Origin of the sequence: Amphritea atlantica, assembly GCF_018860855.1 — a bacterium.
GTDB lineage: Bacteria > Pseudomonadota > Gammaproteobacteria > Pseudomonadales > Balneatricaceae > Amphritea > Amphritea atlantica_A.
This window is the reverse complement of sequence record NZ_JAHKQE010000043.1, coordinates 1-52,075: the sequence shown is the minus strand read 5'-3', so window position 1 is coordinate 52,075 and position 52,075 is coordinate 1. Positions and strand designations below refer to the sequence as shown.

Here is a 52,075-nt window from a genome sequence, read left to right as displayed (position 1 = left end):
AGCACCCCGATCCCGCAGCGGAAGAGCAGCACACATCATGACTATTAAAATCTCCCTCCTCGCACCTTCAATGCCGCTGAAGCAAGCCCATCAACAACGGTCATTAAAAAATTAAACATAAGGCTAAAAACCTTTCAGGTCTGATTTTTTTGTAAGTATTTCTTAATACCTTCGCTTGGATCGATCTTCAGCACGTCACAATACTGAACATATTCATAGACATCTAGCTTTCGTTCAAGCGTCTCTACCTTCTGTATAAAGCTGTGTGGCTCGCCTAATAACTGCGCCATAGCGCGCATACTCAACCCTTGGTGCTGACGAGCAGATTTTAGCCAAGTGACTAATTCGAAATAACGCTTACTTGAAATTGTTTTGTTCATTGTACCGATTATGGGTACAATTCTTCTTGTACCAAATTCAGGTACAGCCCAAATCTCAAATATTTCGGAGATAAAATGAAGACAACCACAGAAGCGCTTAAAGATATCAAACAAATCATCGATATACTTGAAGACAAAGGAGAAGCATTTGATTCTGGCTGCTCAGAAGACAAGTCCGTCACTATGATTGAAAGGGCCCGACGTAAGAGTCCACAAAAGCCTATACGTATCGTTAGTGACTGGATCTGGTGGCAGATTGAATACCCGTTAGCGGACTTAAGTCGTTTAGCTGAACATCACCTGCAACCGGTAAAAATCAGAGCAGACCAAGTACTTCTAGATGAAACCAATACATATGAAGGTGAGCAGACCCTTATCTCAGCCCATTTAGTCGACATTCATTATGACTGCTTATTTGAGAGTGAAGACATTACTTACATTTTATGTGGCCCCGGGACACGCAAGAACGTCACCCCAGAACAACTAGCATTCTTTATCGGCCTCTCCTAGGCAACGAATGGCCTCAGCTAAGCCGTAAAACTTCATCTAATTAATTTTCATAAAAAAAATGCAAGGCATTGAAAATTAAGCACTATACTATTTTGTAGCGACAAGGATTGTCGTCAAAAACACAATGATATGGAGTGTCATCATGAATGAAAACACAAAGGAAGAATACAGAAGACTAGCAAAGCATTTCTATACTAAACACGGAATAGTGAAGCCTACAGCCAAAACCGTTTGCGATGCGCTTAAGGACTGTGCAGCAGACTACCGACCAGACTATTGGCGTCGACTACGCACCGCGCTTGCATTAGCAGCAGAAGAAAGTGGTTTTTACAAAGCAGCCGATAAAATCAAAGCAACTAAAAATCCGATGACTGCCGATCCTAAACAGCGGAAATACGTGAAAAAGAAACAGGCACGTCAAAAATCAATCAAAGATGCCGATGAACAGCAGCTGCTTAGTTACTTAGCTGATAAGGAAGAGATAACCGTTTTTGCGGCGGTTACACTTGTTCGATACTTGGGGTGTCGGCCCGCCGAACTTCGCCAACTAAAGTTCATCAGTTCTCGCTACATCAATATCCCGTCTGCGAAAAAAACAAAAGATGGAATAAGAGGGTTAGATCGCCTCTTCGAGATAGAGAACAGTGCTTTATTCACAAGCTTAAAGGAGCACCATCAACGCTTGATAAATGCCCCTTATGCAGACCCTGTCAGATATGTACAGAAGCGGCTTGATAATCTAACACACAAACTCTGGCCGAAACGTAAAGTGCGGCCAAGCCTTTATACTTGGCGACATCAGTTGGGTGCTGACTTAAAAGCAAGCGATATGCCTCCAGAAGAAATTGCAGCAATAATGGGTCATCAATCGGTTAGTAGCGTTGAAGTGTATGGGAATCCTCGTAGCGCGCAGCATTCCAGAAAGTACTTAAAACCCGATAAAGGTATTGTTAGACAAGTTCAAAAACGTAACCAACATCGTCTGACGAAACATAAAGATGAACCCATCACGCTCAACAATATAAGCCGATGGATCAAGCAAAACCATCATGCAGTAAGGGGCCGGCCAAGGCCTGACATAGAGCCCCATTGATAACAATTCGCTGGTTAGTAGCACAGAAGACCTCAATTTAAGTCGTCAGACCGGCTCTCTTGGTGTCTCTTCGATAAATAAAATGATTCGTTCGTGCAGAAAATCTTGTGTATAGATTACGAAGAGATTCTACTTCTGAGCGCCGTTATTTTTCGGGGGGATTACCCAGGAGTCCTTGGATCGCTATGGAAGATAATTCACAAGTTCTTCAGAGGACATAACGTGACAGTAAATCATATTAAGAGTTTCTAATTCTCGATTGTGAATATCCATAGTACCGGCGGCACATGCGTCATCTACAACAATAACATCAAAACTTTCATCAGCTAAACTTCGCACTGTAGAGCTGACACATTGGTCGGTAAATATACCAACGCAAACTACAGTCTTAATCCCCATATTATTAAGAATTAATCTCAAATTTGTTCCTGTAACAGCACTATCAGTAGTTTTAATAACTACAATATCCTCAGGTAATGGAGCTAACTCTTTAACAATTTGGGATTCAAAACTCGATTTAGGAAGTAAAAGGTTGTTCCACCCGGGCTTTTTTTGACTAAGAGACCGGTCTCTTCCATCTAGTGTATGACAGGCGATACGAGCATAAATGACATCTAGCCTTTTTTTTCTAAATATATCAGTCAAACAATGTATATTTGGAATTACTATATTCTCCATACGATCCTGAAATGGTTGCCAACGGCTATCTACGACGCCTTCCGTATCCGGAGTATTTCTCCCAATGTAGGTATTCTGAACATCGATAATTAACAAAGCAACTTCACCGGTAATGATGATTGGATTCTCGGGCTCTGGAGCTTCTTTGTAATAGAAGCTACGGTTAGATGTTTTCCAAGATGACATAGGATGTCCTTTCAGGTTAAGGCTCTTCCCAAGTAGACCTGAGAGAGCCTGATTACTTAATTTATAAAACTTCTACAATAAAGAGCACTCTAACGTTCATATAATCGGAACAATAATAAGTACACCCTCAAAACTAACCGAGAACATTTCATTATTCCTAAGGCATTTAACGTTTGGCCACTGCTACTTAATCTCTAGATTCTTCTCCTGCTAATATGCCTGACAGCCAACCAGATCCTGCAGCAAAGAAAGTACCAATCACCATAGATATAGGAACAATTATCAAAACATTTTCAAAATTAGCCGAAAGCATTTTGTTATAGCTAAATGCATTAGGAGTTTGACTAAGAAATGCGAAAGTTGTTGCATATCCAAAAGTTACAGCCGGGATCGAGGAGAATATAGCAACCTTCGAGGCTGAAATATAAACTACAATACTAGCGAAAACACATAAACCGACCCACATCGATGCAGGTATAGCGGTACTTGGATTGGCAAGTACTAACAATGCGGTTAACCATGCGACAATCACGCCAAACACGTTAGACGTGATGTTCAATTTAATAACTGAGCTATTACCACCAATAGCAAAATATGATGCCCAGGCAATAAATGCCGCCCATATAAGCAAAGTGCCTACTTGCACAAATATAGCAGTTGCTATGCCTCCGAAAATACCGACCCCAATGGCCGTTGCTAAAGGTTGTTTCAATGTCGTCACCCTACTAGTTAGAATTCATTGTTTCTCAAGTATTATAAATATTCTCCTTCAAGTCAATATTTATCCTATAAGAGAAAAAGATAGCCTAAGAGATAATTCTAGTTTAGAATTAAGATTATCAAAACAAGAAAGAATATTTATTAACCATATAAAATGATAAAAGGTAGTTAACAATGGAACCATTCATTGAAAAGTACGGTCTTTGGACCACAGAACAATCTAAGCGCGCAGACGAGATTCTTAAACAGATAGAAAGCTCTAATATCAAAAATATTAGAGTTGGTTGGGGAGATCAGCACGGAATCGTTCGAGGAAAAACAGTTACGGCTTCGCACTTCGTTGATACGATGAAAAATGGTAAAGATTTTCAACTTGTTACCGCAATCTTTGACACAACAAACCATCCAATAGTGCCACCATTTGGTGCAGAGAATCACTTAAACATTCCAGAAATGATCGGCCTACCTGACGGTATATTAGTACCCGACCCAATGACATTCAAAGTTTTACCTTGGGTTGAAGATACTGCTTGGATACTCGCAGATGCTTACCTTACGAACGGAGCCCCCTGCCCTCTCTCTACCCGTCAAATATTACGTGATCAATTAACGAAGCTCGCCAATGACGGCCTTGCTATGACAGTTGGACTTGAGCTTGAGTTCTATATATTTAAACTACTTGACCCCAAATTAAGTCCCGTCGACAGCGGCTACCCACCAGCACCTCCTGAAGTAGAGATGATTTCTCATGGATACCAGTATCTGACAGAGAATCGCGGAGATGAAGTCGTTGATATAATGACTTACCTTCAAGAGAATCTTGAAAAATTAGACTTACCTGTCGCTACTTTAGAAGACGAATGGGGTCCTGGACAATGTGAAATCACATTTGATCCATTACCTGCAATGGAAGCCGCTGATGCAGCACTTCTGGTGCGTACTGCAATTAAACAGCTTTGTCGTCGCAAGGGTTTCCATGCATCATTCATGGCCAAACCAAAGGTTCCCAACATTTTCCCTAGTGGTTGGCATATGCACCAATCCATTACTTCCACGACCGACGGTTCGAACGTCTTTGTTGCTAACGAAGGCGAAGGACCACTTTCCAAGCTCGGAATGCAATACCTAGGAGGGTTACTTAAACACGCTAATGCAACCTCTATGCTAACCACTCCTACTATAAATGGATACAAGCGGCAGGCCCCAGACGGATTTGCACCATTCAAAGCTGCATGGGCATTAGAAAATCGTGGAGCTATGCTGCGCGTTATAGGTGGACCAGGCGATCCCGCATCACGCATTGAAAATAGAATCGGTGAGCCAACAGCAAACCCTTACCTTTATATTGCCTCACAAGTCATTGCTGGCCGATCAGGAATTTTGACCGATGCGGACCCTGGCCAAGCAGTCAAGGCCGCATATCTCGCAGACCGGCCGCTTCTTCCGAAAACACTTATGGAAGCTTCGGCAGCATTCCTTGCTGACGAATCTATGCGAGAAGAATTTGGCGAAACAGTTCATAACTATCTTTACAAGCTCAAAGAATTTGAAATTGACCGCTTTATGTCCGAAGTTACTGACTGGGAAGAGCGCGAATATTTTGAGATATACTGATCGTATATTGGCCTTTGATATCAATTATTAAAGGCCGTTTTTCTAGAGAAGGAGATACTATGAAAATTGGAGCAGCACAGCTACGACCTATCTGGCTTGATTCAGCGGCAACTACTGACAAAATTATATCTACAATCGCGAAAGCGGCCAGCATGGGCATAGAGTTATTAGCCTTTCCTGAAAGCTTCCTGAGTGGCTACCCATTTTGGCTTTGCCGAACAAACGCTGCCGCCTTCAATGATCCCAGACATGGTCGCGCTTATGCCCAGTTTCTCGAAGCTGCCATTGAACCAAATGGCACTGAAATCACTCGTATTTCCGAAGCGTGCAAAGATTATGGAGTCTCAATATTTCTTGGGGTAAACGAACGAGGCACTACATCTGCCCGAGGCTCGATTTACTGCTCTATGATCGTAATTGACTCGGAAAAAGGGGTCTGCGGCATACACAGGAAGTTAGTGCCAACTCACGACGAACGTCTATGCTGGGCTCCCGGCGACGCGCATGGTTTGCAGATTCACAAAATCCGCGGCTTTCGTGTCGGTGGCCTGAATTGCTGGGAAAATTGGATGCCTCTAGCACGTTTCGCACTCTATGCAGAAGGTGAAGAGATCCATATAGCATCTTGGCCAGGCAACAAATCAGTGGTCGGAGTCGCACCAGAATTCATTGCCACAGAAGCGAGAGTATGGGTAATAAGTGTATTGGGATTACTTTCCTTAAATGATATTCCTGACAGCTTCGAGTTTAAAGCCGACCTAGTCGCAAATAACGACCATGATTACTTTTTAGGAGGCTCTAAGATAGTCGACCCTACAGGAAAAACAATTGTAGAAGCTGAAATAGGTCAAGAAGCAATCATCCATACAAATGCTGATATTGAAAGCGTTAATGCAGAACGCCAAATGAAGGATGTTTCTGGTCATTATAATAGAAGCGACTTGCTTCAACTTGAGATCAACTCTATACGGCCAACCGCCGTCCAACGAATTAATGTATCAGGAAAAAAACGATGAAAGCGCTTGTTCTGCAAAATTCAACCAGCTCTGGCTTAGGGATCCTCGAAGACATATTATTGGACGAATATTGCATCTATACAGATATACGCGATGCACGCAAAGAAAACCTTGCGAAACTAGATGTTTCTAAATACGAATTAGTCATTATTTTAGGTTCTGGTCACTCTGTCTATGAAGACCAACTGCCATGGATTACAGAAGAGAAAGTATTTACTAAAAAACTCTTAGAAATACAGAAACCACTGCTGGGAATCTGCTTTGGGGGCCAAATGATTGCTGCAGCAATGGGCGCTTCAGTTACTCCTACAGGTAAAATGACTTGCGGGTGGTTAACCAATAACGAGTATAAAAATGAAGCATGGATGGGACCATGGCTCCGATGGCATGGAGACACATTTTCCCTTCCCGCTGGGGCCAATCTACTAGCAAAAGACGGTGAGGTAATACAAGGATTTCAAGTTGGTTCAGCAGTAGCTATCCAGTTTCACCCAGAAGTTAACCACAACATTATTTCAAAGTGGCATACACAATATGCGGAGAAGTATTACTCTGACACGCAAAGGGAGCTTGACAAGGAAGAGTTGCTAAGTGGATTGACGGCTGGTAAGTTGCGCACTGTTCGTCTCATCCAAGATGTCCTAGATAGGTGTTTGAATGGAAAATATTAGAGATAAAGGTACGATAATCGCTGAACAGGAGAGAGTAAAGTTTGGTCAGGAGCTCAGGACCAGACGAAAAGCAAATAATTGGACATTAGAAGACCTTCATAAACTCTGTGGAGTGTCTATTGCCGCCATCTCTAAAATTGAAAAGGGGCAATCAAGCCCTAGTTTTGAAACGATTCTCAAGATCACACGCTCGCTACAAGTGAACTTTATTGAAATGCTAGATGGCTCACCATTAATACCTGCCGCTTCATCACGCCTCATTGCTACTCATTTGGACGATATAGAGCTCTTCAAAACCAAATTTTATGATTACCATGTTCACTCTTCTACCCTGAAGCATAAAGCCATGGTGCCGTTACAAATGACAATACATACAAAAGAAGCCCCACCCCGCAATGAATGGAGCAGGCATGATGGCGAAGAGTTCATTTTTGTTCTGAAAGGAGAACTAGAGTTTCACACAGAACACTATAAACCTATAAAGCTGCGGATGGGAGAAAGTTGCTATCTAGACAGCACATCACCTCATGCTTTTGTTTCTATTGGTGATGTGCCCGCAGAAATAATATCAGTCTGTCTCTCCATCGAGCCTTTAATCGCAAACAAGTCAGTATAATTGATAGGTACTGACAAGTTAACTTCATCACCCAAACCAGAATTAAGCGAGAAGCCTTAAGCAGTGGCTTCTCCATTCATTAAACGCCTTCCCCATCAGCGTTTTGCTCACATGCTCGATTGCCAGAACCGCCGTGGCATCAATCGCAATATCTCGATACTTATTTTTACTCGTTTGCGTCTTACCTTTGCGTAATCGAATCACAAATAGATTGCCACTCTCTTTATCTAAATACTTTGATATGCGCGAATTCAACTCCGAAGTGCGACACAACTATGCAGCCTGATGTAACTCTCGAAAGACGGCTTCTGGCTGCCTATATGGCAAAGACCTTACGCATGCTGGTCTTTTGCATAACAACCCGAGACTTTGAACGCACCGTCGTTTGCTCAAAATACTCCATGAGCATCAGATAATCGACATTCTTGATATTAGTATCACCAAAAAATTCAATGATGTGGTTTTGCAATAAGTATGTCGTATTTTTTAATACCGATGATTACGCATTATACCAATATGTGTAAAATTACGAGTCGAATGGGTAGGTCGGGATTTCAGATACAATTACATCGTGTCCCCATAATCGACTTATTCTTTTAGATACGTTCTTTGAAGTGCTACTACTCCAGAATTTAATTGTTCCTAAGTTGTCTTGTGGGTGTAATAAATTCAGCTCAGCAAGCCGTCTTTTTAACTCAACGGCTACCGGGATAGCGGTATCTATGATGGAGGCCTTACCCTTTACAGTCTTTTCTATTGCAGGACTGAGAAATGAATAGTGCGTACAACCTAGAACAATATGGTCGGCCCCTTTTGAAAGTAAAGGTCGAACATAACCTTCTACAACACTGATAGTCTCTGCGCTGTTTAAGTCGACATTTTCTACTAATTCAACAAGTTGTGGGCATGCTTGAGTTTCAATCTTAACTTGTTCAGAAAACACACCTTTAAGTAAATGAAAGGAACTGCTATTCAATGTTTGTGCTGTAGCAAGAACTCCAATGATACCAGTCTTGCTTTGTAATGCTGCAGGCTTTACAGCAGGTTCAATACCTATCAGCGGGATTGCAAATTTTTTGCGCAGCTTATTTATCGAATTTACAGTAGCAGTATTACAGGCCACTACAATAGCTTTGCACCCCTCTTCATTCAGGAGCTTAACTATGCTTTCTGAACGGTTCTCAATAACTTGTTTTGATTTTGTGCCGTAAGGGGAAAACTCCTGATCAGCAACATACAACAAATTCTCTGAAGGAAGTTCTCTGCGAATAGAATGGGCGATTGATATGCCTCCAACACCTGAGTCAAATATTCCAATTGGCCTTTTCACTTGTACTCCTGCTTTCAAAGACTAACTTAATGGACTCCTTCGGTTCGATTAATAGTTTCACCCTACAGTGGGACACAAGATACCAGGGTTGGGGGAGTCCATCCCATTTCCCCTAACATTTCTACTACTAATAGTAAAATCTCTGTGCAGCAGTTATACAAACCTTGCTAGGGATTGAACTAATCAGAAATAAAAAAACGCTCCCTTGCGTTGTAAACGGATTGGGAGCGCAAAGCTTAGGTTGTCAGAAGAAAACCGAAGTACCTCTGGTAAGAAAAGGTAACTTTTTACAATAATTTACCCCGAGCAGTTATAGGCCATATTTCTTCAACCACATCACCACGAATAGCAATTATGTAATCATGAAGGTTACAGGTTGGGTCACAATGGCCAGGGATCAACCGAATTCGATCTTTAAGGTCAAGATTACCGTCCGGATCTTTAATCATGCCATGCTCATCATTACATCCAGTATACTCTGCTCTATCAAAGCCAACTACCCTGGGCAATCCAGAGTCCACGGCTACGCATTTATGGCCAGCATCACAAACGACCATTCCTTTCCTTGCTGCAGACATTATTGTGGTTAGAACAAAAAGGGCATTCTTGAAAATCGCTGCCTGTTGGTTTTCATTTGATTTGAGTGTCATATATGCAGCATCCATAAAGCAATATGTGCCTGCTTGGAGTTCTGTGAATACCCCCGATGCTGCCTCCATTTGAAAAGTACCTGTTCCGGAACCACTCACCATATTACAAGTTAGGCCTAACTTCTCCAGCTCTTTCTTTGTTTCAAGAACGCAATTCAAGACATTAGAATAGGCACTCTTCCGTTCTGAATATTCTACAAAGTGCTGGGCTGGGCCATGATAGGCTTGAATACCATCGAACCTCAATCCAACTGAATTCTCTATTTTCATAGATAGTTGAGCAGCCTTCTCGCCTGGCTCAATACCACACCTGTCAGCACCTACATTGATCTCGACCAAACACCCAAGAACAGTATTCGCTTCTTGAGCAGCTTTGGAAAGGTCATCAACATTTCTAAGGTCATCAACACATACGCGTAATGACGCCTTGTTACTTAATTGTATGAGCCTCTCTATTTTAGATGGAGAAACAATCTGGTTCGAAATAAGAATATTATCTAAGCCGGCATTGACGAGAGCTTCTGCCTCAGAAACTTTTTGACAACAAAAGCCTGATGCACCGCCAAGCGATATTTGCTTTTTCGCAACATCTATAGATTTATGAGCTTTTGCGTGGGCACGTAATGCAACACCATTCTGTACTACAGCCTCTCGCATTTTTGCAAGATTCCACTCAAAGGCATCAAGGTCGACAATAAGAGCAGGTGTTTCAATATCATTAACAAACATTCCAACTTTAGCTGCAACATGGTAGCCGACTTTTAAATTTTCAATTTTTACCATCCTACTATCCTCGGAAACCAAAGTACTATGTCCTCAAAAGCAAAAACAAGAGCAACAACGATCAATTGAATCATGACAAATGGGATAACTCCAACGTATACATCTTTTACACCTATTTCCTTGGGCGCGACTCCTTTAAGAAAGAATAGTGACCACCCGAATGGAGGAGTTAAGAAAGAAGTTTGAAGAATTACCGCTATCATCATGGACAGCCATACCATATCCACGCTTTCTAAACGGAAGAAAGGCAGCATAATAGGCAAGGCAATATAGCTGATTTCAATCCACTCCATAAAAAAGCCGAGAATAAAAATAACCAGCAACAGAAAGATGATTGCTGTATTCACATCACCAGGGGCATTCGCAAAAAGAGCTTTGACTACGTGCTCTCCCCCTAACCCTCTGAAAGCAATAGAAAACACTTGGGAAGCGACCAGAATAAAGAAAATCATGCTGGAAATAGTTAAGGTCGCCTTCAGAGAACCTTTAAGCAGTTCTATGTTGAACTTTTTATATAGCGCCGCAATAACAAGAGAACCTGCTGCACCGATCGATGCTGCTTCAGTAGGTGCTGCAACTCCCCCAATAATTGATCCCAACACACAAAATATGAGGGCGATGGGAGGTAATACAACAAAGAACATTTTTTTGAGAAGTTCTGATTTATTGACCTGATTTCGCTCTTCTATAGGAATTGCTGGAACACTATGCGGGCTTACAAACCCCAAAAACAACAGGTAAGCAACAAACAATGCTGCGAGCATCAAACCTGGTATAGCTGCGGCGGCAAAAAGAGTACCTACAGATAGTCCAACAATATCAGCCATCAAAATAAGAACTAGGCTTGGCGGTATGATCTGACCCAATGTCCCTGAAGCACATATCAGGCCACAGGAAAGGCTCTTTGAATAACCACGCGATAGAAGAACAGGCAGAGTTAGCAAAGTCATCGTTACAATCGTCGCACCGACAATACCGGTTGCTGCTCCAAGTAAGACACCGCAAAGAACAATCGCAATACCAAGTCCGCCTCTCAGACCACCCATTGCATGCCCAATTACATCAAGTAAATTTTCTGCAATTTTTGATTTTTCAAGAGTAACACCCATGAAAATAAAAAGAGGAATAGCAATGAATTCATACTTTGTTATAACCCCATATATACGATGAGGTATCAGGCTGAACAGCTTAACTTCCAGCCCAGTAAATCCAAAAACAAAACCAGAGGCTGCAATCGCGATAGCTACAGGCATTCCTATAATAAGCAATCCGAAAAAAGTGGCCAGCATTAAGTAAATTTGAAGTTCCATTAATCGTCACTCCCATTGTATTTAATTGCTTTCGGAAGATTTTTAAGAATCTCCGCGAGAGATTGAAGCCCTAAACTGGTGAAACCAACAAGAATCAACCCTTTAAGAAGGTAACGCATTGTGAGCCCGCCAGGATCGGCAGAGATTTCGTTACTTTCCCAAGATTGATAAATATAAGGTAAAGAGTAATAACAAATTAGCACTGCAATAGTAAGCAGTGTCCCCGCTGATAAAAGATCAATTATTGCTTTGAATTGTGGAGATGCGGAATTATAAATAAGATCAACCCGGACATGCTCCCCTTTATTATATGTGTAGGCTAAACCAAGCGTTGCAACGGCAGCAAGAAAGTGCCATTCCAATTCTTGGGACCAGACGGAGCCTATATCAAACAGAAAACGCAGCAATACATTAGATGCGACTGTGACAATAACTCCAAAGATGCAAACCTGTGCGACTCCTCCTAAGAAAATCGCAACAGATTCACATTGCCTGATCAGCCATGTATCGGCTGAGTTCATTGTTACCCCCTAATCCTTCTGTGCCACTGGCTTTCGCTAACGTCCGACCATTTATCATGCTTGGCTTTAAAGTCCATATAATGATCATGTACTCGCGCAAATAATGGGTCCCCGGCGCCAAGCTCTTCCAGCACACTAGGCATTGCTTCTCTTAAGCCATTGAGAATATCATCAGAAAGTGTCCGCAACTGTACACCGTGATTCTCAACCAGATCCTGTAGTGCTTCACCATTTACGGCCTCTGACCAGGCCTGGGAGCGGACGTTTGTAGAAGCGCATGCATTTCGAACTATATGCTGCAAATCTTCAGGTAATGAATCCCATGCTTTTTTATTTACCGAAAATTCAACAACATTATTTGGTTCTGACCAACCGGTTGTGTAGTAGTATTTAGCCGCATTGTGAAGACCAAGGATTTTATCCTGTGCAGGGCCAACCCATTCGGCAGCCTGAATGACACCACGCTCAAGTGCTGGGAAAATTTCTGCAGGAGGAAGTAGTTTTACATCTACCCCTACCGCTGCATAAACACGACTTGCGAGGCCTGGGATCCGCATTTTGAGGCCCTTCATATCTTCAAGTGTATTTACTTCTTCTTTAAACCAACCGGTCATTTGAATACCAGTATTGGCACATGGGAATGGAACCATACCGATATCAGCATATAGCTCTTGCCAAAGCTCCAAACCACCACCTTCATACATCCAAGCATTTTGGCCTTGAAAGTTCAGCCCGAACGGTACGCCGCCAAAGAATTGGGCCCATGGACGTTTTCCTGCACCAAAATAAGAAACCCAACCATTACATTCCACAATCCCAGCTTGCGCAGCATCGAACCCTTCAAAAGGAGGAACAAGCTCCCCCCCGTGATATACTTGAATATCAAGGCGACCACCAGACATTTCACGAATTCTATCGGTTAGATCAGTAAAGCTACCAGGGCCAACTGAATACATTGGTAAGCTCGGCGGGTATGCTGTCGTCATTTTCCATTTAAATTTCTTTTCAGAACTTGCAATTGCAGGTGCTGAAATTGAAGTGGCTCCGACGGCTCCGACGGCTCCTAGTACTTTAGCACCATTTTTAATAAATTTTCTTCTATCCATTTTGACAAACCTTTTAAGTTAAGTTACTAGGGTTAGCGGTTGTTTTTTTTATCTTGTCCTTTACTTTTTTGAGATTTGTATTAATTAAGAGGGTAATTATTTAAATTATTTTCTTAGAATTTCTCTTAGCTCCGTTGTTAAAGTTAATTTTTGACTTTTCAATTCAATTATTACAGGTCGAACCTAACAGTCGCCAGACGCAGTTGGCAGCAAAGTCACCTTATACAGATTGACATTTTCTATATATTGCACTACACAGATGCATATCTTTCTAAATGGCACAAAAATCGTGCATTTTGGCTTCTTACGGCTACATTACGTCGATGATAAGTGCGCTGAGCTATGCGTAGGCTGTCCTAGCCACTAGCCTGGAGCTCGCCCGTAAGTCGCTGGAAAAATATTTGCTGAAACTTCTCGCCGTGGGCTGAACCGGTTCCAAAGATCAGTGCCTGGTTGTAAGGCTTAAGACAATCAATCTATGATTAAAGCGCGGCCATCGCCAGAGAACAACATGGCGATAAATCCGTGAGGGGAGTTGTCGATATAGCTGTGCAGTGCTGGCCAAGCTGCTTGCGAAGTATTCGCACCAACTGGCGCTGATATCACTCGTACTCACTAAACGAAGTTAGGCTATACAGATCCGTACCTTTCCAGGTTGCATAGAATTATGTAATTCTGTTTTATCTGTTTACTGCTACATCATGTCGGTGAGAAGCGAGCCTAGACGTGCGTAAGCTGTCCTGATTTCATCCGTATAAACCTGTCCGCAATTAACACGCAAGTAGTTAGAAAATAAGCCGTTTGCAGAAAACATCTCGCCTGGGGCTAAACCGATTCCAAAGCTCAGTGCCCGGTTGTGAAGCTCAAGACCATCAATCTCTGATGAAAGCTCCAGCCACAGCAGAAACCCGCCAGAGGGTGGCACTGCGGTCAATCCGCTAGGGAAACTGTCGGCTATAGCTGTGCAGTGCTGGTCCAGCTGCTTGCGAATGGTTCGCACCAACTGACGCAGATGTCGTTCGTACCCACCAGACGCCATGTATTCTGCAAGTACGAGCTGATTTATCTGTGGCTGTCCAATGCTCGACACCCTTTTCAGATAGCTGATCTGATCACTGACTTTTCCCCCCTCAACCCAGCCAAGGCGTAGCCCCGGAGCAGTGGTCTTGGTTGCCGAGGCGCACAGGATTACATACCCGTCGGTATCAAAAGACTTGATGCTCAGCGTTTCGCCATTAAAGTGGAGGTCGGCAAATGTCGCATCTTCGATGATCATAAAGTCATGACGGCACGCAAGTTCGGCGAGTTCCCGTTTTTTTTTCACAGGTATCGTAGCTCCGGTTGGGTTGGAGACGGTCGAACACAAAAGGCAGGCCGTGACATCGAACTTCCTCAGAGCCTTTGTGAACTCATCGACGGACAAACCATTAACAGGATCACATGGGATCTCTAGAGCCTGAAGGCCCAAGACCTCAAGCAGGCTGAGGAAGCCATAATAAGTAGGGGTCTCCACTGCAACAATATCACCGGGCTTAGTCACGGCACGAAGCGCTAGACTGATGGCTTCAACGCAGCCGTTCGTGACAACAATAGCCTCGGGGTCGATGGTGCACCCCCAGCGCAGTGACCGGCGAGCCAATTCCCGCCGTAGCTCCATAGAACCGGGAGCGAAGTCATAAGAGCCAAGAAGTTCGGGCTTGTGCCGTAACAGCCGTGACATGATCGATTTTAGACGAGTTATGGGAAAAAGCGATGGGCTTGGCACCGCTGCGCCAAAAGGCAGTAAGCCTGGATTTTGGGCTGCCGTCATTACCAGCTGCGTCGCTTCCTTCTGCATGATCTTAGTAGGAGACCCTATAGGCCTAACAGGCTTAGGGGGCTGGAAGAAATCTTCTCTGCGTTTGACGTAGTATCCAGATCGGTTGAGCGGTGTGACAACCCCGCGGTCTTCAAGTACTCGATAAGCTTCCACAACGGTAGGCACCGACACGGCGTGGCTTTTGCTAAGCATCCTTAGCGACGGTAAACGGTCTCCTTCAGCCAAAACTCCAGAAGCAATCATGTCCGTAAGTTCATCGGCGATCTTTGCGTAAAGTGGCTTTGCCGACTGAGCCTGAGAATCTTTTGACATGACTGAACCTAGAGGTTTGTTGAAATCTGTGTAGGTTAATATAGCCGAAATCTGCAACTGTTCAATAGACAGTGTGGAAATTAGTATAGGGGTCATTCAAGTTAATAGGAGTACTAATAATGAAAGATCTCAAGGCCTTCAAGGCTGCAGTTTGTCACGTCAGCCCAATCTATTTCGATTTGCAGGCGACGATGGACAAGGCATGTTCACTCATCGCGGAGGCAGCACGGAATGGTGCATCTCTCGTTGCCTTTCCTGAAGCCTTTCTTTGCGCCTTTCCTGTCTGGTCCGGTCTACGTTCACCAGTCGAAAATCATGACTTTTTCACATCTATGGTGAAATCTACAGTCACCGTACCTGGCCCCGAAATTGCTCGTCTGTGCGCGATGGCACGAGATTACTCAATTGTTATTTCTATGGGACTGAACGAATCAGCGATCCAAAGTGTTGGCTGTATCTGGGATACAAATATCATTATCGATGCGAATGGCCGCCTTTTAAATCGCCACCGTAAACTTGTACCAACTTACTGGGAAAAACTTACTTGGGCCAATGGTGATGGCAGTGGTTTGCGTGTTGTTGATAGCGAAGTTGGTCGTATTGGCGCTCTGGTTTGCGGCGAGAACACAAATCCACTTGCGCGTTACTCATTGATCGCTCAGGGCGAACAGGTTCACATTGCATCTTATTCTCCACGTTGGCCGACACACCCGGCATCATCGGATGGAGGCTATGACTTAGAAGCTGCTATCCGCATTCGCTCAGGCGCCCACGCATTCGAGGCTAAAGCCTTCTGCCTAGTGGCCTCAGGCTTTTTAAGTGATGCTGCCGCTGATCTTATCTGTCGCGATGAACCAGCTGCCCGCGAATTGCTGGAAAGTACTCCACGTAGTGTATCTATGATTATCGGACCATCAGGTAAAGTAATCAGCGATACCCTTCAGGACGAAGAAGGCATCATTTATGCCGACATCGATTTGAATGATTGTATTGAGCCTAAACAATTCCATGACGTCTCTGGTGGCTATAATCGTTTTGACGTTTTCGACCTACGCGTAAACAATAAACCACTTAATCCAGTATCCTTTGGTGATAGCTCATCCCAGGCCTGGATCGAAGCACTTCAACCAACTGAAGAGACAATCAACGAATAAAGATCTCATGGCAAATTTACCTTCGCCGGCAAATCAATACCTGCCTGTGGAGGTATCTATTTCCAATTGGTGTAATTCTATTAAAAGTCACAGACCCATAAGGAGCAAGTTATGGTGAATGTTGGTAAAAATTTAAATGTCGATATCGTTGATGTCTTCACTGACAAGGTTGGTGAAGGTAATCCCGTGGCTATCATTCATGACGCAGATAACATTGAAGATGCACGCATGCAAAAAATTGCATCATGGATTGGGTTACCTGAAACTGTCTTCCTTGTAACGCCTAAGGGGGCGAATGCAGACTATGCCGTTCGTATTTTTGCCCCTTCCTGTGAACTGAACTTTGCGGGACACCCTTCAATTGGGGCACTCGCATCATTGAGAAATCGCTATGAAGACTGGCGAGACAGGAAAGACTTCATACAGGAATGCAATGCAGGCGAAGTTCAGATGCTTGTGGAGCATCACGAGAATAAAGCGATTATTCTGTTTGAAACGCCTGTTGTGGCAGAGGTTACCCCACTCGCCTCAGAGACTGAGGTCAAATTTCGCCAAGCTATATCTGTTCATAAAAAAGCTTCCTCCTGTGATCTAGTACATGCTGGCGCAAACTGGATAATAATGCTCTTTGAGGATGAATGTGATGTTTCCAGCGCCATACCAAATCAAGAAAAGATTTTAGAACTAAGTCACGAACATGACGTTTCAGGTGTAACGATCATAGCACCGATATCATACGAGCCTTCGCAATACCAAGTTCGATCCTTTGCACCAATTATCGGTGTTCCAGAAGATGCGGCTTGCGGCGGTGGAAATGCTTGCGCTGCTGCATCCGTAGCTGTTGCGAATGGTAATATACCTGTCCACTACGTAGCACGCCAAGGGCAGAAACTAAAACGTAATGCATTCCTATTCGCCTCAAGTTCCGACAAGCCTGGACGGTTTAAAATCGGCGGAGAAGCAAAAATTGCAGTGTCAGGTAGCTTCCATTTCTAATGGGCTGCTTAGACTTTTCATTTAGGCAGATACACTTTAGCCGAATCAACAATTTGAGATTGGTTTCTCTAAAGGAGTAACTATGGATTTAGGTTTATCAGGTCAAAGGGCCCTTATAACTGGTGGTTCAAAAGGAATTGGTTTAGCTACTGCAAAAACACTAGCTGAAGAAGGTTGCAATATTGTTTTGGTAGCACGAGATTCTAAATTACTAAACTCCGTTGCAAATGAAATAAAGAATCAATATGGTGTTAATGTCGAGTTCTGTTCGTCTGATATATCAGAGACGAAAACAGCAATAGCCTTAGCGAATAATTATAAAGATATAGATATTTTAGTTAATAATGCTGGAGCGATACCAGGTGGCGGATTAAAGCAAGTTTCGATAGAAGACTGGCGTAAATCTTGGGATCTAAAAGTATTTGGCTCAATTGAAATGACCCGTTACTTTTATGAAAATATGGAAAACCGTGGTAAAGGTGTAATTGTCAATGTAATTGGATGGGCTGGAACGCGGGTTGACTCGAATTACCTTGCAGGCAGCATGGGTAATTCATCTCTGATTGCTATGACCAGAGCGATGGGGTCAACAAGCCCAGCAGATAACATTAGGGTTGTTGGTGTGAACCCAGGTCCAGTTAGTACGGAACGCCTTGAAGTCCTTCAACGTAAGAAAGCTGCCCTGATTTTAAATGATGCAGATCGTTGGGAAGAACTTTTACATAAGCTACCCTTTGGACGTGCTGCTACAAGCGATGAACTTGGGGCTGCAATTACATTTTTGGCCTCTGATAAATCTGCTTACACATCAGGAACAATCTTGGATATTGATGGTGGCCTATCTTGGAAAATGTAAAAAAGGGACTAACAACGTATTTATCTTTGCCGATGCCTATTATCGTGGCGCGGAGAAGCGTTGAACGTTGAACGTTGAACGTTGAACGTTGAAAAATATTGACTAATCTATAGCGGAGCGGCCAGTATAAGTCAGGATTACAAAACAGCACCCAAGCATGAGGTAATCCTCCCCTTTTTGACAACGGATGTAGTCTTCTTTAAGAAAAAGTTTTTGAATAATACTGTTCAATGCTGGCCTCTATCACTAGGAGAAACTACGATTAAGAAGTCGTTCGTGCAGAACAACCTTGTGTATAGATGACGAAGATATTCTACTTTTGAGCGCCGATATCTTTCGGGGATTACCATATTAGGGGCAGATCTTTTTATTTTGTACTTCTGCCCGCCACTCGTCGTACTTTTGAGTAGCTTAACCCACCTATACTTGTCATTCGATTTCGTAAGACAACTGAGAAAAACGCTCTGCTACACGATTTATAAAGCTCTTAATATTTCCAATACCCCAGTTCCGCGCTACATAGTAACCAACCCCCTCGTACTCCAGTTCCGGGGCTCTAGAGACTCTATATTTACTATATTTCCGCTCGTTATCGGTAACTTCATCTGCTCTTTTCAGAAGCTGGAAATTACAAGACATATCTTCTCGTAAAAACTCGAAAGTATCTCTATCCAGAAGGCCTGAATGCTCAACCGCAAGAACAGTATTTAGTCCAATATCAGACTTCTTAAATTGGGACTTGAAGATCTCACCATTAATACTCAAGGTAAGAACAGAACGATCCTTAGTACCAGCTCTGGAACTCCTTTCTTCCCGGCGTTTCTGACGCACCTCAACCTGATATCCCTCTGCTTCAGGTAAGGGCACAATCTGCTCTGCATTCAGGAGAAGCTGCTCCCCAGAACGATAAAGCCCTAGTCGAACACAGGTAATATCCAGATCACGTTCATTCAACCAAAGAACAGAAGTTGTAACCTCTTTAGAAAAATCCCCTGATGCCAATACAATTCTTACATTTTGCCCGAAGTCATCTTCCTGAGGCTGATCCCAGACAAGAAACTCCAAAATTGAAGACTCTGCATCAAGCTCTACTCCTTGGTAATCTTCCCCTTTTGAGCAGGCGTTAAAAGTAGAAGTTAAGCGACTATCAACGATGGTTTACCACCATTGGTTAATCATCTCTCCCCCTCACGAAGCCGTCTGTTTAACATCAACACCGTGTACACATGTACGATGTAGATATACATCGACAGGCGTGTTAAATAACATCATATAAATGTTAAAAGTCGGTATTGTGTTCAACAACTTCGCTTTTTGGTTATAGCTTATAGCTTATAGCTCGGATTAGCTTCCAAAAAACCTAGCTTATCCAGTCCCTCTCGCAAGCCTGTAGGGGTACTGTAATCAACGATATTACCGGCGATGTGCTGCGGTGCTTTGTTCAATAGCTTCGCTTTTTGATAGTGGGCTTCAATCACTTGAATCGAGTTACCGCAATGCTCAGCGATGTCATTGTGGGTGATATTGGCCGCCAATTGGTTATTGATATAGGTATGTCGAGCACTGTAAGTCACATACTTGTCATGATGTAACTTGTCACTGACGTAATCCAAATACTGCTGCCGACTGAAAATCCGTTCGTAGGCCGGATAAGTATCATAAACATAGCTTTTAAACACAAAACGATCTGGGTAATTTTTAATCAAGTAATCCAAACGCTCTGCCGTTTTCAAACCCATGAGCGTTTTACTCACATGCTCTATTGCCAAAACCGCCGTGGCATCAATCGCAATATCTCGATACTTATTTTTACTCGTTTGCGTCTTACCTTTGTGTAATCGAATCACATAGTAGTGATTGCCACTCTCTTTATCTAAATGCTTTGATATGTCCTTAAACGCAATGCCTTTAGGCTCTTCACCCGGTCTCACACCGGTGGATAACAAGAAGCTAAAGTAGTGCTGGAATGCTTCACGATAGTGCCTTGTTTGTCTCGTCCGACTGGCTTCAATAAAGCTAGGATAGTTATCCCGAAGCACTTGGAGGTCGTGCTCACTGAATGGCTGAACATTATAATCAGGATCTTTAATGACGATGTCTGTTGGCATGTCTGGGACGAGTAGTGCACTCACCAAACGCTTTTTCACCGCATAGGCAAAGACCTTACGAATACAGGTCTTTTGCATAACAATCCGGGACTTTGAACGTACGGTCGTTTGCTCGAAATACTCCATAAGCATGGGGTAATCGACATTCTTGATATTAGTATCACCAAAAAACTCAATGATGTGGTTTTGCAGTAAGGAGATATAGTCTTTGTATGTTGTATTTTTTAATGCAGGGTTATCGATGACAGCCTGCATCTCTGCAATTGCTTTGTTGGCGACGACTCTGAATGAAAGGTCCGAATTCAAATCGAGCGAGTAACCAGACTCCACCTTTCCCATCAACTTTAAACGCTGTTCAGTAGCAAACACTTTAGCGTCTTCAACATGCTCTTTTTTCGTTGAAAAGCGTTTTTCTTTAACCTCGCCATCCGCATCGATTTTGATCCTAGCAGACCAGTACTTTGTTTTACTTTTCTGGCGATACACAGAGATATACTCATTGACATAAATCCAATCCGTATCTTTTGAGGGTGTGAAATCAACATCCGTATTAGAGGATAAAACTTTGCTCAAATCCAGCTGAGACAGCAGCATCTGATACTGTTTTTCATCCATCCTAGTGACGAGCTGAATAAAAGCCAATTTATCCATATGGACACCATTCCTTTGCCAATCATATGTAGACAAACCTGTAGAGTTCACAATAATATCACCTAAGCCACTGAAACTTAAGATGTAATTGTAAGCCTATTAGATTCAAAATCCCCCGCCCTTAAAAGCGTGCCGGTTCGAGTCCGGCCACTGGTACCACAAACGTAAATCATTTAAGCCTTGCTTCTTAGCAGGGCTTTTTTGTATCTGAAATTTGAGTAAAAAAGCATTGGGATTCGCTTTCTATAAGATCTCTGCCCCTCCTTAAATACATACTCACCCATGCCCGATGCCTGGCTACTGGACGCAATCTCAAGATTCATATTGTATTGAGCACAACTAAAACTAAGTTGATAGACATTAACCAAGCTTAACGTGCTGGTTTCTGCTGTCTCAGAAGGCAAGGCCAGCTACTGAGCAGCAGAATCTAACAAGCATCCCTATAGATTAGAAATAGCCCCTCAATGAGGGTCGAATGTTTCGACACCCGTTTTCAAGGAGCAGACGCTTTCCTGCTGATTCACTCCGAACATTCCAATCAGGAAGAGGCAAAACGGTCAAAAGTGAACACCCTCTTCGACTACCGCTAACGACTCCAATCTTATAGTTACTCACATATCCTGTGGATAACTGTGTGAGGACACTCTGGACTTCTCTGTTATAGCCTTGCTGCATAGTCGCTATAAGGAACTGGGTGAAATCCAACCAACCTCACTAGCATCCACTCAATGACCTCTACTTTTAGCACTTGCTAAAAAGGGGAGGATTACCATAGGGCTCGTTGCTCTTGCAGCCAAGCATCAAGCATGTGAAAGCGGTGCAGAAACGAAGTCATAAATAGGCGCGTTGTTTGTAAAACAAGTGGCAGAAATTTACCTTAACACTCGGGCACGAGAAGGTGTTATGCCGTATTTAAGTGCGTAAAGGCGAGAAAAACTGGCACTACTGGAGAAGCCAAGACTAACAGCAATGTCCAATGTCGTCATGTTGGTTTGCTCAAGCAGTGTTTTGGCTCTTTTGAGCCGCAGGGCTCGATAAAACGCTTTGGGGTTACAGCCTACCGCTTTTTGAAAACGACGCTCAAGCTGACGAATGGAACAGCCGGTTTGATCAGCTAACTCTTTTATGAGCAATGGGGCTTCTAGGTTGTCTTCCATCAATTGAATCACTCGCCCTAAGCCTGCTTTTTGTAGCAGAGCATTGTCATTTTCACTTCGTGGTTGGTCGATGTCGGACGTTCGAATAGCATTCATTAAAAGTACGCGACTGACCGCGTGAGCCAATGCGCTAGAGTGAGGCTCGATGATGTAATTTAGCACCACATCTGCGGTTGCCATCATGCCGGCAGAACTGATGAATCGCTTGCTGCGAGAATGAAGCGGAAGACTAACACTGTGGATTAAGCTTGTGTCACGCAACAATTGGTAATTTTCCCAGTGGGTGGTCACGTTTAGGTCCAGCGGATTGTGACTTTTCCACTCTGACGCGGCGTCTGACAACAGTAAAATCTGACACCCTTTACGCTCAATACTTTTTATCCAAAACCGCAATTGATCAAAACGATGCTGAAAACCAACACCACCGAGGACAATAAAATAATCTGCGTTTTGGTTCGCTAATTCAGATATAGCTTGGGTTCGAACCAAAAGTCCGCCAAGGCCTTCTACGATATCTTGGCCGCAAGAGGTGCAATAATGCACTTTGAACACGTTATTTTGGTTGAGTCGATTCGCAATGCGCAATACGTCTTGTATTAAAGACAGTTCTGTTGGCACAAAGCCCGGTTCAACCAATACCATTATGACAATATCATTCATGGATATTCATACTCTCGATACAAAACCCGTTGGCGCGCTCTTAAATTTGCGTGGCAACCTAAGGCAAAACTAACGCTTTGCATGCAGACTGGCTCGAAAAATGGGCCATCAATGACGCTACTACACATCAATGGAGACGTTTCCTTTAGGCTGTGAACAACAAGCTAGAATATAGCCTGCTTCTATCTCATTTTGAGAAATACCACCATTGTGGTGCATTTCAATATTACCTGAGTGTTTTTTCACTTTACAAGTACCGCACATACCAAACTGACACGCGGATGGAATCACAATACCCGCGGCTCTTGCCACCGTTAATAGGCTTTCCCCTGGCCTTGCTTGACGATTAATATTCGACAAAGCAAAGTGTATTTCTATCGTTTCATTTTGATCCGTATTGATATCAGGAACGCACGTTTTACTTTCGATAGGCGCTGAAAAACTTTCCTCATGGTAATTCAATGGGTCAAAGTTTTGCGTTAAAAGCATTGTTTTTACTGATGCCATAAAAGATTGAGGGCCACAACAATAGACGTCACGATTGAGATAGTCCGGCGCAATAAGAGTTAACATCGCCAGATTAAAACGCCCTTGGTAGCCTGTCCACGCTTGAAAAGCGTCTGCTTCTTTGACAATAAACTTAAGATTAAAATTAGGGTGTCGAGCTGCCATTTCTTCTAATCTTTTGCGAAAAATAATGTCTGAAGGCCGTCTCGTACAATAAACGAACACAATATCAATGTCGTGATTTCTATCCAGCATGTCTGTCACCATCGATATCATAGGTGTCACACCAGAACCGGCAGAAATGAACAAATACTGTACGCTATGATGATCGCTGGGCAGCTGATCGACATAAGTAAAATGACCCGCAGGCCCTATAGCTTTAATTGTCATGCCGGAGGTAAAGTGATCCATCAACCAACGAGAACCGACACTATCAGCCTGAGCTTTTATGGTTAAAGTAATCAGATGTGGCCGTGTTGGTGAAGACGATATGGTATAAGTGCGAAATACAGAACCACCAGGCAATGGTATTTCAAGCGTCAAAAACTGCCCTGCTTTATAGCGAAATAAAGCGCCTGATGGCGAGCAGAAAGAGAAGCTCATGGTATTAGACGTTTCAGAGATAACAGACACACATTCTAAAAGCTCATCGTCCGTCCAGTCGTTGTGATCCAGACTGATAGAAGAATCTTTCATCCTGTATTCCTTTTGATTTTTTAAAGAAATACAAACACTGTATGGTTTTTTACAATGTTTGTATCGATAAAAGCGTCGTTAAACAGACGCGATGATGCTCATAGTGGTTTCTTTTTCAGGCATCCGAGAGGCCAGCTTATCGCAGTACCATTGCACAAACCCATCCACACTCAATTCATGCAATGGTGAATAAGGCCCTGGTACAAACGCTGGGGAGTTCACCCCTTTTTGATTGTCCTCTACCACACGTCTGTCTTCTGCGTTTGTTGCTTCCCAGACCTCAATCAAATGTTTTAGGTCGTAATCTACGCCTTCTTTTGCGTCTTTATTCACCAGCCAACAGGTGACCAACTCAGTTTCTGTCGGGCTAATCGGTGTGACTCGAAAGGTCATACAATGATCTGGAAGAAAGTATGCCCAAGTACTCGGATAATGAAACTTATTGCACACACCCGCCTGATCCCATTCAATCCTTCCAAGCCGTTTATTTGGCACGGCAAACTCGCCATCCATGGTGAAGCTTTTTGCACCAGGTAATAATGGCATACGAGATAAACGATAATGCCCATCTTCTGGCACCTGAAACTCTGCGGCCAAACCAATGGTTTTGCAGGAGGAAAAGTGCTCAGAGATATAATCTGGCGTTGAGCCTTCACCAAGAAAAGAAACACGAGGGTCTTCAGGGAAGCTGCGCAGCAAACTTGGGTGATTCGACAAGCAGTGATAACATTCACGGTTGTTTTCCCACACCAATTTCCAATTCCCGTTCTCAATAATTTTGGATTGATAGGCCACCTTGGCGTCTTCCAAATCGTGCGGTTCAATATAAGGACGAAGAACCCGCGCAAAAGACTCAATGTCTGGGGCGTTCTCAGCCAGACAGATATACACCAGACCAGATAAGTTGCGGCAATGAACTGTCTTTAACCCATGCTCTTCCGGGTTAAAATCCTCTCCCATGTCTCGCGCCCAAAGCAATGATCCGTCCAAGTCGTATGTCCAGTTATGATAAGGACACACCAATTTTGCAGCCGCGCCCTTTTCCTCACGACAAATAACCGAACCGCGATGTCGACACGTGTTGTGAAAGGCTCGTATTTCATTGTCACTGCCTCGCACGATCACAATTTGATAATCCGCTATTTTGTAGACAATGTAATTTCCCACCTTGGGCAATTCACAGGCAGGCGTCGCAAATAACCATTCTTTGAAGTACACCTCGTTCAAATCATCTTCAAAAATATCGGGATCTGTGTAGAAGTCTCGGTCAAGCGAGTACCCAGATTGCCGATTTACCAACTGCTCACGTGTTTTTTGATGCATACCTTGTTCCTGCCTATATTGTCATGTTTATTTAAAACGCCTTAAACCAAGTCTTTATACCGACTCAGTTTAGCCTGCTCATTCGCTGATTTTTCATCGAAAATCGTCAAGATAGGGTTCAAAATAGACATTTCAAAAGAAATATGGAGGGACTTTTCTAATACGATTACATGAGAAAGTGTCTTTCACGCTGTACACTGAGGGGGACTGATAAGTTAATTTCATCACCCAAGCGAGAAGCCTTAAGTAGTGGCTTTCTCCATTCATTAAACGCCCCTTCCCTGAATTTCCGATAGTTCGACGCTGGGTAACGCTTAATCATCTCTCCCCCTCAAGAAGCAGTTTTTTTACATCTACACCGTGTACACATGCACGATGTAGATATACATCGACAGGCGCGTTAAATCACATCACATGAATGTTAAAAGTCGGCGCCTTGTTCAACCACTTCACTTTTTGTTTATAGCTTATGGTTCGGAATTAGCTTGCAAAAAACCTAGCTTCCCCAGCCTCTTTCGTAAGCCTGAAGGGGTACTGTAATCAACAATATTATCGGTGATGTGCTGCGCTGCTTTGCTCAACAGCTTCGCTTTTTGATAGTGGGCTTGAATCGAGTTACCGCAATGCTCAGTGATGTCATTGTGTGTCCAAAATTTAGATATATGCGTGCACTACTCACAATCAACAAAAGCAAACTTTATAACGAATAGACATCCAATCTGCACCTATCAAAATTACTTTTTCTGATACTTCTACAGGTTCAGATATTTATTTATAGTCTAATCACGCGTTTATCATGCATACAATGACTTATGTTAGAGAATTAATATCAGGTCACCATCATTTCCATAAAAGGGTGAACAATGAAACAAATGTCACAATGGATCGAAGACTTCGAAGGTAACAATGTTCCTGAAACCGTCGTCAGTTCAGGCTGCGGAGGGTGGGTTAGTATCGAAGGTAAAGAACCTGCTTATGAAGCGGTTTCTGGTCACAGTTGTTTGAACCTAGGGCATGGTCATTCAGAGCTCGTGGACGCTGCCGCAGCATCACTCAAAAATCTATCTTACTGTTCCCCCGAACACCTGAGTGCCTCTAGCATTGCCCTATCTGAACGACTTAGCACATTGTTAGGTGGCAACTACATGATCAAATACTCGCTTAGCGGGTCATCATCTAATGAGATGGCACTTAGCATCGCACGTAGACGTTGGAAGGCTCTTGGTCATTTAAACAAAACTGTATGTATATCATTAGATAGGAGCTATCACGGCAACCTTGGACAAGCACAATACATTACTGGTTTTGAAGCATTTCGAGTAGAAGGTCGACCAGACAACGCAGACTTTGTGCATATTTCTAGTGCTCGAAATGCCAATACTGGCGAACTATTTTCGCTCGCTGAAATACAAAAGCAAATCGAAACTACCGTTGACGCTATTGGTTCTGAACGAATTGCCTGTTTATTTGTTGAACCTGTTAATTTTGCCGGCGGTGTCATTGTTCCACCTAAAGGCTACCTTAAACTTTTACGGCAACTATGCGATCAATATGAGATCACATTAATCGTCGATGAAGTGATTACAGGCTTTGGCCGCTCAGGGACTTGGTTCGCTTTTCAGCAAGAAGATATTCGCCCCGATATAGTGACCCTTGGCAAAGGCATCACCGCTGGCTATTTTCCTTTAGCGGCCGTCGCCGTTGATAAAGTCATCTATGATGATCTGCAACACCACAAGGTGCCACTGAAGATGGTCATTACGATGGCAGGTCACCCTGTCGGCTGCAGTATTGCTTTAAAAGCGATAGAAATCGTCGAACGAGATGATCTATGCTCTCAAGTCACATTGAATGAAGAGCTCATTCGCTCGACATTTGACCTTATTTCCGACGCGCCAATTATCGGTAAAATAAGAGGCTTCGGACATATGTGGGGATTAGAGTTTTGTGACTTTAATGGGCATTCATCGGCCAGTATCGCTAAAAAAGTAGCTCAAGAGTGCGAGCATAATGGTTGTATTGTGGCAGCCGCAGATGGAATTATCCGTATCAACCCGCCGCTTAACATGAGCAAAAATGAATGTGATAATATGCTCCAAGTAATGATTAATGCCGTTAAAAACGTTGCATCTAAATTAGCTGCAGGCTAAAGGCTGGAGTATTTCAGTTTCAACGCCGAACAGTACTAAAAATAGCACTCTAAACAGGATGAGCTCGATGTCCGGCGTTGAAATCTTAGATCGTTACATTCAGATCGATCGTGAGTCCCCTACCCCTCTTTTTTTACAGACTAAAAAAGGGATCGAAAAATTCATCGGGGATGGATGCTTTCAAAGCTTAAAGTTGCCATCAACACGTCATCTAGCAGAACAACTTAATATAAGTCTTAACACCGTTTTAAAAGCATATGAGGAGCTTGAATCTCAGGGGGTTATTTATTCTAAACCACGCTCAGGCTGGTATATCAACCCAGAAACCGCAGCTCAACATTCATCGAAAAAAGCGCCATCACTAAACCCTATTCCTCAAGACTGGATGCGCAGAGCCAAAAAAACAGAAACGCCTGGCAACCCTGATCAAGTCAAACGTTCAACAGGCGATTCTCAGTTTTCTTTTCCTTTTATTACCGCCTCAATTCCTCAAGACCTCTTCCCTTTTTCTGCTTGGATTAAAGCGTCTAGAGAAGCATTTCAAGAAGACAGTCGTCAGTTCAGCTTATATGATAATTTTGGCGCTGATGACCCCGCTTTAGTGAGTGCCATCCTCTATAACATTCTTGCTCCTCGGGGTATTACAGCGGCACCCGAAAATATAATACTGACAGCAGGCACTCAACACGCCCTCTATTTAATTTCCGAATTACTAATACAGCAAGGTACTCCTGTGGCAATAGAAGACCCTGGTTACCCAGACGCACGCCATACCTTTCTTCGAGCTGGGGCAACATTAACGGAAGTACCTCTAGATAAAGGAGGGATCACTTTAAAGGAAATACCCGCCAACACAGAGATTATTTATACAACCCCAAGCCACCAGTTACCTAGTAATATCAGTATGTCTAATCCACGTAAATCTGGATTACTACAGCTAGCTAAGCGCTTAGGCTGCTGTATTATTGAAGATGATTATGATGCAGAAATGAGATTCATAGGTCGCTCATCTCCTCCGATAGCATCACACGGGTTGGACAACATCATATACATCAGTGGTTTTTCAAAACACCTTGGCGCAGTATGTCGGATCGCTTATATCGTTGCACATAAGGAAATCATTGCATCTTTGCAGGATATACGACGCTATCAGTTACGAAATCTATCTGGACATGAACAGCGGACTCTTGCTCACTTTATTATGAATAGAGGCTATGAACAACAAATACGAAATCTTCGACGGGTTGCAAAAAAAAGGTGGAAAGTCTGTCAACTGTTAATTGAGGAGCTACTACCTGATTGGAAAATAACGTCGTCGTCAGGAGGGTTAAATCTATGGATTGAAGTCCCATCTGAAATTAACACAAGAGAACTAGCGCACATCTTACGTCAGCATAGTATTGTCATTGAGCCGGGTGCAGTTTTCTTTGCTGACCATAAACAAGGTCATAATTTCATCAAGTTAGGTTTTTTATTACTCGATGAAAAAAAGATTCGTGATGGATTGACGCTTATTTCTAACATAATAAAAAATATAACTAATAAATCATAAACCGATCTACAACCATCTTTTCAAAACAAGCATTCTTTCAAAAAATCTCATTAAAATAAAATCCTACCAAGCAATCAATTTATAATCTCTTCCAACTCTTTCAGCAAGTCATTTGCGATCTCCTCGAAAAACAATGGTGCTCATCTGTATCAACCGGTCAGTAACGTTGGGAATCCTCCCCTTTGTAGCAGGTGCTAAAAGTAGGCGTTAATTGACCATCAACGGTGGTTACTACCATTGTAGCGGTCAAGTAAAATTGGACTTGTTCGTACCTTCCCTTTACTCTAGCTCCCCCCTTTATTAACGGGTAGGATGAGGGCTCCTTCTCAAGATCCATATTGAGCACAACTAGAGTTAAACGGGTCATATGAACGCCTAGTCTAGCCGCCTTATTCCACAAATCTCACCAACCACACAGATACAATTTCATAAGGATTATCCATAATGGAAGTACGAAATAAGCACAACCGCCGCCTACGTAAAAAACTGTATTTGGGTGAATTTGCCGTTAATCTCTTTGAGATACATGTAAAGCTATCCTCTAGCAAAGAGAGTGATCTGGACGCATTCATTGCTAGCTTTGTTGACCAACTTGAAAAGCAGGGACTGACCTACTTTGGTTACTCAGATCCAGACGGAATTCAGGGACATGTACTCTCTCAACAGCGATATGAGTCCCCATCAGAGAGCCAGAGACAGGCATTATCTGACTGGTGTGGCGCTTACTCCACTATTGAAAGTTACGAACTGGGCGAGCTGGTAGACATTAATCAAGCTTAATGTTCTGACTTCTGCTGTATCAGAAGGCTAGATCCGCTACTCAACAGCAGAATCTAAACAGTATCCCCGTAGAACAGAAAGAACCCTTCAATCGGTGTCGAATTTTACGACACCGATTTTCAAGGCGTAGACTCTTTCCTACTGATTAACAGAGTCCACGCCAATCAATAAAAGATAGAACGGCTAAGAACAGACATCCTCTTCGGTTCTATGCCACGATAACCATACGATTACTCACAAATCCTGTGGATAACTGTGTGGGGACTCTCTGGACTCCTCTGTTATAACCTTGCTGCATGGTCGCTATAAAGGACTGGATGAAATCCAACCAATCTCACTCAGCATCCACACTCAATAACCTCTATTTTTAGCTTCTGCTAAAAAGGGAAGGATTACCGTTACAGCCGCGCGACAAGCATCTTGGCTGTAGCACAGCAAAACTTCCAAACCAATATATCCAGATAGGCCTCAGGACTAAAATAAGCTCCATTTGCTACCATGTCAGAATTAACCGTCATCGTCCTTATGGCAGGGATCAATACGATCCCTGCAAGGATTCCGATTCAAGCAGTCTGTTGCAACAGAGCCGCTTTCATGGTGTTTTTCAACAGGCAGGCAATTGTCATGGGCCCAACACCACCGGGCACCGGCGAAATGCTCCCAGCAATATCAGAGACCGATTGATAATCAACATCACCTACCAGTTTTCGTTTACCCTCTCTTTCGATCGCGTTAATGCCAACATCGATCACCGTAGCGCCCGGTTTGATCCAAGAGGATTTCACCATTTCAGGCCGCCCCACCGCAGCGATCACGATATCCGCTTCACGGCAGATAGCTTCAATATTGCGGGTACGGGAATGCACCACGGTTACCGTGCAATTCGCTTGTAGCAGTAACTGCGCCATCGGCTTACCGACAATATTTGAACGGCCGATCACCACCGCATGTTGACCACTCAGGTCATCATGGACCTGCTGCAACATCAGCATACAGCCCAACGGAGTACAGGGGATCAACTCACCATTACCGGATGCCAGAGCCCCCACATTCAGAGGGTGAAAACCATCGACATCTTTTTCCACCGCAATCAGCTGGATAATGTCTGGCTCACTTAAATGAGCCGGCAGCGGTAACTGAACCAAAATACCATGGACTTCAGGGTCTTGGTTGAGTGTTTCAATCAAACTGTTGAGCGCTTGCTGAGTAGTCTCTTTTGGCAGGCGATGCTCGATTGATCGCATACCTGCAGCGGTCGCCTGTCGCACCTTATTTCTGACGTATACCTGGCTAGCTGGGTCTTCACCCACCAATACAACTGCTAAGCCCGGCAACAGACCAAACTCCGCTGCAAACTGGCTAGTCTCTTCTGCCAACGATGCCACCACAGCATCAGACAATTGTTTACCATCGATTAACTGAGCCATTACGGAGTCCTATTTAAAAATTACTGTTTTATTTCCATCCAAAAACACCCGCTGTTCCGTATGCAGTTTCACTGCTCGAGCTAAGGCAACGGTTTCGGTATCGCGGCCGACAGCTACCAAGGCATCAGCGCTGTAGGTATGATCTACCGGCTGAACTGACTGCTCGATAATAGGCCCTTCATCAAGATCAGAGGTCACGTAATGGGCCGTCGCACCGATCAATTTCACACCACGGGTATGTGCTTGATGATAGGGTTTTGCTCCCTTGAAACCCGGTAGAAATGAGTGATGAATATTAATCGCCCGACCACTGAGTTTCTTACACAGGTTATCACTCAGAATCTGCATATAACGAGCGAGCACCACCAACTCTGACCCTGTTTCATCGACAATATCCAGCAGTGCATTCTCCTGAGCCTCCTTGTTCTCTTTGGTCACCGGCAGATGAACAAATCGGATACCTTCACGCTCCGCCATCGATCTCAGGTCTTTGTGGTTAGATACAATTGCGGTGACCTCCATATTCAATTCACCTTTACGCAGGCGATAGAGAAGATCATCAAGGCAGTGATCGAATTTGCTAACCATGATCAACACTTTGCAAGGCGTGGACGCAGCGTCTAGGCTCCACTGCATACCAAATTTCTCAGCGATTGCGGGGAACTCGCCTTTGAGATCGGACAGTGTACTTTCACCTGATTCAATATAACCGACGGCACGCATAAAGAAATGCTTAGAATCCTGGTCATCAAACTGCGACAGCTCACTGATATAGCAACCCCGCTCTGAAAGAAACGAGGTGACGGCTGCAACAATGCCGCTACTTGCTTTACACGTAGTTTTAAAGATAAATTTTTGTGGTTTTGTGCTTTCAATTGTCATGGGAACAGCCTTATTAATTGTTTTAAAAAATATCTTTACGTCTGTTTAAGCAGACTTACTTAATAAGTTTCAATTTAAATACTGAAATCACTTTCAATATTTTTATGTTTTAAAAAAGAAACACTACGCATAAGGAAGAGTGCTTCTGTTTATCCGCCTGATGATCTTAAGAATATTTGAACACTTAAGCGTTATTACCCAGCTAACATAAACGTTTAGTCTTTTAAATACAGCAGCTTATCAATCCATTAAAGCGTTTTATTCTAGATCACGGTCTAATACGCTTTAGAGTTTGATGAGCGCCGCCATCGGACTCATTACTTCAATGCAATACAGCATTATTCTTTCAATTGACCTCTAATGCCCAAAAGCAAACATAATAGAAAACCCATCACTAAACACGTTTTAGAGACGAGCAATCTATTACATCAACCGCATAAGATCACCAATTATTAACCCCTATCACATATTCGGATAATTAGGACCACCAGCCCCTTCAGGCGTTACCCAGCGAATATTCTGTGTAGGATCTTTAATATCGCAGGTTTTACAGTGCAGACAGTTCTGGGCGTTGATCTGCAATTGCGGCAGCGCCTGTTCAGCGTCCTCCACAAATTCGTAGACGCCCGCAGGGCAAAAACGAGCTTCGGGGCCCTGATAGCGTTTCCAATTCACATTCACCGGTGTCGCCGCATCCTTCAACGTTAGGTGACAAGGCTGATCTTCCTCATGGTTGGTGCTCGAAAGGAACACTGAGGAGAGTTTATCAAAACTGATCTTGCCATCCGGTTTTGGATATTCGATCGGCGTGCTCTGAGATGCCTTCTTCAGTTGGTCATGATCCGGTTTATTATCCCGCAGGGTGAAAGGCAGTTTACCTTTAAACCAGTTCTGATCGATGTAGTTGAAAGCACCGCCCCAGAAAGTACCGAACTTATGCATCGCTGGGCCGAAATTACGCGTACGGTGTAGTTCGTCATAAATCCAAGAATGGCGTAACGCCTCGGTGAAAGCGTTGAGCTCCCGACCACCCTCTGCATCGGCTGACAACGCATCAAAGATTGTCTCGGCCGCTAGCATGCCGCTTTTCATCGCCGTATGGGTGCCCTTAATCTTGGCAAAATTCAGGGTGCCGGCATCGCAGCCCACCAGCAAACCACCGGGGAAACACATCTTCGGCAGGGCATTAAAACCACCCTTTGTAATAGCTCGCGCACCATAGGAAACCCGCTTGCCACCTGCTAGCGTTTGCTGGAACACCGGATGATGTTTCAAGCGCTGGAATTCGTCGAACGGGCTAAGATAAGGGTTTGAATAGCTCAAGTCGACCACCAGCCCCACGACCACCTGATGGTTGTCCCCATGGTAGAGAAAAGAGCCGCCACTGCTACCTTTCTCTAGCGGCCAGCCCGCACCGTGCACCACCAAGCCCGGCTGATGTTTATCGGGATCAATATCCCAGATTTCCTTAATACCTAGGCCGTAATGCTGCACATCAACATCGCGATTCAGGTCATACTTCTCCATCAACTGCTTACCGAGATGTCCCCGACAGCCTTCTGAGAAGACGGTGTATTTAGCATGCAACTCCATACCGGGCATATAGCTGTCTTTTGGCTTACCATCGGCACCGACACCCATATCACCGGTGGCGATTCCCTTCACTGATCCGTCGTCGTTATAGAGAATTTCAGCGGCGGTGAAACCAGGAAATATCTCAACACCCATGGCCTCGGCCTGCTCCGCCAGCCAACGGCATAGATTACCGAGGCTGATAATATAGTTGCCATCATTATGCATCGTCTTAGGTACGAGGCTATTCGGCAGTTTTCTAGCATGTTCAGCATCTTGGAACAGGTAAATCTCGTCATTAGTCACCGGCGTATTCAGCGGTGCGCCCCGCTCCTGCCAGTCGGGAAACAGTTCGATTAGAGCACGGGGCTCTAATACAGCACCGGACAGAATATGGGCTCCCACTTCAGAGCCTTTCTCTACAACGCAAATGCTAACGTCCTGCTCCGCTTCCTGTGCCTGTTGCATCAATCGGCAGGCAGTCGACAGACCGGCAGGACCTGCACCAACGATAACGACATCGAACTCCATCGATTCCCGCATTACTTATCTCCTCTCAAAATCCGTATCTCAATCTAGCCTTACAGCGCTTGATCTAATTCCGGTACAGCATCAAACAGATCCGCCACCAAGCCGAAGTCGGCGACTTGGAAGATAGGGGCATCAGGGTCTTTATTGATCGCGACAATCACCTTCGAATCTTTCATACCAGCCAAGTGTTGAATCGCACCTGAGATACCCACAGCGATATACAGATCTGGTGCGACGATCTTGCCGGTTTGCCCCACCTGCATATCATTAGGCACATAACCCGCGTCTACCGCTGCCCGAGACGCACCCACAGCCGCCCCTAACTTATCGGCAACCTTTTCTAGCATCTGGAAGTTGTCACCGCTTTGCATACCACGGCCACCCGAGATGATGGTGCTGGCTGAGGTCAGCTCTGGTCGCTCGGATTCGGCTACGCTTTCGTCGATAAAAGTAGACAGACCCAGGTCTTTCACCGTAGACAAAGCCTCAATGATAGCGCTTCCATTTTGTTCCGAAAGAGGAAACGCTGTGCCGCGAACAGTCAGCACCTTAATGGCATCGTCGGACTGTACGGTCGCAATGGCATTACCGGCATAGATTGTCCGCTTAAAAGTATCGGGACTTTCAACACTGATAATGTCGGAAAAATGAGCAACATCCAGCGCCGCAGCAACACGGGGCAAAATGTTTTTACCATTCGATGTGGATGGCGCAATGATATGGCTGTATTCACTGGCAACAGATTGAATCAAAGCGGCAACATTCTCGGCCAGTTGACCGTTGTAGCAGGCATGATCGGCCACTCGGACGCGGCTAATACCACTAATTTTCGCAGCCGCTTGCGCCGCGCTGGCACAATTCTCACCGGCAACCAGCATATCGATATCACCACCAATCTCGGTGGCCGCGGTAACTGCGTTCAAAGTGATCTCTTTCAAACTGCCGTTATCATGCTCTGCAATAATTAAAATAGTCATTTAAACTGCCTCTTTTTCGATGTTCAATTTCTCTACCAACTCGGCAACCGAGCTCAGCACGACACCCGCTTGACGAGTATTCGGCTCTTCAACTTTCAGTGTTTTGATGTGTGGCGCCAAATCGACACCAAAATCCGCTGCAGCTTTTGTTTCGAGCGGTTTCCGTTTAGCTTTCATAATGTTCGGCAGTGATGCAAAACGAGGCTCATTCAAACGTAGATCACAAGAGATCACCGCTGGCAGCGTAAGAGAGATGGACTGTAAACCACTGTCAACTTCACGTGTCAGGTTAACTTTTTCACCACTCACTTCCAGCTTGGAAGTAAAGGTGCCCTGAGCGACCCCCATGATCGAAGCCAGCATCTGACCTGTTTGGCCATTATCTGTATCGATAGACTGCTTACCTAACAGAACCAATCCGATCTCTTCTTCAGCAACCACTTTTGCCGTCAGTTTTGCTACCGCCAAAGGCTCAAGCGCCTCTTCAGACTCAATCAGTAATGCGCGGTCAGCGCCTATTGCCAGCGCAGTACGCAACTGATCCTGGGATTGGCTTTCACCAATAGAAAGCGCGATCACTTCAGAGGCAACACCCGCTTCTTTAAGACGAACGGCCTCTTCTACCGCGATTTCGCAAAAAGGGTTGATTGCCATTTTGACATTATTCAGATCGACAGCACTATTGTCGGCATTAACCCGGATAATGACGTTCGGATCCGAAACTCGCTTTACCATTACTAATATTTTCATAGTACACATTCTCTCTTTTATCGTTTCTTAAATGACCAAACTGCTTGGGTTCGCAATCCTTTCCCCTAGGATTGATACAACCATTAAGTCATATCAGCGAATAACCCACTGCCCCAAGCAGCTCTATCGTTATCCCTACGGTTAAACTGCGGGTCTATCTGCTGGCTTAACGCATCCCTGAACAATCCGGTCGATAATCATGGCGCAGAACAATATCGCTAGGCCGGCTAATAAACCTTGTCCTTTTGCGGCAAATTGCAATGCCATCAATACATCGGTACCCAGCCCTTCTGCACCGATCAATGATGCAATGACCACCATCGACAAACACATCAAGATCGTCTGATTAATGCCCGCCATAATGTTTGTCATGGCCAGTGGAATTTCCACATCCAGCAACAACTTACGTCGCGAACAACCAAATGCCAGCGCACCCTCAACAATGGAAGGAGGTACCTGCTTAATACCTAACGCGGTCAAGCGGACGACGGGCGGCATACCAAAGATGATAGTGGCCAAAATGCCGGGGGGTTTGCCCGTACCAAAGAAGGCAATAATAGGAATCAGGTAGACAAATGCAGGCATCGTCTGCATAAAATCCAATACCGGACGGGCAATCGAATCCACCGTACGATTTTTAGCGCACACGATACCTAATGGCACCCCAACTAAGACACAGAGGGTGGCTGCGGCGCCCAATAGGGCAATCGTCGCCATGCTTTTTTCCCAATATCCCAGGAAAGCGAGGTAAGACAATGCGGCGATTGTAAAGATGGCCACACGAGGCCCCGCCAAGCGCCATGCCATAAACAGAATAACCAGTGTCGTTACCGGCCAAGGCGTATCCACCAGCACCACTTCCAAACCGTCCAGCAGGATACGGATAGCATAGGTTATGCCATCAAAGAACCCCGCACCGTTCAGCGCAATGGCATCAAACACCTGATCCAACCAGTTAGACGCTGAGTTAAATACCTCTTTATTGGCAGGAAATTCCTTTAACCACTCAACGGGTTTAGTCGCGGTGAATCGATAAAGCATCAGTGGCAGCATCATTGCCAGCATGGCCATACCCAGCAACAGATTCAGATAGCTAAAGCCACTTTTTTCACTGTTATCGATCCGCCACTGACAGTATTTTTTCTCATAGATAGTATTGGCAACAAAGCCTTGTATCAGTATGACGAGGACTAAAAAAATACTTCCCCATATCACTAACTGTGTAGCTCCCTGAGCGGCTTCATTTGCCGCTGCCATGGCCTTGTCGGAAGCTCGCTGCAAATTCTCAGAATTTCGGAGTAGTGCGGCGGCATTAGCAGCACCCGCGTCTAAAGCAGTCTGCGCTTTAACGGCCATCTCCTGTGATTTTTCACCCAGACGTGCAGCCTGTGCCAGCTTATCGGCACCTAATTCACCCCAGATTCCTCGTCCGAGTTGCACCAAGGCAAACAAGAGAGCGAAAGTACTCAACCAAAAGAACCCCCAGATATTTCGCGCGGCAGCCCAACATGGGCCAAACAGTGCGGCACAAGGGTTAAAAGAAAGGGTAAGACTGTTACTCGATTGAATTTTTTCAAACTGGGCACTGTAATAATCCCCTTGTCGTTCGGCAAAGCGATGCACGGATTCAGTCTGCGCTTTATGCATTAGAGACGCGTCACTGACACTCTCTGTTGTATTCGTGTTATTCATCCCCCTTCCCCTTAATTCCCGTTAATAATGTATCTTTGCTGACAATACCTATATCAGCACCCTGAGCATTGGTAATAATGATCGGCAGTGGTGATGTAATAGAGATATCAATAAGACGTTCAAGGCTGGCATCCTCTTTCGCACGAGGAGCATCAGCGAGATTGATACCTTCAGGGACGGTATCGTTGTTTATTTCCTGCATAATAGAATGCGCGCTGACCAGCTTCAGATTGGAAATCCCTTTGACGAAATCAGCCACATAATCATCGGCGGGCTTCATCACAATCTCCTCCGGTGTACCGATCTGAATGAGCCGGCCATCTTTCATGATGGCGATTCGATCGCCAATACGAATCGCTTCATCAAGATCATGGGTAATAAACACGGTGGTTTTCTGCAATGTTTTCGTCAGGGTGACAAACTGATTCTGTAGCTCATGCCGGATCAGTGGATCAAGAGCACTGAATGGCTCATCCATCAACAGCACTTCCGGGTCACTTGCCAACGCACGTGCTAAACCGACACGTTGCTGCATACCGCCAGACAACTGATGGGGCAAACGGTATTCAAAGCCGTCTAGGTTTACCAATGACAACGCATGTTGAGAAATCTCCCAGCGTTTGAATTTAGCAACACCCTGCACTTCTAATGGAAACGCCACATTATCCAACACTGTCCGGTGTGGTAATAACGCCATATGTTGAAACACCATACCGATATGCTTGGCTCGCATACCACGCAGTTCATCATCGGATAAAGCAGACATATCCCGATCAAGCACCTTAATCGTACCGGCTGTCGGTTCAATCAGGCGATTAAGGTGGCGGATGAGTGTTGATTTACCACTGCCTGACAACCCCATGATGCAAAAGATTTCGCCTCTTGGCACCGTAAAGGAGACATCAGCAATACCGACTACACAGCTAAATCGTTCCAGTACTGTCGCTTTATCCAACCCTTCTTCATTAATCGCTTTCATTGCCTGATCGGAATTTTTTCCGAAAATCTTCCACACATTTTCTAGCTGAATTACATCCGTAGCCATGCTGAATTCTCTCCCGCTCCCATCATTTCCGGAGCCTGATCTACTTGCGGTACTGTCGGTGCCTTGGCATTTTTGTTAAACAGCACCGACGATTAACCGACAAGTTTCAATAACAGATTGCCTGACTATTGCCCCAGCCAAGACTCGATCAAGTTGCTATGCTCTTGAACCCACTCAACCGCCAGTTCTTCCGGATCTTTCTTTTCAACCACCATGGAATAACTTAAACCACTCACGATCTCGGCAGAAAGCTTAACGTTATCGAGTAGCATGGCGGCTTCTGGATGTTTCTCTTTCAAAGATTTGGAATAATCCACATATAGGTTTGCAACAGACCATGCGGTATCTGCATTAGACTTATTCAGCCAATCCGGATCATCTGTTGGCTGCAGTACATTCCAGGTATCAGCATTGTGTTCAGGCTCTTCAAGGAAAACGAGGTCATATAATGAAAAGACGTAATGGGGTGTATAACAGAAAAACGCATAGGGCTTGTTAGCCTTTACCGCGACCTCTAGAGCAGCCCAGTTGATAGGGGTATCGGTTGATACTAGATCCATGGTTTGATCATAGCCATAACTTTTGGCGCGAACCTTTTCCACCACGGTTGACGCAGCGCCAGGCTCACCAATCCACATCTCACCCAGCCCGTTACCATTGCTATCAAACAGAACGGACTTGTCTGGATCGGTCAAATCATAAATCGATGTTATAGCGTATTTTTCAGAGGTTGCTTGAGTAACACAGATCCCTTGTTTGGCTGTAACACCATGCTTGCCTTGAAATACGGTGCCTTTCTCTTTGACATATTTTTGATACAGGTTTTTTTGATTTGGCAACCAGACTTGTGGATGAATATCGATAGAGCCACGATCCATTGCTTCGAAAATAACAGTGTTAGTGCCGCTTTGCATCGCAACATCTAAGCCAAAGTTCTCTTCCATGATCGTTTTCAAAATATAAGCAGTCGCGGCGCCCGAAGGCCAACCAGGAACACCTACAACCACATCAGCGGCATAAGCCGTTGCTCCATTGAAGCCGACCACTGCAGCAATGGTTATTGCTTTAATCGCTTTCATTGTCTTTCCTTCCGTATACTGTAAATCTGATCTCACTCAGTCGACATGCAAGTTAACCGATGACTTATTGATGATACCGCCAGCTTCCTTAGGCATATGGCCAAGGAAGCCGGTGACAAAACAATAGAAATCAGATTATTGGCCTAACCAAGATTCAACCAAACTGCTGTGTTCTTTAACCCATTCATCAGCAAGCTCTTCGGGCTCTTTTTTCTCAACCACCATCGAATAACTCAAATCACTGACAATATCTGCACTGATTTTGAAGTTCTTAAGCAACATGGCCGCTTCCGGATGACTTTCTTGCAGAGATTTGGAGTAATCCACATACAAATAAGCAACCGGCCATGCACTATCGGCATTCGATTTAGCTAACCAGTCAGGGTTATCGGTGGGCTGTATTACCTTCCAGGTATTCTCATTGTGAGGAGGCTCTTCAAGGAAAACCAAGTCATATAATGAGAATACGTAGTGAGGCGTATAACACGAGAAGGCATAAGGCTTATCCGCTTTCACAGCGGCATCCAGTGCTGCCCAGTTAATCGGCATATCACTCTCAACCAACTGCATGGTTTGATCATAGCCGTAGCTTTTGGCACGGATCTTCTCAACAATCGTTGAAGCAGCGCCCGGTTGACCGCCCCACATTTCGCCAAGCCCATCACCGTTCGCATCAAACAGTACTGACTTGTCAGGGTCCGTCAGATCATAAATAGACTTGATGTTGTACTTCTCAGAGGTTTCCTGCGTAATACAAACACCTTGCTTTGCTTCAACACCATGCTGGTTTTGCAACACGGTGCCTCGCTCTTCAACGTATTTCTTATACAGGTTATTTTGGTTAGGCAGCCAAACTTCGGGATGGACGTGCATTGAGCCACGATCCATCGCCTCGAAAATAACCGCATTGGAACCGCTTTGCATCGCGACATCCAAGCCTAGGTTATCCTCCATAACTACTTTAAGAATGTAGGCAGTCGCAGCAGCAGAAGGCCAGCTTGGCACCCCTACCACGACATCAGCCGCTTGCGCTGCAATGCCGTTAAAGCTGAATACTGCGGCGACAGTCATTGTTTTAATTGCTTTCATCGTCATTCCTTCCGCTGTGTTTTGTTTACTGTTTACAACCTATTGTTACGACCGAACGCATACGTTTTCTGGATCGAACAGTGAATCAGCAACCACAGTTGCCGCATAAGGCTGGCCGATGATTTCCACATCACACGTAGATCCTTCAGAGGCATAAGCCGGATCAATAAAGCCCATTACAATGTTCTTATTCACACGATGACCGTAGCCAGCTGAGGTTACGGTACCAATGACTTTTCCGTCGATGCAGATAGAGTCACCTGGATGCGCCGCAGCGGTTTCACAATCAACCGTCATGGTGACAAACTGCTTACGCGCTGGCTGGCCTGCTTTCGCAAGTAACGCGTCTTTACCTGGAAAGCTTTCTTTATCCATATTGATAAAGCGATCCAAAGAACTTTCAAACGGGTCGAATTCAGTAATCAGATCCGCTTTCCAATGACGGTAACTCTTCTCAAGACGCATCGATTCTGTCGCCAAACCACCGAAAGGTGCTAGGCCAAACTCGGTGCCCGCTTCCGTCAGTAATGTATGTACCAGCAACAGCTGCTCATTTGGCACGTGCAACTCCCAGCCCAGCTCACCACTAAAGCTGACGCGCATGGCCAATGCCTGTGCATGTCCGATAAATACAGACTGCGCTGTCAGCCATGGGAAGGCGGCTTTAGACCAATCGGTACGTGGGGAGAGTTTCGCCAGCAGATCACGGGACTTAGGACCCGCCACAACCAGAATCGTGTGTGAGTTAGTCATAGGGACAATCTCAACACCCTCTTCCGGTAGACGCGTGCGCAGCCAATCCATATCATGATATTCAGATGCAGCAGCTGAACCGTACCAGAAGCGATCTTCTGCCAGCTTAGCTAGGGTAGCTTCACCTAAAACATTACCTTTACCTGTCAAGAAGTAGCACAAACCAACGCGGCCTACTTTTTTCGGTACATTGGAGCACATCAAGCTGTCCAGCCACTCAGCGGCTTTTGGTCCTTTAATTTCGTAACGGTTAAAGCCGCTAACTTCCATCAGACCAACACGCTCATTCACGGCCTTAACTTCTTCTGCAACAATCTTCTCTACCTCGGTGAAGCTGAAGCTGTGCTTGAATTCGAAATCAGCAGACGGCTTGAAGAACAGGGTCCGTTCCCAACCGTTAACAACACCAAACTCTGCATTCTGTTGTTTCAGGATTGGATAGATTGGTGTTGTTTTTGCCAACCGGCCAGCAGGACGGAATTCATGAGGCATATGGAAGCGGAATTCGTTTTGATAGTCTTCAACCGCTTTAAGCGCAGTCAGCTCGGTATTCGCGTGACCGGTGAAACGTGCTGGATCAATACACCAGGTATCCCACTCAGACTCACCATGAACAATGATTTCAGCCAGAATCTTACCGTGGCCACCGCCTTCACCCAGACCGGCCCGCAGGCCAATAATCGAGTAAGCATTGTCCAGACCGGGTGTTTTACCAACAAGCGGCAAGCCGTCAATGGTGTAAGTAATCGGGCCGTTAACGATACTGCGAATACCGGTGCGCTCCAGACAAGGCATACGTTTGAAGACACGTTCCATATTATCCAGACAGCGATCAAGGTCATCAGGGCAGAGTGCGTTAACAAAGTTGGGATCAATCCCATCCATACCCCAAGTCTTACAACGCTGCTCGTAAATACCGACCAGCAAGCCATCTTTTTCCTGACGACTGTAGAAGTCATCCAGAGGGTCTCGTAATAATGGTACCCGTTTACCGAAATCCTGAATTTCAGGGATCGCTTCGGTCAAAAAATACATATGTTCCATGGAGGTAACGGGGTATTGAATACCCAGCATTTTACCGATCTCGTTAACACGATATCCGCCAGCGTTAACGATTTTCTCACAAGTAACATCGCCATCTTTGGTCTGAACAACCCACTCGCCGTTCGGCTTTTGATAGATATTTTCTACGGGGTTGTTACGAAAAATTTCAGCACCCGCTTTACGCGCACGACGAGCTAGGGCCTGACAAAGCTGAGCTGGGTCGATGTCGCCATCAAGAGGGTCCCAAAGCCCGCCCAGTAGTTCGTGAGTTTCAATCAGCGGATGGCGTTCAGCACACTCCGCAGCATCAAGTAGTTCAAAATCAACACCCATACCCTTTGCCACGGAGATAAAGTGCTTATAGCCATCCAAATGATCCTGAGTAGATGCCAGACGGATACCACCGGAAGCATGGTGATAATTGATCGGATAGTCAGGATCGTCGGCCAACTCTTTATACAGTTTGATACTGTGACTTTTCAGGCCGACCATCGTTTGTACCGCACCGAAATTTGTCACCTGGGCAGCGGAGTGCCAGGTAGTACCCGATGTCAGCTCATTACGCTCGATCAGCGCAACATCATTCCACCCCTCTTGGGTCAAATGATAAAGAGTACTGCATCCTGCGATACCACCCCCGATGACGACAACTCTGTAATGGGATTTCATATTGATTAACTCTCCTGATTCTTGACAACGATGACGTTAATTCGGACCGCTCTCAGATCTTCACAGCATATTTTTGCCAACGCGAAGATCTTAATAAAACAAAATGAAAGCGGTTTCATTTGCATTTAAAATAATTCAAAATTCTGACCGGAGTCAATAGTTTTATTTAAAATAAGTTATTTTTTAAACTTCAGAAAAAAATGCACTAAATCTATGCATTTAACAAAAAATTGCCTTATTTTCGAGCTTTTGGTTTAATAACAACTAATCTATTCAGTTGAAAAAATACCGATGAAAGCGCCAGACATTAACCTAAGTAAATCAGCAACAATGGGCGATGTTGCCCGCGCAGCTGGGGTTGCGCCGGCAACCGTATCTCGTTATCTCAATAACCCTGAAGTCGTTAGCCCTAAAACAAAAGCCAAAATCGATAAAGCGATTCGGGCGATGAATTATGTTCCGCATGCAGCCGCGCGCACCCTTGCTTCGAAAAAATCGCGCATGATTGGTGCAATCTTTCCTTCATTGGATAGCAACCTTTTTGCACGCGCACTCGAAGTATTTCAAAACCAAATCACCAAGGCCGGCTACACATTAGTCGTGGCTTCCGATAATTACGATGCCGAACAAGAGTTCAAGCATGTGAACCAGATGGTGTCTCACGGTGTCGATGCCCTCCTACTAGTAGGCGGCACCCATGACGAAGCGATCTACCAGCTGCTTCAAGCCAAAGGCATACCTTATATACTCACTTGGACCACCGTCCCTCGGGAGGAACACCCCTGTATCGGTTTTAACAACCAGATCGCCGCCGCCAATGTGGCTAACTATTTAATGGATCTTGGACATAAAAAATTCTCCATGATCTCCGCCTGTGTAAACAGTAATGACCGTGCCTTTAAGCGCCTACAGGGCGTGCGTAATGCCCTGGCCCAGCGCGGGCTCAGCATGCCGGATGAATACGTCATTGAACGCCCCATTGGCGCTGAGCAGGGGCGAGAAGCGTTCCGCCTACTGATGTCCCGACCAGAACGGCCAACTGCCGTAATCTGCGGCTCTGAACCCTTTGCCTACGGTGCTATCTTTGAAAGCAAATACCTAGGCATCGAGATCCCCAGAGAGGTTTCGGTCACCGGTTTCGATGATATGTGGCTGGCTTCTCTCATTACCCCTAGCTTAACAACGGTCAGAACACCTCAACAAAAAATGGGCTTGCTAGCGGCTAACTACTTAATCGCCAGATTAGCAGGCAAAGAGGTCGCGTTACCCAGCCCAATGGAGGTCGAAATCATTGTACGGGAGTCCTGTGCTCCCCCAGTTTAAGATCATTATTGTCGAGCAATAATGCATCGGTCACCTCCTAGGTTCACCCACTCATGATGGCGACGCTGTCGCCATCAATGCCATAAGAGCAGCATCGTCTAACCCAGCACTTGCGAGATTCACATCGGTGCCGTTCGGAGATCGCCTACCACGGGCAATTAAGCCAACCGATGCAATGCTCATCTACCCCTCTTGATGACTATTAGCAATTAGCTACTGTCTAAATAAAAAACTATCCCTTTTATAAACAGTGCCGTGAAGCCTGCCCATAAAAGAGATAAAAAAGGGACTCTATTCGCAGACTAACGCCTCTCTCACGATTGCCTGAGCCAGTAGCTTCGAGGCATCGTAAACCGGCAACGATGTCTCGAGCCGGTCACTCATAACCGATAGTTCAGTACAGGCAAGAATCAGACATTGCGCCCCCTGATCGGCGAGATTTCGAGCCGCACGGTTATAAGCTTGAATCTGCTCGGCGGTCGAGTTATTCGCTTTCACCGCGCGGATTAGCGCCATAACGACCTGCTGATCATCCGACTGGGGATAAAGCACCTCAACGTCATGCTTTTCAAACCAAGGCTCATAAAGATGAATCATCTGCAATGCACTGGACGCCAGTAGACCTGCCTTGCTTAAATCTGGCTGCGCTTTTTTGACACTCTCTGAGGTCAGTTTAACCAGATTCAAGACGGGGATATTCACGGCAGCGGCAACATCGGGATAATAATGATGCGCGGTATTACAGGGGATAACCAAAAAGTCAGCCCCCTGATTTTCCAGCCCTCTCGCCATCTCAATCATACAAGGAGCAGGACTCTCACCTGTCCCCTCGATGATCGCTTTTATTCTCGATGGCACTTTTGGGTTGTTATCCACCAGCATCCGAACGTGGTCGATATCATCTCTGGCTGGCGTTGCCGCAATCACTTGCCGCATCAGGTCCACCGTCGCTTCAGGCCCCATGCCGCCAATAATGCCAACCACTTTTTCATTGCCCGTGTTGATGCTCATTGCTGACACTCTCTTACAACGTCAACGATGATTTCCGCAATTAACTGACAGTCATCCTCGCTAAAGGTTAACGGAATACGTATATCGAGCAGTGTCGCCAAGATCTGTTCAGTGTTAGGCAACTTAGGCATATCCTGAATGTAACGCCAACTATCATATCGACTGGTGTAGTCCGCTGGCTCTGCATTACCGAACCACTTAAGCACCACGCCCCGCTCACCACAGTGTTTAACCACCTGCACAATCTGTTCAGCACCAAAGCCTGGTAATGAGAATTGAATCGAACTACCGACAAACGTTTCAGCATCAGGCCTGACGGGCACATCAATAGCAGGACAGGCTGCCAAGGTACTTTCAAGGACGCTATAACGTTGATTCCACCGACCGCATTGAGTATCCAAGTTCGCAAGCTGGGGACGAAGTATAGCCGCACGCAGATTATCCATACGGCCACTGTAGTTAGGGGTGTCGTAGCGGATCTGATCAAAGACCTCTTTTGGCGGCCCCGCGAAATGGTGGTCAAACAGCATATAAGAGCCCGAGTACATAATCGCCCGCGCCATCACATCCGCGTGACGGGTCGTCAGAAAGCCACCCTCACCTGAGTTGATATGTTTGTAAGTCTGCGTACTGAAACAGGCGATATCACCAAAGGTTCCGCTCTTAACGCCATTCCAACTGGCACCCATGGTATGCGCACAATCTTCAATCAGGAACAGGTTATGGCGCTGACAAATATCCATAATGCGATCCATATCCGCCAAGTGACCACGCATATGGGACAGCATAAAAAACTTAGCGCCTGACTCCACCGCTTTAGCTTCTAGATCATCCAGATCGATACAGAAGTCATCGGCGACATCAACCAACACGGGCACGCCACCGCTGTTATGAATTGCGCCAGGTACGGGTGCTAGGGTGAAAGCATTGCACAACACCTTATCCCCCGACTGAAGCCCCGCAGCCCGCATCGCGATATGCAACGCATAGCCACCGGATGAACAAGCTAAGGCATAGGGAACCCCTAGATAATCAGCGAACTCAATCTCCAGTAGATCGGTTTCACTTTTCTCTCCCGGCAGGGTGTTATAACGATGTAAACGCCCAGAGCGCATAACCGCCACAGCAGCCTCGATCCCCTTTTCGGGGATCGACTCCTGCTGAGTAAACAACTTTTCGAAGACTTTCATGGCCCTGCCCTCAATCGTAGCGTTTCTGATCGTAAACAGTGAAATCCCATTCGGTATCCGGATAGTATTTACGCAGCCGCCAATCACAGGCACGGGCATGGCCTTCCATTCCTTCAGTACGGGAGATCCGCGAACCTACAGCGCTGAACGCTAGATTGGCCGCTTCATCCAGCTCCTGATAAGTCAAAACCTTCATAAATTTCTGTACATTAAGACCGCCGCTATAACGTGCAGCTTTCTTGGTTGGCAAAATATGGTTGGTGCCAGAACACTTATCCCCGTGTGATACGGTACTGCCCTCACCCAAGAATAGAGAGCCATAATTATTCAAGTTGTCTTTCCACCATTCCAAATCTTGCGCCATCACTTGAAGATGTTCACAGGCATACTCATCACTAACCTTGACTATCTCTTCACGTGTATCGCCCAAGACAATGACACCATGATCGCGCCACGCCGCTTCACAGACATCCGCATTGGGCATATCAGCGATAACGTGCGGCATAATGTCGAGCACTTTTTCGCCAATTTCTCGACTCGTTGTGAACAGCCATACCGGTGAGTTAGTGCCATGTTCGGCCTGAGACACCAGATCAACAGCAATCGTCATTGGATCGGCGGTTTCGTCTGCAATAATGGCTGACTCGGTTGGCCCGGCAAACACATCGATACCCACAGCGCCAAAGAGCATACGCTTGGCTTCAGCCACATAGGCATTACCCGGTCCCACTAGAATATCCGCCGGTTTACCGGTGAAAAGGCCATTAGCCATCGTCGCGATAGCGTGAACACCACCCATCTCAAGGATCACATCGGCACCGGCAACGTGCATTGCATAGACGACAGCAGGGTTAATACTCTCACCACGAGGTGGTGAGCAGGCCACGATAGTCGGCACACCCGCCGCTTTAGCGGTGCCGACACTCATCAGTGCAGACGCGGCATGGGCATAACGACCACCGGGAACATAACAACCGGCACACTGAACCGGCATAACCTTCTGACCAAGGCGAACACCGGGTTCTGTTTCTATTTCAAAAGAAACCAAACTATCACGCTGCGCCTCGGCAAACCGCTTAACTTGACGGTGGGCAAAATCAATATCATCTTTGACACTTTGTGGCACACTATCGATCAGCGCCTGCTTCTTCTCTTCTGACAAGATAAAGTCACCCTGCCAGTTATCAAACTGAGCCGCATAACCCCTAACAGCCGCTTCACCTTCAGCCTGTATATGCCGCAACATTTCTTTGACTGTTGCTTGAATTTTTTCATCTTCATCAGCAACCATATCAGCTGAAATGGCATTCTTTAAATATTCCATAGGTACCTCTTATTATTATCCAAATCCATCGTATTCATTAGTGCAGGGTGATATACCCGATCATAAGCGCCGCGATAAATAGCGTTTCACTGATAACCAAGATGACGGGTAGCCAGCCAACATTCATAATCTCTTTCAGGGATGTACGCACACCCAGAGCAGCCACTGCAGTCAACAAAAGCCAAGATGAACTGCCCGATAAAGGCTCTGCAATCATGGCAGGGATAGCACCGAAACTGTTGACGGTAAACAGAGCCACGAAACCGATTAAAAAGCCCGGAATCGCTACTCGACTAGAACCCGACTGTTGAGACATGCCTTGGCGAAAGACATAACCAATCATCAACACAATAGGCACCAACATGGCAACCCGAAGCAACTTCACGAAAGTACTCAGGTCGCCTATTTCTCCGGACATGCTATAGCCTGCACCAACCACTTGAGCCACATCATGGATAGTGCCACCCAGAAATAGGCTAGCCTCGCTGGGTGTCATCGCCAGTTCATGCACGATCATCGGATAGACAACCATAGCGATCGTGCTCAGTGTTGTGACACTGATAACTGTAAACAACGTATCCCGTTTACTTTCCTCACTTTGAGGCATCACACTGCTGATCGCCATCGCGGCCGATGCACCACAAATAGCGACAGAACCACCGGTTAAGACACCAAAGCGATGACTGAAACCAAGCCACCTAGCCATCACCAGACCAAAACCAATGGTCAACAGTACGGCAGAGCACACCATCGCTAAAGGACCCCAACCAAGGGACAACACATCACCAAAGGTGATACGTAGCCCCAGCAGTGCCACACCTAACCGCAACAAAGTCTTAGCGGAGAACTCAATACCAGGAATGCAACGGGATTCTTCACTGAGAAAATTAAACGCCAGTCCCAGCAAAAGCGCCATCAGCATGGCCGGAGCACCGTACTTCTGAGATAGAAAAGATGCCGCGATACCGATCGTGATCGCAACACAGATACCCGGAAAGTAGCGATTTTTTACTTCCACAGCCCGCTCTATAACCCCAACTGTGTGCCCAGATCCTGAAGCATTCATAAGCGTCCCCCGCCCCTTAATCAGTAGTAGGTAGGCAGATTAAACGCTTCACGGTAACCGAACAGCGCCTGGCTACCACCGGTATGCAGGAAGACGATATTCTCGTCTTTATCGAACTCACCCTGCCGAACCAAATCAATTAAACCCGCAGCACCTTTAGCGGAATAAACCGGATCGAGCAAAATAGATTCATGGCGGGCAAACAGTTCAATCGCTTCAATACCACTTTCAGTTGGAATACCGTAGCCTTCGCCGACGTAGTTGCAGTTAGCCACCACATGCTCACGCTTGACGACGCCAGGAATACCCAGATGTTCTGCCGTTTTTTCTGCCAGACGGAAAACGTTCGCTTCCTGCGTTTCTTTAGGTGCACGAACACCCACACCCAATACCGGAATCAAACTGTTAGTAGCGACTAGACCTGTGACTAACCCAGCTTGCGTACCAGCACTACCGGTCGCGTGTACAACACGATCGATCCTTAGCCCCTGATCATTCGCTTGAGTCAGCAGTTCCAGCGCAGCATTCACATAACCCAGTGCACCGACAGGGTTGGAACCACCACCAGGAATGATATAAGGGTTCTTACCTTCGGCACGCAACTTGGCCGCGAGCTCCTCCATTGCCTGATTCATATCGGTGTCTGCTGGGTATTTGCTCAACGTTGCGCCAAACAACTGATCCAGCAGGACATTACCGTTATAGTTATAATCCGTAGCTTGACTACCGGTGCGATCTTCCAGCAACAAGTGGCACGCCATCCCCATCTTAGTAGCAATAGCCGCGGTCTGGCGCGCATGGTTAGACTGCGTTGCGCCTTGAGTAATAATGGTATCTGCACCCTTTTCGATCGCATCCCCCATCAGAAACTCCAGTTTACGCGTTTTGTTACCACCCCCTGCTAGACCGGTACAATCATCTCGTTTAATCCACAGGTTAGGTCCACCTAAATGTTTGCTGAGACTCTTCATAGGCTCCAACGGCGTTGCTAAATGGGCGAAATGTAGACGGGGAAATCGGGATAAATGCATCTTAATGCTCCTGTAACTAGACGTATCGTTATGTAAGCAGACTCGATTTAAAGTACAATGAAATCGCTTTCATTAATAGTAAGAGCAGTCCATCACCGCTGACCAATGCTTTTTTCTATTCAGCCTGATACTTTTTTGCATAGCCTTTATATGGCGCTGCCTATAGGTCTGTTTTCGGGTCGGAATTAATAATTTTTGTGGCTAAATGAGGCTAAAAATGGAACTGAAATTGCTTGAGGACTATCTAGCATTAGTGGATTTCGGAAGTTTTTCAAAAGCAGCGAATGCCCGATCGGTAACACAACCCGCCTTCGGCCGCCGTATTCGATCATTAGAAAACTGGTTAGGTTTCGAGCTAGTCGATCGACAAAAATATCCGACGACATTGACACCCGCAGGCAAAGACTTTACCGCACAGGCTCGCGAATTAACTGAACAGTTTTACAATATCCGCGCGGAAATGCGCGAGCAGATCTCCAGTACGAAGCGAATTACCTTCGTCGCCCAACATCATCTGGCGGTTTCTTTCCTGCCCCACTGGATAAAACCCTTACAAAGCTTAACCGATGACACCCGTATCCGAATTAATGCCGATAACCTCCATGATTGTCTCGATACACTGATGTCCGATCAGGGTGACTTTCTGCTGTGTTATCACTCCCCTGATATTTTTCCCCAGTTGGAACAGAGTAATGTGCTCAGTCTGCAAGTTGGGACCGATCAATTAATTCCGGTTTCAACCGTTAACGAAACCGGTATGGCAGTACATCAACCTTATCCAAATAAGCCATTGAAGCTTCTGAACTACCCTGACGAATCATTTTTCGGCCGGCTATTACAACGCAGTTATTTTTCGCACAATAAGCCGGAAATACAGTTTCAACTACAATGTGAAAATGCATTAGTTGAGGGACTTAAAGCTTTAACCCTAGCGGGTAATGGCTTGGCATGGCTGCCAGCATCGGGGATTACTCAAGAGCTTGAACAAGGCGTACTGATTCGCTGCGAAGACATGCTTCCATCAATAGAGTTAAAAGTCATGCTCTATCGTAAACAGAAACCACGCGTTAAAGAGGTCGAAGTGATTTGGAATTATCTTAAAAACGTGAACAAATGAATTCAAATACCTGACCACTGAGTACTCGTCATAAAAGCGTGATGAATGACATAATCCCTTTGTCGATATGATTTTACCAAAGCACTAACAACGCCAGCTATTATTTACAATAGACCGGTGGAAAAGCTAACCGGCTGTTGCTGTCCGTCCAGAATAATAGAACGTTGTTGCTCTGGAGTGGTAGCGATCACTTTTCCTCGACGGATAACAAATAAGCGGGCAGGTTTGAGCTGTAACGCCTCAATCGGGCTGCAAGCTTGTAGAATGACCAAGTCAGCGTGGCAACCGGGTTCTAGCCCATAGCCTTCTAGCCCCAGCACTTTTGCTCCATTGACCGTAACCGCATCATAGGCCTGCTGCATTCCCTTTAGGCTGGTCATCTGAGCCACATGCAAACCCATGCTCGCCACCTCCAACATATCGTGGCTGCCCATGCTGTACCAAGGGTCCATAACGCAATCATGGCCAAAGGCAACATTGATACCCGCACTCATTAATTCGGGTACCCGTGTCATACCCCGCCGCTTGGGGTAACTATCATGACGGGCTTGCAGAGTAATATTGATTAATGGATTGGCAACGTAAGCGATCAGTTAAC

45 protein-coding genes are annotated in these 52,075 nt (G+C 45.3%); 14 read left to right on the top strand and 31 right to left on the bottom strand.

Features of this window, described 5'->3' with window-relative positions; translation table 11 throughout:
* Positions 1 to 134 precede the first annotated feature (134 nt).
* Positions 135 to 380 (bottom strand): helix-turn-helix domain-containing protein, encoded by a 246-nt coding sequence (locus KO512_RS17925; protein ID WP_215953697.1) that lies wholly within the window; start codon positions 378 to 380, stop codon positions 135 to 137.
* A 75-nt stretch (positions 381 to 455) separates the two neighbouring features.
* On the opposite strand from KO512_RS17925, the gene KO512_RS17920 reads away from it, so the two are divergent.
* Together KO512_RS17920 and KO512_RS17915 are read left to right on the top strand one after the other, a co-directional pair.
* Positions 456 to 890 (top strand): DUF6957 family protein, encoded by a 435-nt coding sequence (locus tag KO512_RS17920; protein ID WP_215953696.1) that lies wholly within the window; start codon positions 456 to 458, stop codon positions 888 to 890.
* 142 nt (positions 891 to 1,032) lie between these two features.
* Positions 1,033 to 1,983 carry a tyrosine-type recombinase/integrase gene (locus tag KO512_RS17915; protein WP_215953695.1) on the top strand — a complete coding sequence of 317 codons (951 nt, stop codon included), beginning with the start codon at positions 1,033 to 1,035 and terminating at the stop codon, positions 1,981 to 1,983.
* A 183-nt stretch (positions 1,984 to 2,166) separates the two neighbouring features.
* Here KO512_RS17915 and KO512_RS17910 read toward each other — a convergent pair whose 3' ends face one another.
* A complete protein-coding gene (locus KO512_RS17910) occupies positions 2,167 to 2,847 on the bottom strand; it encodes a cysteine hydrolase family protein (protein ID WP_215953694.1) in 681 nt (226 codons plus the stop codon).
* A gap of 187 nt (positions 2,848 to 3,034) precedes the next feature.
* Entirely contained in the window at positions 3,035 to 3,559 is a 525-nt protein-coding gene (locus KO512_RS17905) for a DUF1097 domain-containing protein (RefSeq protein WP_215953693.1), read from the bottom strand.
* A 182-nt stretch (positions 3,560 to 3,741) separates the two neighbouring features.
* Between KO512_RS17905 and KO512_RS17900 the strand changes: the two genes are divergently transcribed.
* From KO512_RS17900 to KO512_RS17885, 4 genes are read left to right on the top strand one after another with little or no spacing between them, the layout of a single operon-like run.
* Positions 3,742 to 5,181 carry a glutamine synthetase family protein gene (locus KO512_RS17900; RefSeq protein ID WP_215953692.1) on the top strand — a complete coding sequence of 480 codons (1,440 nt, stop codon included), beginning with the start codon at positions 3,742 to 3,744 and terminating at the stop codon, positions 5,179 to 5,181.
* Between the two features lie 59 nt (positions 5,182 to 5,240).
* Positions 5,241 to 6,197, top strand: a complete 957-nt coding sequence (locus tag KO512_RS17895; protein ID WP_215953691.1) for a carbon-nitrogen hydrolase family protein — start codon at positions 5,241 to 5,243, stop codon at positions 6,195 to 6,197.
* The gene (locus KO512_RS17890; protein WP_215953690.1) at positions 6,194 to 6,868 is read left to right on the top strand and encodes a type 1 glutamine amidotransferase; all 675 of its coding nucleotides are present in this window, start codon (positions 6,194 to 6,196) and stop codon (positions 6,866 to 6,868) included. Before KO512_RS17895 ends, KO512_RS17890 begins: the two co-directional genes overlap by 4 nt.
* Positions 6,855 to 7,484, top strand: a complete 630-nt coding sequence (locus tag KO512_RS17885; RefSeq protein WP_215953689.1) for a helix-turn-helix domain-containing protein — start codon at positions 6,855 to 6,857, stop codon at positions 7,482 to 7,484. The genes KO512_RS17890 and KO512_RS17885 overlap by 14 nt, the downstream gene beginning before the upstream one ends.
* A 526-nt stretch (positions 7,485 to 8,010) precedes the next feature.
* Here the strand turns inward: KO512_RS17885 and murI are convergent.
* The 6 genes from murI to KO512_RS17855 form a co-directional block, all read right to left on the bottom strand.
* On the bottom strand, positions 8,011 to 8,814 hold the full coding sequence (gene murI, locus KO512_RS17880) for a glutamate racemase (protein WP_215953688.1): 804 nt from the start codon (positions 8,812 to 8,814) through the stop codon (positions 8,011 to 8,013).
* 287 nt (positions 8,815 to 9,101) lie between these two features.
* A complete protein-coding gene (locus KO512_RS17875; RefSeq protein ID WP_215953687.1) occupies positions 9,102 to 10,247 on the bottom strand; it encodes a DSD1 family PLP-dependent enzyme in 1,146 nt (381 codons plus the stop codon).
* A complete protein-coding gene (locus KO512_RS17870; RefSeq protein WP_252735107.1) occupies positions 10,241 to 11,557 on the bottom strand; it encodes a TRAP transporter large permease in 1,317 nt (438 codons plus the stop codon). The genes KO512_RS17875 and KO512_RS17870 overlap by 7 nt, the downstream gene beginning before the upstream one ends.
* Positions 11,557 to 12,078, bottom strand: a complete 522-nt coding sequence (locus KO512_RS17865) for a TRAP transporter small permease subunit (protein ID WP_215953686.1) — start codon at positions 12,076 to 12,078, stop codon at positions 11,557 to 11,559. Before KO512_RS17865 ends, KO512_RS17870 begins: the two co-directional genes overlap by 1 nt.
* Before the next feature lie 2 nt (positions 12,079 to 12,080).
* Positions 12,081 to 13,184, bottom strand: a complete 1,104-nt coding sequence (locus tag KO512_RS17860; protein WP_215953685.1) for a TRAP transporter substrate-binding protein — start codon at positions 13,182 to 13,184, stop codon at positions 12,081 to 12,083.
* Positions 13,185 to 13,878: 694 nt separating this feature from the next.
* Entirely contained in the window at positions 13,879 to 15,315 is a 1,437-nt protein-coding gene (locus KO512_RS17855) for a PLP-dependent aminotransferase family protein (RefSeq protein WP_215953684.1), read from the bottom strand.
* Positions 15,316 to 15,434: 119 nt separating this feature from the next.
* On the opposite strand from KO512_RS17855, the gene KO512_RS17850 reads away from it, so the two are divergent.
* The 3 genes from KO512_RS17850 to KO512_RS17840 all read left to right on the top strand — a co-directional run bounded on the left by KO512_RS17850 (position 15,435) and on the right by KO512_RS17840 (position 18,321).
* Entirely contained in the window at positions 15,435 to 16,469 is a 1,035-nt protein-coding gene (locus KO512_RS17850) for a carbon-nitrogen hydrolase family protein (protein WP_215953683.1), read from the top strand.
* A 111-nt stretch (positions 16,470 to 16,580) separates the two neighbouring features.
* Positions 16,581 to 17,465, top strand: a complete 885-nt coding sequence (locus tag KO512_RS17845) for a PhzF family phenazine biosynthesis protein (RefSeq protein WP_215953682.1) — start codon at positions 16,581 to 16,583, stop codon at positions 17,463 to 17,465.
* A gap of 82 nt (positions 17,466 to 17,547) precedes the next feature.
* Positions 17,548 to 18,321: a short-chain dehydrogenase/reductase gene (locus KO512_RS17840; protein ID WP_215953681.1), complete on the top strand. Its 774-nt coding sequence runs from the start codon at positions 17,548 to 17,550 to the stop codon at positions 18,319 to 18,321.
* Between the two features lie 429 nt (positions 18,322 to 18,750).
* Here KO512_RS17840 and KO512_RS17835 read toward each other — a convergent pair whose 3' ends face one another.
* The 5 genes from KO512_RS17835 to KO512_RS17815 all read right to left on the bottom strand — a co-directional run bounded on the left by KO512_RS17835 (position 18,751) and on the right by KO512_RS17815 (position 25,423).
* Positions 18,751 to 19,386 carry a hypothetical protein gene (locus KO512_RS17835; protein ID WP_215953680.1) on the bottom strand — a complete coding sequence of 212 codons (636 nt, stop codon included), beginning with the start codon at positions 19,384 to 19,386 and terminating at the stop codon, positions 18,751 to 18,753.
* Between the two features lie 260 nt (positions 19,387 to 19,646).
* Entirely contained in the window at positions 19,647 to 21,080 is a 1,434-nt protein-coding gene (locus KO512_RS17830) for a hypothetical protein (RefSeq protein ID WP_215953679.1), read from the bottom strand.
* Between the two features lie 872 nt (positions 21,081 to 21,952).
* Positions 21,953 to 22,897 (bottom strand): GlxA family transcriptional regulator, encoded by a 945-nt coding sequence (locus KO512_RS17825; RefSeq protein WP_215953678.1) that lies wholly within the window; start codon positions 22,895 to 22,897, stop codon positions 21,953 to 21,955.
* A 120-nt stretch (positions 22,898 to 23,017) separates the two neighbouring features.
* Positions 23,018 to 24,100 carry a hybrid-cluster NAD(P)-dependent oxidoreductase gene (locus KO512_RS17820; RefSeq protein ID WP_215953677.1) on the bottom strand — a complete coding sequence of 361 codons (1,083 nt, stop codon included), beginning with the start codon at positions 24,098 to 24,100 and terminating at the stop codon, positions 23,018 to 23,020.
* 78 nt (positions 24,101 to 24,178) lie between these two features.
* Positions 24,179 to 25,423, bottom strand: a complete 1,245-nt coding sequence (locus KO512_RS17815; RefSeq protein ID WP_215953676.1) for an aromatic ring-hydroxylating oxygenase subunit alpha — start codon at positions 25,421 to 25,423, stop codon at positions 24,179 to 24,181.
* 863 nt (positions 25,424 to 26,286) lie between these two features.
* Between KO512_RS17815 and KO512_RS17810 the strand changes: the two genes are divergently transcribed.
* The 3 genes from KO512_RS17810 to KO512_RS17800 all read left to right on the top strand — a co-directional run bounded on the left by KO512_RS17810 (position 26,287) and on the right by KO512_RS17800 (position 29,905).
* A complete protein-coding gene (locus tag KO512_RS17810) occupies positions 26,287 to 27,573 on the top strand; it encodes an aminotransferase family protein (protein WP_215953675.1) in 1,287 nt (428 codons plus the stop codon).
* Positions 27,574 to 27,640: 67 nt separating this feature from the next.
* Entirely contained in the window at positions 27,641 to 29,125 is a 1,485-nt protein-coding gene (locus tag KO512_RS17805) for a PLP-dependent aminotransferase family protein (protein WP_215953674.1), read from the top strand.
* A gap of 444 nt (positions 29,126 to 29,569) precedes the next feature.
* Positions 29,570 to 29,905 (top strand): 50S ribosome-binding protein YggL, encoded by a 336-nt coding sequence (locus KO512_RS17800; protein ID WP_215953673.1) that lies wholly within the window; start codon positions 29,570 to 29,572, stop codon positions 29,903 to 29,905.
* A 563-nt stretch (positions 29,906 to 30,468) separates the two neighbouring features.
* Here the strand turns inward: KO512_RS17800 and folD are convergent.
* The 10 genes from folD to KO512_RS17750 all read right to left on the bottom strand — a co-directional run bounded on the left by folD (position 30,469) and on the right by KO512_RS17750 (position 43,415).
* Positions 30,469 to 31,332 (bottom strand): bifunctional methylenetetrahydrofolate dehydrogenase/methenyltetrahydrofolate cyclohydrolase FolD, encoded by an 864-nt coding sequence (folD, locus tag KO512_RS17795; protein WP_215953672.1) that lies wholly within the window; start codon positions 31,330 to 31,332, stop codon positions 30,469 to 30,471.
* 9 nt (positions 31,333 to 31,341) lie between these two features.
* Positions 31,342 to 32,214 (bottom strand): formyltetrahydrofolate deformylase, encoded by an 873-nt coding sequence (gene purU, locus KO512_RS17790; RefSeq protein ID WP_215953671.1) that lies wholly within the window; start codon positions 32,212 to 32,214, stop codon positions 31,342 to 31,344.
* 462 nt (positions 32,215 to 32,676) lie between these two features.
* The gene (locus tag KO512_RS17785; RefSeq protein WP_215953670.1) at positions 32,677 to 34,329 is read right to left on the bottom strand and encodes an electron transfer flavoprotein-ubiquinone oxidoreductase; all 1,653 of its coding nucleotides are present in this window, start codon (positions 34,327 to 34,329) and stop codon (positions 32,677 to 32,679) included.
* Positions 34,330 to 34,367: 38 nt separating this feature from the next.
* A complete protein-coding gene (locus KO512_RS17780) occupies positions 34,368 to 35,294 on the bottom strand; it encodes an electron transfer flavoprotein subunit alpha/FixB family protein (protein WP_215953669.1) in 927 nt (308 codons plus the stop codon).
* Positions 35,295 to 36,044 carry an electron transfer flavoprotein subunit beta/FixA family protein gene (locus tag KO512_RS17775; RefSeq protein ID WP_215953668.1) on the bottom strand — a complete coding sequence of 250 codons (750 nt, stop codon included), beginning with the start codon at positions 36,042 to 36,044 and terminating at the stop codon, positions 35,295 to 35,297.
* Positions 36,045 to 36,185: 141 nt separating this feature from the next.
* Positions 36,186 to 37,736 (bottom strand): ABC transporter permease, encoded by a 1,551-nt coding sequence (locus KO512_RS17770; protein ID WP_215953667.1) that lies wholly within the window; start codon positions 37,734 to 37,736, stop codon positions 36,186 to 36,188.
* A complete protein-coding gene (locus KO512_RS17765) occupies positions 37,729 to 38,781 on the bottom strand; it encodes a quaternary amine ABC transporter ATP-binding protein (RefSeq protein WP_215953666.1) in 1,053 nt (350 codons plus the stop codon). Before KO512_RS17765 ends, KO512_RS17770 begins: the two co-directional genes overlap by 8 nt.
* Before the next feature lie 125 nt (positions 38,782 to 38,906).
* A complete protein-coding gene (locus KO512_RS17760; RefSeq protein ID WP_215953665.1) occupies positions 38,907 to 39,860 on the bottom strand; it encodes an ABC transporter substrate-binding protein in 954 nt (317 codons plus the stop codon).
* Positions 39,861 to 39,995: 135 nt separating this feature from the next.
* Positions 39,996 to 40,949, bottom strand: a complete 954-nt coding sequence (locus KO512_RS17755; protein ID WP_215953664.1) for an ABC transporter substrate-binding protein — start codon at positions 40,947 to 40,949, stop codon at positions 39,996 to 39,998.
* Positions 40,950 to 40,994: 45 nt separating this feature from the next.
* On the bottom strand, positions 40,995 to 43,415 hold the full coding sequence (locus KO512_RS17750) for an FAD-dependent oxidoreductase (RefSeq protein WP_215953663.1): 2,421 nt from the start codon (positions 43,413 to 43,415) through the stop codon (positions 40,995 to 40,997).
* Positions 43,416 to 43,706: 291 nt separating this feature from the next.
* Between KO512_RS17750 and KO512_RS17745 the strand changes: the two genes are divergently transcribed.
* Positions 43,707 to 44,738: a LacI family DNA-binding transcriptional regulator gene (locus KO512_RS17745; RefSeq protein ID WP_215953662.1), complete on the top strand. Its 1,032-nt coding sequence runs from the start codon at positions 43,707 to 43,709 to the stop codon at positions 44,736 to 44,738.
* Positions 44,739 to 44,789: 51 nt separating this feature from the next.
* On the opposite strand, the gene KO512_RS20385 is transcribed toward KO512_RS17745, so the two are convergent.
* The 6 genes from KO512_RS20385 to KO512_RS17720 form a co-directional block, all read right to left on the bottom strand.
* Positions 44,790 to 44,921 (bottom strand): hypothetical protein, encoded by a 132-nt coding sequence (locus KO512_RS20385; protein ID WP_289847264.1) that lies wholly within the window; start codon positions 44,919 to 44,921, stop codon positions 44,790 to 44,792.
* Between the two features lie 108 nt (positions 44,922 to 45,029).
* Entirely contained in the window at positions 45,030 to 45,749 is a 720-nt protein-coding gene (locus KO512_RS17740) for an aspartate/glutamate racemase family protein (RefSeq protein WP_215953661.1), read from the bottom strand.
* Entirely contained in the window at positions 45,746 to 46,939 is a 1,194-nt protein-coding gene (locus KO512_RS17735) for a DegT/DnrJ/EryC1/StrS family aminotransferase (RefSeq protein ID WP_215953660.1), read from the bottom strand. Before KO512_RS17735 ends, KO512_RS17740 begins: the two co-directional genes overlap by 4 nt.
* Positions 46,940 to 46,949: 10 nt before the next feature.
* The gene (hisD, locus tag KO512_RS17730; protein ID WP_215953659.1) at positions 46,950 to 48,263 is read right to left on the bottom strand and encodes a histidinol dehydrogenase; all 1,314 of its coding nucleotides are present in this window, start codon (positions 48,261 to 48,263) and stop codon (positions 46,950 to 46,952) included.
* A gap of 37 nt (positions 48,264 to 48,300) precedes the next feature.
* Positions 48,301 to 49,281 (bottom strand): YeiH family protein, encoded by a 981-nt coding sequence (locus KO512_RS17725; protein WP_303493390.1) that lies wholly within the window; start codon positions 49,279 to 49,281, stop codon positions 48,301 to 48,303.
* A gap of 68 nt (positions 49,282 to 49,349) precedes the next feature.
* Positions 49,350 to 50,360 (bottom strand): D-cysteine desulfhydrase, encoded by a 1,011-nt coding sequence (locus KO512_RS17720; RefSeq protein WP_215953657.1) that lies wholly within the window; start codon positions 50,358 to 50,360, stop codon positions 49,350 to 49,352.
* A gap of 217 nt (positions 50,361 to 50,577) precedes the next feature.
* Between KO512_RS17720 and KO512_RS17715 the strand changes: the two genes are divergently transcribed.
* A complete protein-coding gene (locus KO512_RS17715) occupies positions 50,578 to 51,477 on the top strand; it encodes a LysR family transcriptional regulator (RefSeq protein WP_215953656.1) in 900 nt (299 codons plus the stop codon).
* Positions 51,478 to 51,581: 104 nt separating this feature from the next.
* Here KO512_RS17715 and KO512_RS17710 read toward each other — a convergent pair whose 3' ends face one another.
* Entirely contained in the window at positions 51,582 to 52,067 is a 486-nt protein-coding gene (locus KO512_RS17710) for an amidohydrolase family protein (RefSeq protein ID WP_354667752.1), read from the bottom strand.
* Between the last annotated feature and the right edge of the window lie 8 nt (positions 52,068 to 52,075).

Bases quoted from the DNA above. Each gene is read 5' to 3' on its own strand.
- KO512_RS17870 (WP_252735107.1), bottom strand. From the start codon at position 11,557: ATGGAACTTCAAATTTACTTAATGCTGGCCACTTTTTTCGGATTGCTT.
- KO512_RS17760 (WP_215953665.1), bottom strand. From the start codon at position 39,860: ATGAAAGCGATTAAAGCAATAACCATTGCTGCAGTGGTCGGCTTCAAT.
- KO512_RS17740 (WP_215953661.1), bottom strand. From the start codon at position 45,749: ATGAGCATCAACACGGGCAATGAAAAAGTGGTTGGCATTATTGGCGGC.
- KO512_RS17800 (WP_215953673.1), top strand. From the start codon at position 29,570: ATGGAAGTACGAAATAAGCACAACCGCCGCCTACGTAAAAAACTGTAT.
- KO512_RS17860 (WP_215953685.1), bottom strand. From the start codon at position 13,184: ATGGATAGAAGAAAATTTATTAAAAATGGTGCTAAAGTACTAGGAGCC.
- KO512_RS17825 (WP_215953678.1), bottom strand. From the start codon at position 22,897: ATGAATGATATTGTCATAATGGTATTGGTTGAACCGGGCTTTGTGCCA.
- KO512_RS17895 (WP_215953691.1), top strand. From the start codon at position 5,241: ATGAAAATTGGAGCAGCACAGCTACGACCTATCTGGCTTGATTCAGCG.
- KO512_RS17735 (WP_215953660.1), bottom strand. From the start codon at position 46,939: ATGAAAGTCTTCGAAAAGTTGTTTACTCAGCAGGAGTCGATCCCCGAA.
- KO512_RS17815 (WP_215953676.1), bottom strand. From the start codon at position 25,423: ATGCATCAAAAAACACGTGAGCAGTTGGTAAATCGGCAATCTGGGTAC.
- KO512_RS17885 (WP_215953689.1), top strand. From the start codon at position 6,855: ATGGAAAATATTAGAGATAAAGGTACGATAATCGCTGAACAGGAGAGA.
- KO512_RS17915 (WP_215953695.1), top strand. From the start codon at position 1,033: ATGAATGAAAACACAAAGGAAGAATACAGAAGACTAGCAAAGCATTTC.
- KO512_RS17770 (WP_215953667.1), bottom strand. From the start codon at position 37,736: ATGAATAACACGAATACAACAGAGAGTGTCAGTGACGCGTCTCTAATG.
- KO512_RS17820 (WP_215953677.1), bottom strand. From the start codon at position 24,100: ATGAAAGATTCTTCTATCAGTCTGGATCACAACGACTGGACGGACGAT.
- KO512_RS17840 (WP_215953681.1), top strand. From the start codon at position 17,548: ATGGATTTAGGTTTATCAGGTCAAAGGGCCCTTATAACTGGTGGTTCA.
- KO512_RS17920 (WP_215953696.1), top strand. From the start codon at position 456: ATGAAGACAACCACAGAAGCGCTTAAAGATATCAAACAAATCATCGAT.
- folD (WP_215953672.1), bottom strand. From the start codon at position 31,332: ATGGCTCAGTTAATCGATGGTAAACAATTGTCTGATGCTGTGGTGGCA.
- KO512_RS17755 (WP_215953664.1), bottom strand. From the start codon at position 40,949: ATGAAAGCAATTAAAACAATGACTGTCGCCGCAGTATTCAGCTTTAAC.
- purU (WP_215953671.1), bottom strand. From the start codon at position 32,214: ATGACAATTGAAAGCACAAAACCACAAAAATTTATCTTTAAAACTACG.
- KO512_RS17865 (WP_215953686.1), bottom strand. From the start codon at position 12,078: ATGAACTCAGCCGATACATGGCTGATCAGGCAATGTGAATCTGTTGCG.
- KO512_RS17890 (WP_215953690.1), top strand. From the start codon at position 6,194: ATGAAAGCGCTTGTTCTGCAAAATTCAACCAGCTCTGGCTTAGGGATC.
- KO512_RS17765 (WP_215953666.1), bottom strand. From the start codon at position 38,781: ATGGCTACGGATGTAATTCAGCTAGAAAATGTGTGGAAGATTTTCGGA.
- KO512_RS17855 (WP_215953684.1), bottom strand. From the start codon at position 15,315: ATGTCAAAAGATTCTCAGGCTCAGTCGGCAAAGCCACTTTACGCAAAG.
- KO512_RS17780 (WP_215953669.1), bottom strand. From the start codon at position 35,294: ATGACTATTTTAATTATTGCAGAGCATGATAACGGCAGTTTGAAAGAG.
- KO512_RS17830 (WP_215953679.1), bottom strand. From the start codon at position 21,080: ATGGATAAATTGGCTTTTATTCAGCTCGTCACTAGGATGGATGAAAAA.
- KO512_RS17845 (WP_215953682.1), top strand. From the start codon at position 16,581: ATGGTGAATGTTGGTAAAAATTTAAATGTCGATATCGTTGATGTCTTC.
- KO512_RS17785 (WP_215953670.1), bottom strand. From the start codon at position 34,329: ATGCGGGAATCGATGGAGTTCGATGTCGTTATCGTTGGTGCAGGTCCT.
- KO512_RS17750 (WP_215953663.1), bottom strand. From the start codon at position 43,415: ATGAAATCCCATTACAGAGTTGTCGTCATCGGGGGTGGTATCGCAGGA.
- KO512_RS17910 (WP_215953694.1), bottom strand. From the start codon at position 2,847: ATGTCATCTTGGAAAACATCTAACCGTAGCTTCTATTACAAAGAAGCT.
- KO512_RS17715 (WP_215953656.1), top strand. From the start codon at position 50,578: ATGGAACTGAAATTGCTTGAGGACTATCTAGCATTAGTGGATTTCGGA.
- KO512_RS17875 (WP_215953687.1), bottom strand. From the start codon at position 10,247: ATGGTAAAAATTGAAAATTTAAAAGTCGGCTACCATGTTGCAGCTAAA.
- KO512_RS17925 (WP_215953697.1), bottom strand. From the start codon at position 380: ATGAACAAAACAATTTCAAGTAAGCGTTATTTCGAATTAGTCACTTGG.
- KO512_RS17810 (WP_215953675.1), top strand. From the start codon at position 26,287: ATGAAACAAATGTCACAATGGATCGAAGACTTCGAAGGTAACAATGTT.
- hisD (WP_215953659.1), bottom strand. From the start codon at position 48,263: ATGGAATATTTAAAGAATGCCATTTCAGCTGATATGGTTGCTGATGAA.
- KO512_RS17745 (WP_215953662.1), top strand. From the start codon at position 43,707: ATGAAAGCGCCAGACATTAACCTAAGTAAATCAGCAACAATGGGCGAT.
- KO512_RS17850 (WP_215953683.1), top strand. From the start codon at position 15,435: ATGAAAGATCTCAAGGCCTTCAAGGCTGCAGTTTGTCACGTCAGCCCA.
- KO512_RS17900 (WP_215953692.1), top strand. From the start codon at position 3,742: ATGGAACCATTCATTGAAAAGTACGGTCTTTGGACCACAGAACAATCT.
- KO512_RS17775 (WP_215953668.1), bottom strand. From the start codon at position 36,044: ATGAAAATATTAGTAATGGTAAAGCGAGTTTCGGATCCGAACGTCATT.
- KO512_RS17720 (WP_215953657.1), bottom strand. From the start codon at position 50,360: ATGCATTTATCCCGATTTCCCCGTCTACATTTCGCCCATTTAGCAACG.
- KO512_RS20385 (WP_289847264.1), bottom strand. From the start codon at position 44,921: ATGAGCATTGCATCGGTTGGCTTAATTGCCCGTGGTAGGCGATCTCCG.
- KO512_RS17805 (WP_215953674.1), top strand. From the start codon at position 27,641: ATGTCCGGCGTTGAAATCTTAGATCGTTACATTCAGATCGATCGTGAG.